At 67.2% G+C, this 56,856-nt stretch carries 56 protein-coding genes, 1 tRNA gene, 1 other RNA gene and 2 pseudogenes (2 of these 60 only partly in view); 25 read left to right on the top strand and 35 right to left on the bottom strand.

The genetic code is table 11. The annotated features are described in order from the left end of the window. A protein-coding gene (locus tag QXK92_RS27360; protein WP_306247042.1) for a PadR family transcriptional regulator crosses the window boundary here: on the top strand, positions 1-206 show its 3' end. It extends 454 nt beyond the left edge of the window; the window shows 206 of its 660 coding nt (coding positions 455-660); its start codon lies off the left edge, out of view; it ends in the stop codon at positions 204-206. A 22-nt stretch (positions 207-228) separates the two neighbouring features. Here the strand turns inward: QXK92_RS27360 and glpK are convergent, their stop codons facing one another. Further along, positions 229-1,755, bottom strand: a complete 1,527-nt coding sequence (glpK, locus tag QXK92_RS27355) for a glycerol kinase GlpK (RefSeq protein ID WP_371934320.1) — start codon at positions 1,753-1,755, stop codon at positions 229-231. A 100-nt stretch (positions 1,756-1,855) separates the two neighbouring features. On the opposite strand from glpK, the gene QXK92_RS27350 reads away from it, so the two are divergent. Beyond that, positions 1,856-3,340, top strand: coding sequence for a glutamate-cysteine ligase family protein (locus QXK92_RS27350; RefSeq protein ID WP_306247963.1), 1,485 nt, complete (start codon positions 1,856-1,858; stop codon positions 3,338-3,340). Here QXK92_RS27350 and QXK92_RS27345 read toward each other — a convergent pair. Both QXK92_RS27345 and QXK92_RS27340 read right to left on the bottom strand, forming a co-directional pair. Continuing rightward, on the bottom strand, positions 3,337-3,756 hold the full coding sequence (locus QXK92_RS27345) for a VOC family protein (RefSeq protein WP_306247040.1): 420 nt from the start codon (positions 3,754-3,756) through the stop codon (positions 3,337-3,339). The genes QXK92_RS27350 and QXK92_RS27345 overlap by 4 nt on opposite strands. 10 nt (positions 3,757-3,766) lie before the next feature. Continuing rightward, positions 3,767-4,219: a helix-turn-helix transcriptional regulator gene (locus QXK92_RS27340; RefSeq protein ID WP_306247038.1), complete on the bottom strand. Its 453-nt coding sequence runs from the start codon at positions 4,217-4,219 to the stop codon at positions 3,767-3,769. A gap of 35 nt (positions 4,220-4,254) precedes the next feature. Between QXK92_RS27340 and QXK92_RS27335 the strand changes: the two genes are divergently transcribed. Beyond that, positions 4,255-4,944 carry a class I SAM-dependent methyltransferase gene (locus tag QXK92_RS27335; RefSeq protein WP_306247035.1) on the top strand — a complete coding sequence of 230 codons (690 nt, stop codon included), beginning with the start codon at positions 4,255-4,257 and terminating at the stop codon, positions 4,942-4,944. Positions 4,945-7,247: 2,303 nt separating this feature from the next. Here QXK92_RS27335 and QXK92_RS34175 read toward each other — a convergent pair. The 13 genes and pseudogenes from QXK92_RS34175 to QXK92_RS27270 all read right to left on the bottom strand — a co-directional run. Then, positions 7,248-8,501, bottom strand: a pseudogene (locus QXK92_RS34175) (PPE domain-containing protein); the annotation flags it as partial. 181 nt (positions 8,502-8,682) lie between these two features. Continuing rightward, complete coding sequence (gene egtE / locus QXK92_RS27325; protein WP_306247031.1) at positions 8,683-9,792, bottom strand: ergothioneine biosynthesis PLP-dependent enzyme EgtE; 1,110 nt, start codon at positions 9,790-9,792, stop codon at positions 8,683-8,685. Further along, positions 9,789-10,754: an L-histidine N(alpha)-methyltransferase gene (gene egtD, locus QXK92_RS27320; protein WP_306247029.1), complete on the bottom strand. Its 966-nt coding sequence runs from the start codon at positions 10,752-10,754 to the stop codon at positions 9,789-9,791. The genes egtE and egtD overlap by 4 nt, the downstream gene beginning before the upstream one ends. Continuing rightward, positions 10,751-11,461 carry an ergothioneine biosynthesis protein EgtC gene (gene egtC, locus QXK92_RS27315; RefSeq protein WP_306247026.1) on the bottom strand — a complete coding sequence of 237 codons (711 nt, stop codon included), beginning with the start codon at positions 11,459-11,461 and terminating at the stop codon, positions 10,751-10,753. Before egtC ends, egtD begins: the two co-directional genes overlap by 4 nt. Then, on the bottom strand, positions 11,461-12,732 hold the full coding sequence (gene egtB, locus QXK92_RS27310; protein ID WP_306247024.1) for an ergothioneine biosynthesis protein EgtB: 1,272 nt from the start codon (positions 12,730-12,732) through the stop codon (positions 11,461-11,463). The genes egtC and egtB overlap by 1 nt, the downstream gene beginning before the upstream one ends. After that, positions 12,729-14,024, bottom strand: a complete 1,296-nt coding sequence (egtA, locus tag QXK92_RS27305; protein WP_306247023.1) for an ergothioneine biosynthesis glutamate--cysteine ligase EgtA — start codon at positions 14,022-14,024, stop codon at positions 12,729-12,731. The genes egtB and egtA overlap by 4 nt, the downstream gene beginning before the upstream one ends. Before the next feature lie 129 nt (positions 14,025-14,153). Then, complete coding sequence (locus tag QXK92_RS27300) at positions 14,154-14,792, bottom strand: sensor domain-containing protein (RefSeq protein WP_306247021.1); 639 nt, start codon at positions 14,790-14,792, stop codon at positions 14,154-14,156. Positions 14,793-14,798: 6 nt separating this feature from the next. Next, positions 14,799-15,227, bottom strand: coding sequence for an organic hydroperoxide resistance protein (locus QXK92_RS27295; protein ID WP_306247019.1), 429 nt, complete (start codon positions 15,225-15,227; stop codon positions 14,799-14,801). Between the two features lie 28 nt (positions 15,228-15,255). Further along, the gene (locus QXK92_RS27290) at positions 15,256-16,704 is read right to left on the bottom strand and encodes a catalase (protein ID WP_306247017.1); all 1,449 of its coding nucleotides are present in this window, start codon (positions 16,702-16,704) and stop codon (positions 15,256-15,258) included. Between the two features lie 96 nt (positions 16,705-16,800). Then, the gene (locus QXK92_RS27285) at positions 16,801-17,226 is read right to left on the bottom strand and encodes a hypothetical protein (RefSeq protein ID WP_306247015.1); all 426 of its coding nucleotides are present in this window, start codon (positions 17,224-17,226) and stop codon (positions 16,801-16,803) included. A 116-nt stretch (positions 17,227-17,342) separates the two neighbouring features. Continuing rightward, on the bottom strand, positions 17,343-17,723 hold the full coding sequence (locus QXK92_RS27280) for a hypothetical protein (RefSeq protein WP_306247013.1): 381 nt from the start codon (positions 17,721-17,723) through the stop codon (positions 17,343-17,345). 118 nt (positions 17,724-17,841) lie between these two features. Then, on the bottom strand, positions 17,842-18,069 hold the full coding sequence (locus QXK92_RS27275; RefSeq protein ID WP_306247011.1) for a hypothetical protein: 228 nt from the start codon (positions 18,067-18,069) through the stop codon (positions 17,842-17,844). A 161-nt stretch (positions 18,070-18,230) separates the two neighbouring features. Then, positions 18,231-18,386, bottom strand: coding sequence for a hypothetical protein (locus tag QXK92_RS27270; protein WP_306247009.1), 156 nt, complete (start codon positions 18,384-18,386; stop codon positions 18,231-18,233). A gap of 135 nt (positions 18,387-18,521) precedes the next feature. Between QXK92_RS27270 and QXK92_RS27265 the strand changes: the two genes are divergently transcribed. Continuing rightward, the gene (locus QXK92_RS27265) at positions 18,522-18,812 is read left to right on the top strand and encodes a hypothetical protein (protein ID WP_306247007.1); all 291 of its coding nucleotides are present in this window, start codon (positions 18,522-18,524) and stop codon (positions 18,810-18,812) included. Between the two features lies 1 nt (position 18,813). Here QXK92_RS27265 and QXK92_RS27260 read toward each other — a convergent pair whose 3' ends face one another. Genes QXK92_RS27260 through QXK92_RS27250 form a run of 3 tightly spaced genes read right to left on the bottom strand, consistent with a single transcriptional unit; the run spans position 18,814 to position 22,254 of the window. Then, the gene (locus QXK92_RS27260) at positions 18,814-19,941 is read right to left on the bottom strand and encodes a DUF4185 domain-containing protein (protein WP_371934606.1); all 1,128 of its coding nucleotides are present in this window, start codon (positions 19,939-19,941) and stop codon (positions 18,814-18,816) included. Between the two features lie 10 nt (positions 19,942-19,951). Further along, positions 19,952-20,986: an aspartate-semialdehyde dehydrogenase gene (locus tag QXK92_RS27255; protein WP_306247005.1), complete on the bottom strand. Its 1,035-nt coding sequence runs from the start codon at positions 20,984-20,986 to the stop codon at positions 19,952-19,954. A 2-nt stretch (positions 20,987-20,988) separates the two neighbouring features. Then, positions 20,989-22,254 carry an aspartate kinase gene (locus tag QXK92_RS27250; RefSeq protein WP_306247003.1) on the bottom strand — a complete coding sequence of 422 codons (1,266 nt, stop codon included), beginning with the start codon at positions 22,252-22,254 and terminating at the stop codon, positions 20,989-20,991. A gap of 272 nt (positions 22,255-22,526) precedes the next feature. Here QXK92_RS27250 and leuA point away from each other — a divergent pair, with 272 nt between their 5' ends. Continuing rightward, complete coding sequence (gene leuA, locus QXK92_RS27245; protein WP_306247001.1) at positions 22,527-24,386, top strand: 2-isopropylmalate synthase; 1,860 nt, start codon at positions 22,527-22,529, stop codon at positions 24,384-24,386. 58 nt (positions 24,387-24,444) lie between these two features. On the opposite strand, the gene QXK92_RS27240 is transcribed toward leuA, so the two are convergent. Beyond that, a complete protein-coding gene (locus tag QXK92_RS27240) occupies positions 24,445-24,918 on the bottom strand; it encodes a hypothetical protein (protein WP_306246999.1) in 474 nt (157 codons plus the stop codon). Positions 24,919-24,941: 23 nt separating this feature from the next. Next, complete coding sequence (locus QXK92_RS27235; RefSeq protein WP_306246997.1) at positions 24,942-25,502, bottom strand: hypothetical protein; 561 nt, start codon at positions 25,500-25,502, stop codon at positions 24,942-24,944. Positions 25,503-25,665: 163 nt separating this feature from the next. Between QXK92_RS27235 and QXK92_RS27230 the strand changes: the two genes are divergently transcribed. Then, the gene (locus QXK92_RS27230) at positions 25,666-26,334 is read left to right on the top strand and encodes a response regulator transcription factor (protein ID WP_306246995.1); all 669 of its coding nucleotides are present in this window, start codon (positions 25,666-25,668) and stop codon (positions 26,332-26,334) included. A 9-nt stretch (positions 26,335-26,343) separates the two neighbouring features. Here the strand turns inward: QXK92_RS27230 and QXK92_RS27225 are convergent, their stop codons facing one another. Further along, complete coding sequence (locus QXK92_RS27225) at positions 26,344-27,336, bottom strand: DEDDh family exonuclease (protein WP_306246993.1); 993 nt, start codon at positions 27,334-27,336, stop codon at positions 26,344-26,346. A gap of 72 nt (positions 27,337-27,408) precedes the next feature. Here QXK92_RS27225 and QXK92_RS27220 point away from each other — a divergent pair, with 72 nt between their 5' ends. Next, complete coding sequence (locus QXK92_RS27220; RefSeq protein ID WP_306246991.1) at positions 27,409-28,638, top strand: Mur ligase family protein; 1,230 nt, start codon at positions 27,409-27,411, stop codon at positions 28,636-28,638. Next, complete coding sequence (locus QXK92_RS27215; RefSeq protein ID WP_306246990.1) at positions 28,631-29,332, top strand: type 1 glutamine amidotransferase; 702 nt, start codon at positions 28,631-28,633, stop codon at positions 29,330-29,332. The genes QXK92_RS27220 and QXK92_RS27215 overlap by 8 nt, the downstream gene beginning before the upstream one ends. Here QXK92_RS27215 and QXK92_RS27210 read toward each other — a convergent pair. Further along, positions 29,329-29,787, bottom strand: a complete 459-nt coding sequence (locus QXK92_RS27210; protein ID WP_306246988.1) for a PE family protein — start codon at positions 29,785-29,787, stop codon at positions 29,329-29,331. The two genes, QXK92_RS27215 and QXK92_RS27210, sit on opposite strands and share 4 nt — an antisense overlap. Before the next feature lie 128 nt (positions 29,788-29,915). Here QXK92_RS27210 and QXK92_RS27205 point away from each other — a divergent pair, with 128 nt between their 5' ends. After that, positions 29,916-30,545 (top strand): C39 family peptidase, encoded by a 630-nt coding sequence (locus tag QXK92_RS27205; RefSeq protein ID WP_306246987.1) that lies wholly within the window; start codon positions 29,916-29,918, stop codon positions 30,543-30,545. Positions 30,546-30,552: 7 nt separating this feature from the next. On the opposite strand, the gene recR is transcribed toward QXK92_RS27205, so the two are convergent. Both recR and QXK92_RS27195 read right to left on the bottom strand, forming a co-directional pair. Beyond that, positions 30,553-31,164 carry a recombination mediator RecR gene (gene recR / locus QXK92_RS27200; RefSeq protein ID WP_065136323.1) on the bottom strand — a complete coding sequence of 204 codons (612 nt, stop codon included), beginning with the start codon at positions 31,162-31,164 and terminating at the stop codon, positions 30,553-30,555. 8 nt (positions 31,165-31,172) lie between these two features. Continuing rightward, the gene (locus tag QXK92_RS27195; RefSeq protein ID WP_082978111.1) at positions 31,173-31,520 is read right to left on the bottom strand and encodes a YbaB/EbfC family nucleoid-associated protein; all 348 of its coding nucleotides are present in this window, start codon (positions 31,518-31,520) and stop codon (positions 31,173-31,175) included. Between the two features lie 98 nt (positions 31,521-31,618). Between QXK92_RS27195 and QXK92_RS27190 the strand changes: the two genes are divergently transcribed. Beyond that, complete coding sequence (locus QXK92_RS27190; RefSeq protein WP_306246982.1) at positions 31,619-32,380, top strand: Rv3717 family N-acetylmuramoyl-L-alanine amidase; 762 nt, start codon at positions 31,619-31,621, stop codon at positions 32,378-32,380. Positions 32,381-32,385: 5 nt separating this feature from the next. Here the strand turns inward: QXK92_RS27190 and QXK92_RS27185 are convergent, their stop codons facing one another. The 5 genes from QXK92_RS27185 to ffs all read right to left on the bottom strand — a co-directional run bounded on the left by QXK92_RS27185 (position 32,386) and on the right by ffs (position 38,459). Next, positions 32,386-32,823, bottom strand: a complete 438-nt coding sequence (locus QXK92_RS27185; protein WP_306246980.1) for an SRPBCC family protein — start codon at positions 32,821-32,823, stop codon at positions 32,386-32,388. A gap of 73 nt (positions 32,824-32,896) precedes the next feature. Continuing rightward, on the bottom strand, positions 32,897-34,720 hold the full coding sequence (locus tag QXK92_RS27180) for a DNA polymerase III subunits gamma/tau (RefSeq protein ID WP_306246978.1): 1,824 nt from the start codon (positions 34,718-34,720) through the stop codon (positions 32,897-32,899). 58 nt (positions 34,721-34,778) lie between these two features. Then, positions 34,779-36,878 carry a PE domain-containing protein gene (locus QXK92_RS27175; RefSeq protein ID WP_306247959.1) on the bottom strand — a complete coding sequence of 700 codons (2,100 nt, stop codon included), beginning with the start codon at positions 36,876-36,878 and terminating at the stop codon, positions 34,779-34,781. A gap of 176 nt (positions 36,879-37,054) precedes the next feature. Continuing rightward, on the bottom strand, positions 37,055-38,323 hold the full coding sequence (locus QXK92_RS27170) for an aminotransferase class I/II-fold pyridoxal phosphate-dependent enzyme (RefSeq protein ID WP_306246976.1): 1,269 nt from the start codon (positions 38,321-38,323) through the stop codon (positions 37,055-37,057). Between the two features lie 39 nt (positions 38,324-38,362). Then, positions 38,363-38,459: signal recognition particle sRNA small type (gene ffs, locus QXK92_RS27165), an RNA gene on the bottom strand. Positions 38,460-38,549: 90 nt separating this feature from the next. Between ffs and QXK92_RS27160 the strand changes: the two genes are divergently transcribed. The 5 genes from QXK92_RS27160 (at position 38,550) to QXK92_RS27140 (ending at position 43,361) form a co-directional block, all read left to right on the top strand. Beyond that, positions 38,550-38,635, top strand: a tRNA-Ser gene (locus QXK92_RS27160). Positions 38,636-38,729: 94 nt separating this feature from the next. Next, positions 38,730-39,587 (top strand): hypothetical protein, encoded by an 858-nt coding sequence (locus QXK92_RS27155; protein WP_306246974.1) that lies wholly within the window; start codon positions 38,730-38,732, stop codon positions 39,585-39,587. A gap of 80 nt (positions 39,588-39,667) precedes the next feature. Continuing rightward, positions 39,668-40,171 (top strand): lipoprotein LpqH, encoded by a 504-nt coding sequence (locus tag QXK92_RS27150; protein ID WP_306247957.1) that lies wholly within the window; start codon positions 39,668-39,670, stop codon positions 40,169-40,171. A 77-nt stretch (positions 40,172-40,248) separates the two neighbouring features. After that, positions 40,249-42,006 carry a hypothetical protein gene (locus QXK92_RS27145; RefSeq protein WP_306246972.1) on the top strand — a complete coding sequence of 586 codons (1,758 nt, stop codon included), beginning with the start codon at positions 40,249-40,251 and terminating at the stop codon, positions 42,004-42,006. Continuing rightward, positions 41,997-43,361, top strand: a complete 1,365-nt coding sequence (locus QXK92_RS27140; RefSeq protein ID WP_306247955.1) for a CHAT domain-containing protein — start codon at positions 41,997-41,999, stop codon at positions 43,359-43,361. Before QXK92_RS27145 ends, QXK92_RS27140 begins: the two co-directional genes overlap by 10 nt. Positions 43,362-43,363: 2 nt before the next feature. Here the strand turns inward: QXK92_RS27140 and QXK92_RS27135 are convergent, their stop codons facing one another. Beyond that, positions 43,364-43,651, bottom strand: coding sequence for a hypothetical protein (locus QXK92_RS27135; protein WP_371934336.1), 288 nt, complete (start codon positions 43,649-43,651; stop codon positions 43,364-43,366). Positions 43,652-43,816: 165 nt separating this feature from the next. On the opposite strand from QXK92_RS27135, the gene QXK92_RS27130 reads away from it, so the two are divergent. From QXK92_RS27130 to QXK92_RS27105, 6 genes and pseudogenes are all read left to right on the top strand, one after another. Continuing rightward, the gene (locus QXK92_RS27130) at positions 43,817-45,145 is read left to right on the top strand and encodes a hypothetical protein (RefSeq protein WP_306246968.1); all 1,329 of its coding nucleotides are present in this window, start codon (positions 43,817-43,819) and stop codon (positions 45,143-45,145) included. Then, positions 45,142-46,248 (top strand): hypothetical protein, encoded by a 1,107-nt coding sequence (locus QXK92_RS27125; RefSeq protein ID WP_306246967.1) that lies wholly within the window; start codon positions 45,142-45,144, stop codon positions 46,246-46,248. Before QXK92_RS27130 ends, QXK92_RS27125 begins: the two co-directional genes overlap by 4 nt. A gap of 27 nt (positions 46,249-46,275) precedes the next feature. Beyond that, entirely contained in the window at positions 46,276-47,334 is a 1,059-nt protein-coding gene (locus tag QXK92_RS27120) for a dihydrodipicolinate reductase (RefSeq protein WP_306246965.1), read from the top strand. 35 nt (positions 47,335-47,369) lie between these two features. Then, on the top strand, positions 47,370-47,558 hold the full coding sequence (locus tag QXK92_RS27115) for a CsbD family protein (protein WP_306246963.1): 189 nt from the start codon (positions 47,370-47,372) through the stop codon (positions 47,556-47,558). Positions 47,559-47,662: 104 nt separating this feature from the next. Continuing rightward, a complete protein-coding gene (locus QXK92_RS27110; RefSeq protein WP_306246961.1) occupies positions 47,663-47,836 on the top strand; it encodes a CsbD family protein in 174 nt (57 codons plus the stop codon). 150 nt (positions 47,837-47,986) lie between these two features. Then, a pseudogene (locus QXK92_RS27105) lies at positions 47,987-48,684 on the top strand (cutinase family protein). On the opposite strand, the gene QXK92_RS27100 reads toward QXK92_RS27105, so the two are convergent. Then, the gene (locus tag QXK92_RS27100) at positions 48,685-48,828 is read right to left on the bottom strand and encodes a hypothetical protein (protein ID WP_306246959.1); all 144 of its coding nucleotides are present in this window, start codon (positions 48,826-48,828) and stop codon (positions 48,685-48,687) included. A 12-nt stretch (positions 48,829-48,840) separates the two neighbouring features. After that, complete coding sequence (locus tag QXK92_RS27095) at positions 48,841-49,227, bottom strand: PPOX class F420-dependent oxidoreductase (protein ID WP_306246957.1); 387 nt, start codon at positions 49,225-49,227, stop codon at positions 48,841-48,843. A 152-nt stretch (positions 49,228-49,379) separates the two neighbouring features. Here QXK92_RS27095 and QXK92_RS27090 point away from each other — a divergent pair, with 152 nt between their 5' ends. Beyond that, complete coding sequence (locus tag QXK92_RS27090) at positions 49,380-50,366, top strand: SDR family NAD(P)-dependent oxidoreductase (protein WP_306246955.1); 987 nt, start codon at positions 49,380-49,382, stop codon at positions 50,364-50,366. Here QXK92_RS27090 and QXK92_RS27085 read toward each other — a convergent pair. After that, on the bottom strand, positions 50,363-51,136 hold the full coding sequence (locus tag QXK92_RS27085; protein WP_306246953.1) for an SMP-30/gluconolactonase/LRE family protein: 774 nt from the start codon (positions 51,134-51,136) through the stop codon (positions 50,363-50,365). The two genes, QXK92_RS27090 and QXK92_RS27085, sit on opposite strands and share 4 nt — an antisense overlap. Further along, on the bottom strand, positions 51,133-54,288 hold the full coding sequence (locus tag QXK92_RS27080) for an adenylate/guanylate cyclase domain-containing protein (RefSeq protein ID WP_306246951.1): 3,156 nt from the start codon (positions 54,286-54,288) through the stop codon (positions 51,133-51,135). Before QXK92_RS27080 ends, QXK92_RS27085 begins: the two co-directional genes overlap by 4 nt. Before the next feature lie 469 nt (positions 54,289-54,757). On the opposite strand from QXK92_RS27080, the gene QXK92_RS27075 reads away from it, so the two are divergent. The 3 genes in view from QXK92_RS27075 to QXK92_RS27065 are tightly spaced (at most 33 nt apart) and all read left to right on the top strand, a layout consistent with a single transcriptional unit that may run on beyond the window. Continuing rightward, the gene (locus tag QXK92_RS27075; RefSeq protein WP_306246949.1) at positions 54,758-55,969 is read left to right on the top strand and encodes a cytochrome P450; all 1,212 of its coding nucleotides are present in this window, start codon (positions 54,758-54,760) and stop codon (positions 55,967-55,969) included. A 33-nt stretch (positions 55,970-56,002) separates the two neighbouring features. After that, positions 56,003-56,353, top strand: a complete 351-nt coding sequence (locus QXK92_RS27070; RefSeq protein WP_306246948.1) for a DoxX family protein — start codon at positions 56,003-56,005, stop codon at positions 56,351-56,353. A 26-nt stretch (positions 56,354-56,379) separates the two neighbouring features. Further along, positions 56,380-56,856, top strand: partial view of an LLM class F420-dependent oxidoreductase gene (locus QXK92_RS27065; protein ID WP_306246945.1) — the 5' portion only. The gene runs 510 nt beyond the window's last position; 477 of the gene's 987 nt are visible here — the first part of the coding sequence; its start codon is at positions 56,380-56,382; the stop codon falls past the right edge of the window.

Below are 56,856 nucleotides of genomic sequence, written 5' to 3'. Positions count from 1 at the left end.
CAGCGGCGAAGGTGGAGACCCCGCCGTGGGACGAGATCGCCGAAGGCGTGGACCCGGGACACATCAATCTCCGGACCGCCGCCCGTCAGCTGTTCGGCGCCGTCGGCCAGTCGGCCCATGCGGCGAGCGCTGACCAGCAGCAACGCATCGTCGACGTGCTCAACAATGCACGCCGCGAGATCTACGGCATCCTCGGCGAGGACTGAGATCCCGCGAGCGGACCCTGGATCAGGACACGTCCACCCAGTCCAGGGTCCGCTGCACCGCCTTCCGCCAGCCTGCGTACCCTTCGGCCCGCTGTTCGTCGTCCCAGTTCGGCGTCCAGCGCTTGTCCTCACGCCAATTGGCGCGCAGCTCGCCGGGACCTTCCCAGAAGCCGACCGCAAGGCCGGCGGCGTAGGCGGCGCCCAGGGCGGTGGTCTCGGCCACCACGGGCCGCACCACGTCCACACCCAGCACGTCGGCCTGGATCTGCATGCACAGGTCGTTGCCGGTGATTCCGCCGTCGACCTTCAGAATCTCGAGGCGGACGCCGGAGTCGGCCTCCATGGCGTCGACGACGTCGCGGCTCTGGTAGCAGATCGCCTCCAAGGTCGCGCGAGCCAGGTGAGCGTTGGTGTTGAACCGGGACAGCCCGACGATGGCCCCGCGGGCGTCGGAACGCCAGTAGGGCGCGAACAAGCCGGAGAACGCCGGCACGAAATACACCCCGCCGTTGTCGGCGACCTGCCGGGCCAGCGACTCACTCTGCGAGGCGCCACTGATGATGCCCAGCTGATCGCGCAGCCACTGCACCGCCGAGCCCGTCACCGCGATCGAACCCTCGAGCGCGTACACCGGTTTGGCGTCCCCGAATTGGTAACACACGGTGGTGAGCAGCCCGTTCTGAGAGCGCACGATCGTCTCGCCGGTGTTCAGCAGCAGGAAATTGCCGGTGCCGTAGGTGTTCTTGGCCTCTCCGGCGTCCAGGCACACCTGCCCGACCATCGCGGCATGCTGATCACCCAGCACACCCGTGATCGGCACCTCGCCGCCGATGGGGCCGGTTTCGGACGTGACACCGTAGGGTTCCAGCGGCGACGACGGCTCGATCTTGGGCAGCATCTCCCGGGGAATCGAGAAGAACGAGAGTAATTCGTCGTCCCAGTCCAGCGTCTCCAGGTTCATCAGCATGGTCCGGCTGGCGTTGGTCACATCGGTGACGTGCACGCCGCCGCGCGGTCCGCCGGTCAGGTTCCACAGCACCCAGGTGTCCGCGGTGCCGAACAGGGCCTCACCCTTTTCCGCCGCGGCGCGAACCCCGTCGACGTTCTCGAGGATCCATTGCAACTTGCCGCCGGAGAAGTAGGTCGCCGGCGGCAGACCCGCCTTGCGCCGTATCACGTCGCCGCGACCATCCCGGTCGAGCGCCGACGCGATGCGATCGGTCCGGGTGTCCTGCCAGACGATCGCGTTGTAATAGGGCCGGCCGGTTTTGCGGTTCCACACCAGAGTCGTCTCGCGCTGATTGGTGATACCCAGTGCAGCAATACTTTTCGCGGATATGTTGCTGGAGTTGAGCACGGACATCAGCACGGACGCGGTGCGCTCCCAGATCTCCACCGGGTTATGTTCCACCCAGCCGGCCCGGGGCAGGATCTGGTCGTGCTCGAGTTGATGACGAGCCACCTCGGCACCGTCATGATCGAAGATCATGCAGCGGGTACTCGTGGTGCCCTGGTCGATGGCTGCTACGAATTCCGGCGACTCGGCCAACTCCGGCCTCTCCTAGGGTGACGTTGGACACTGCAGGTACATGATCGCGCAGCGGCGGGCCGGGTTGCGCGCGGCCCGGGAAACCTGTTCCATCGGTCAGGTGGGCGAAGAGGTCAAGCGCACCACGTATGACCGCGCACATCGGCGGGAATACCGGCGCAAAGTGCGGGTGTGTCTCGACGTATTCGAGACGATGCTGTCGCGTAGCAGCTTCGATTCGGAGCACCCGCTCACCGGCATGGAGATCGAGTGCAACCTCGTCGACGCCGAATATCAGCCGGCCATGTCCAACCGATTCGTGCTGGACGCCATCGCAGATCCCGCCTATCAGACCGAATTGGGCGCCTACAACATCGAATTCAATGTGCCACCTCGTCCATTACCCGGACACACCACCCTGGACCTGGAGAAAGACGTCCGGGCCAGCCTCAACGACGCCGAACTCAAAGCCAATGGCAGCGGTTCGCACATCGTGATGATCGGCATCCTGCCGACCCTGATGCCCAAACATCTGTCCGCCGAAGGCTGGATGAGCGAGTCGAACCGCTACGCGGCCCTCAACGAGTCGATCTTCGAGGCCCGCGGCGAGGATATCCCCATCAATATCGCCGGCCCCGAACCGCTGAGCTGGCAGGCCGCTTCGATCGCACCCGAATCCGCTTGCACCAGCATGCAATTGCACCTGCAGGTGGCCCCGGAGGACTTCGCCGCCAATTGGAACGCGGCGCAGGCACTGGCCGGCCCCCAACTGGCGCTGGCCGCCAACTCGCCGTATTTCTTCGGCCACCACCTTTGGGCGGAAACCCGCATCGAGCTGTTCGCCCAGTCCACCGACACCCGCCCCGAAGAACTGAAGACTCAGGGGGTGCGGCCGCGGGTCTGGTTCGGCGAGCGGTGGATCTCCTCGGCCGTCGACCTGTTCAAGGAGAACATCCGCTATTTCCCGTCGCTGCTGCCGGAACTGTCCGATGAGGATCCGGTCGCGGAGCTGACGGCGGGACGCACACCGCGGCTCGCGGAGCTGCGCCTGCACAACGGCACGGTGTATCGGTGGAACCGGCCGGTGTACGACGTCTACGAGGGCCGACCTCAGTTACGCCTGGAAAACCGGGTACTACCGGCGGGACCCAGTGTCGTTGACATGCTTGCGAATTCGGCCTTTTACTACGGCATGCTGCGGACTATGTCCGAAGCCGAACAGCCGGTGTGGTCGCAGATGAGTTTCCCGGTGGCACACCGGAATTTCCTGGAGGCCGCTCAACGAGGAATCGAGGCGCAACTGCACTGGCCGGGGGTGGGCGAGGTGAGTACGCGAAAACTGTTGTTGGACAAGCTGCTACCGATGGCCCACGAGGGTCTGCAGCGCTGGGGTGTCGACGTCGAAGTCCGCGACCGCTTCCTCGGGGTCATCGAGGGGCGGGCCAGGACCGGACGCAACGGCGCCAGCTGGCAGGTGTCCACGGTCACCGCACTCGAGGATGCCGGCATGACCCGGCCCCGGGCCCTGGCCGAGATGCTGCGGCGGTACTGCGAGCACATGCACGCCAATGAGCCCGTGCATACCTGGCCCGTCCGGGGCGGCTAACCGATTTCGGCCAGCTGAGTCAACCGCACGCTGTTGCCGGACGGGTCGCGGAATCCGCAGTCGATGCCATACGGCATCTCGTGTGGCTCTTCAGTGAATTCCACTCCACGGGAACGCATTTCGGCGTAGGCGGCGGCGCAGTCCTCGGTGGTGAGGAACACCGTGCCGGCAAAACCCTTCGCCATCACTTCGGCAACCTGCTGCTGTGTCACCGCGTCCATGACCGGCTCCCCCGGAATCGCCATCAACACGATGGACACGTCGTCCTGGCCCGGAGGGCCGACCGTGAGCCACCGGAAACCGAGGTCTGGCAGTGAAACATCCTGCCGCACTTCCATACCCACCTTCTCGGTCCAGTACTTCAGGGCGACTTCCTGGTCGTGCACCCAGAGGTGGGCGCTGGCAATCTTGAGCATGGGCACCACGCTACGGCCCGGCCCTGCTGTCCGTCTTCTCCCCGTGTGCTGTCTTGACGCGGCTGTCGGCGGGTGGGCGGGTGTCGCGGGCGAGGATGCAACTCGGTACCCGCGCGTGCACCGACGCTGGTGGAAGGCCGGCCCGATAGGCGGCCGGCGGCATCCCGTACACGCGGGCGAAACTCGTTGTGAACGAACCGACGCTGCGCAGTCCGACCATGACGGCGATATCCGCGACGGATCGTTCGGTGTAGCGCAGCAACGCCGCCGCTCGCTCCAGCCGGCGCGTCTGCAGGTACGCGCGCGGCGATTCACCGAACGTGCGGGTGAACATCCGGCTGAAGTGGGCCCGCGACAGACCCGCGGCCGCGGCCATGTCATCGACTGTGATCGGCTCGGCGTAGCGGGCGTCGGCGAAGTCCTTCGCGCGGAGCAGGTAGCGGGCCGGCGGCGGCTGCGACATATGTCCCAGTATGCGGCGGGCGTACGTTGGGAGCCATGACGGATCAGGTGATGGACTGGGATGACGCGTATCAGGAAAAGGTTTTCCAAGCGCCGCCGCCCTGGAATATCGGCGAACCGCAACCCGATCTGGCGGCACTCGTCGCCGCCGGCCAGGTCCGCGGCGAGGTGCTGGACGCCGGATGCGGGGTCGCTGAGTTGTCACTCGCGCTGGCGGCCGCCGGTTACTCCGTTGTCGGAATCGACAATTCGCCCACGGCCATTGCCGAGGCGACCAGCACCGCACAGCAGCGCGGGCTCACCACGGCCACCTTCGTGGTGGACGACATCACCCGATTCTCGGGGTATGACGGCCGCTTCAATACCGTCATCGACAGCACGCTTTTCCACTCGCTGCCCGTCGAGCACCGCGCCAACTATCTGCAAGCGGTGCACCGTGCTGCGGCGCCGGGTGCAAGCTACTACGTCCTGGCATTCGCCAAGGGCGCCTTCCCGGCCGACGCCCCCTACCGGCCCAACGAGGTCGAGGAGCAGGAACTGCGTTCGGCAGTCGGCGAATACTGGGAGATCGACGACGTCCGGCCCGCGGCGATCCACGGGAACATGCCCCAGGTCCCGGACATGCCCGAGGTTGCGGACATGCCAGCGCCTCCGTATCCCGTCGACGACAAGGGCCGCGTGATGATGCCCGCTTACCTGCTGACGGCGCACAAGGCGGATCAGTAGTTCTGCAAGAAGATCCCGGCCAGGTTCGACCCGATGCTCTGCAGGCCGGACACGAAGCTGCTGACGTTTGCCGGCAGCGTACCGATGTTGCCGAGACCTGACACGCCGCTGCCCAGGACCGAAAGACCCGAGGACCCTTCGCCGAACACGTTGTAGCCCGAAGCGCCGATGAGTCCCAACGGGTTTCCGCTGAAGAAGCCGGACACCCCGCTGCCGTTGTTGAAGAATCCCGAGCTGTTGCCACCACCGGTGTTGAAGAAGCCCGACGTCGTGAAGATGTTGTCGGTGGTGTTGCCGTAGCCCGGCGTCGGCGGAATCTGGAACTCGAACAGCTTCTGGCTCGGCAGGTGGATGCTCGGAATGTAGATCTCCGGCAGGTTGAAGGCGCCGATACCCAGCGGCGGAATGACCAGCGGCGGCGTGACGAAGCCCGGGAAGTCGATCTGCGGCAGGATGAACTCGCCGATGGCGATGTTGGGAATCCCGATCGACGGCAGGTCGAACGCGGAGGCAATGACCTGGGGCAGGTTGAACGCCCCCAGCGCGATCGGCGGAATCCCGATCTCGGGCAGCGAGAACGGCCCCGACGTGAGTTGCGGCAGCAGGAAGTCGCCAATGGAGATCGGCGGGATCGTCAACGCCGGAGTGGAGAACTCGGGCCAGCTGATCGGCGGCAGCACGATCTCGCCGAGATCGATCGGCGGAATGGTCAGCGGCGGGGTGGTGAATTCCGGCCAGCCGACCTGCGGCAGATCGAAGGAGCCGAGATTTATCGACGGAATGGTCAACGCCGGCGTCGAGAACTGCGGCCAACCCACCTGCGGCAGATCGAAGTCCCCGAGCTGAATCGGCGGGATCGTCAGGGCCGGCGTCGAGAACTGCGGCCAACCCACCTGCGGCAGATCGAAGGAGCCGAGATTTATCGACGGGATCGTCAGGGCCGGCGTCGAGAACTGCGGCCAACCCACCTGCGGCAGATCGAAGTCCCCGAGCTGAATCGGCGGGATCGTCAGGGCCGGCGTCGAGAACTGCGGCCAACCGATCTGCGGCAGCGTGAAGCCGCTGAACTGCACTGGGTTGAAAGTGATGGACGGGATGTTGAAACCGGACAGCCCGATCGACGGAATGATGTAGTTGCCACCTGCATTGCTGATGTTGAGAGTCGGCAGGGTCATCGCACCGATCTGGATGCTGGGGAAGCTGAATTGCTCGATGTAGCCCTGCGTAGTGAAGCCCAGCGAAATCGCGTTGATGTTGAAGGTACCGAGGTCAATTCGGTAGGTGGGGGCCGCAATGAAGCTCGTGTCCAGGGTGATGAGCGTCTGGTTTCCGCCCGGGACGGAGATGTTCGGGAACTGTATACGCGGGATATTGATCTGCGGAACGGTGACCGAAGGCAGGTTCCAGCCCGTGACAGTTACGGTCGGTGTCTGGAAGGGCGGAATGATTACCTGCGGTAGATTTATCGGTGGTACCGCTATAGGCGGCGTAGTGACGGACGGCAGGTTAAACCCTCCCACCGTAAGCGCTGGCGACTGGTAAGCCGGAACCGTTATCGCGGGTATACCGATCTGGGGCAGACCAAAGCTACCGATATTGATATTCGCCGGCGTCGTGTACGCCGGAATAGTGATCGCCGGAATACCAATCTCCGGCAGACCGAAATTACCGATATTGATATTCGCCGGCGTCGTGTACGCCGGAATAGTGATCGCCGGAATGCCGATCTGCGGCAGTGAGAAACTACCGATATTGATATTCGCCGGCGTCGTGTACGCCGGAATAGTGATCGCCGGAATGCCAATCTCCGGCAAACCGAAATTACCGATATTGATATTCGCCGGCGTCGTGTACGCCGGAATGGTGATCGCCGGGATGCCGATCTGCGGCAGGGCGAAGCTGCCGATCGTGATGGTCGACGGCGTCGTGTACGCCGGAATGGTGATCGGCGGGATACCGATCGCCGGCGTCTCAAACGCGCTCAGCGACGCGATCGGTGACAGGAAGCCACCGATGTTGATCGGCGGGACGGTGATCTGCGGCAGGTTGAACGCCGAAACCAGGACATCTGCGGGCGACGTGAACGGCCCGATGCTGATCGGCGGGATGTCGATCGTCGGCAGGTCGAACGGGAGGATCGTGATGTTCGCCGGTGTCGTGAACGGCGGAATGGTGATGGGCGGGATACTGATCTGCGGGGTGTTGAAGGCGCCGACCAGAATCTGCGAGATGTCGACGGGTGGCAGCTGGATGTCCGGGGTGGTGATGGCGACGACGACGCCACCCTGCTGGTCACCTGTCCAGCCGATGCCGTTGTTCATGTTGCCGGTGTTGAGGGCACCGGTGTTGAAGTTGCCCCAGTTGGAATAACCGGTATTGGTATTGCCGATGTTGAAGCCGCCGGTGTTGTACGAACCGGGGTTGACGTCGCCCGTGTTGAAGCTGCCGACGTTATAGGTGCCCGTATTGGCGAATCCCGCGTTGAAGGCTCCGGTATTGAAGGTGCCCGGGTTGAATAACCCGGTGTTGACGGTACCCGAGTTGCCGATGCCGGTGTTGAAGCTGCCCGAGTTGAAGAGTCCGTAGTTTCCGTTGCCCGAGTTAAAGAAGCCGATGTTTCCGGTGCCGGAGTTGAACAACCCGAAGTTGCCGCTGCCGGAATTCAGGTTGATCCCGAACTGGTTGTCGCCGGTCAGCCCGATGCCGATGTTGTTATTGCCGGTATTGCCGAAACCAATGTTGAAGTTACCGCTGTTGGCAAGGCCCTTATTACCGATGCCGAAGTTCCCGAGACCGATGTTGGACGTTCCCAGGTTGCCGAAGCCGATGCTGAAATTGCCGATGTTCGCATCGCCCAGGTTGGAGATGCCGAAGTTGCCACTGCCGATGTTGCCACTGCCGACGTTGCCGAAGCCGAAGTTGCTTGCCCCGACATTCGCCCACCCAAGCGTGAGTTGCAGCGTCTCCCCGGCGGCGCTCGGAAGTGCGGCGGCAGCCGCAGACCCGGCGGCCAGCTGAGCCGGCAGACCGGCAAGGGCTTTCAGCGGCGCGGTGAACGGGGCGAGCGCAGCAGCTGCGGCAGAGGCACCGCTGTAGTAGCCGACCATCGCGGCCACGTCCTGGGCCCACATCTCCTCGTACACGGCCTCGGCGGCGGCGATAGCCGGTGCGTTCTGGCCGAACAGGTTCGACAGCACCAGCTGCACGAAGCCATTACGGTTCGCCGATACGGCTATTGGATGAACGGTCGCTGCCACGGCCGACTCGAAGACGCTGACAACGGCCTTCGCCTGAGCCGCCGCACCCGAGGCCTGCGCGGCCGCAGCACTCAGCCACCCGGCATAGGGCAGCGCCGCCGTCGACATCGCCGCGGCCGCCGGTCCCTGCCACGCCTGACCGGTCAACCCGGCCGTGACTGAGCTGAAAGATTGTGCGGCCGAACTCAACTCAGCCGCCAGACCATCCCAGGCAGTGGCCGCCTCAAGCAACGGGCCCGGCCCTGCGCCCGTGAAGAGCCGAAGCGAGTTGATCTCAGGCGGTAGTACAGCAAAACTCATCGAAAGAGGACCCTTCGTCACTGGATCGATCGCCAACGCGGCGAATCGCGCAAGTGTCAGGTGCCCACCCTTAACAACCCGTCGGCGTTCGAAGCAGAAGTTACTCCACACACGCGCAATATGCACGATTTTCGTACGAGAATTTTTGCGGCACAGGCGGAGCAAGGTCTCCGGTTTGAATCTAGCCCGCGGCGGTAACCGCCGTCGCTTCGATCAGCGCCTCGACGAAAGCTTCCAAGTCTTCGGTCGAGGTGTCAAGGTGCGGGGAGATACGCAGCACCGGCGCCGTCAGCTCCATCGGGGCGCGCTGCACCCCGGCATAGGTGGTCAGGATCCGGCGCTCGGCCAGCAACCACTCTCGCACCGCTTGCGGGTCGGAACCGTCGGTAGGCGCCAAAGTCGTTATCGCGCTTGGCTCCTCGACTTCCTCGACCACCGCCCAGCCGGCGACGTCGGTCAGCAGCCTGCGGGCGATGCCGCCCAGTTCGGCGAGCCGGGACCGCACCAGCTCCGGACCGCACGCGAGATGCTCGCCCACCGCCACCGAAAATCCCACCCGCGCAGCGACATTCGCTTCTCCGAAGCCGAAGGGCACCGGTGGCCTCAAACGCTCCATCAACTCGGGCCGCATCGCCAGCACCCCCACCCCGCGCGGTCCCGCCAACCATTTCCGCGACGACGAGTACGTGACGTCGGCTCCCACCGCGCAGTCGACCTGGCCCAACGCCTGCGCGGCGTCCACCACCAACGGCACGCCCAACTCGCGGCACAACCTGGCCGTCATCGCCAACGGCTGCACCGTGCCGCGGTGGCTGGCCACCGGCGTCAGGTGCACCAGGTCTGGCGGGTTCTCCTCCAACTGGTATGCCGCGTCGTCGATGGCCAGCCGGCCATCGTCGAGGGTGGGGAGCTGGCGTATCTCGAATCCGTGGGCCTCCATCACCGCCAGGTTTGGTCCGTACTCACCGGGTAGACAGGCCAACGTGCGGCGGTCGCGGGGCCAACTGCGCAACAGCAGCTCCAGGGCATTCAGGGAACCGGTCGTGTAGACCACCTCCGGATCGACCAGACCGCAAAGCCTCGCGACCGCGGCGCGCCCCGCGTCCAGCACCGTCGACGCCGCCTCCGCCGCGACGTACCCGCCGACCTCGGATTCGTGCAGCGCATGACGCGCCGCCGCGTCGAGTGCCGCCAGACTCTGGCGCGAGCACGCCGCGCTGTCCAGGTGCAACCCCGCCGCGGGCGGCCGGGCGGCGCGCCACTGCTCGGACAGAGCCTGGCCGTTACTCACTTGGCGGCCAGTGACAGACCAAAGTCACCTGCGTCGTCGGTCCACCACTGGACCCGGCGCAATCCCGCGGCAGTCAGCTCATCACGCACCGCGTCCGGACGGAACTTGCACGAGACCTCGGTGATCATCTCCTCGCCGGCGTCGAAGTCGACGGTCATATCCAGCGCGTCGACGCGTACTCGTTGGCGGCGCATGGAGCGCAGCCACATCTCGATGCGCTCCTCGTCGCTGTTCCACCGGGCGACGTGTTCGAAAGAGTCGACGTCGAAATCCGCGTCGAGCTGCCGGTTGATCACCGCGAGCACATTGAGGTTGAAGCGCGCCGTCACTCCTGCCGCGTCGTCGTAGGCCCGCACCAGCCGGCCGGCGTCCTTCACCAGGTCGGTGCCCAGCAGCAGACTGTCCCCGGGCTGCATCACCGCGGACAGCGCCGCCAGGAAATCGGCGCGCGGCTCCGGCGTCAGGTTGCCGATCGTCGAGCCCAGGAACACGAACAAGCGCCTTCCGCCGCCGGGTATTTCGGCGAGGTGTTCCTCGAAGTCGCCGCAGACCGCGTTGATGGCAACGCCCGGGTATTCGTCCTGGATCGCGCGCGCGGCCGCCGACAGCACGCTCGCGTCGACGTCGAACGGGACGAAGCTGCGCAGCGACCCGCGGTCGCGCAACGCACTGAGTAACAGCCGGGTCTTCTCCGATGTGCCGCTGCCCAGTTCGACCAGCGTGTCGGCCTCGCTGGCCGAGGCGATCTCGGCGGAACGGGCACGCAGGATCGCGGCTTCGGCGCGCGTCGGGTAGTACTCCGGCAGCCTGGTGATCTGATCGAACAGGTCGCTGCCCGCCGCGTCATAGAACCACTTGGGCGGCAACGACTTCGGCTGCTGCTGCAGACCGACGAACACGTCGCGCCGCAACGCGTGCAGCGCCGAGTCCTCGGCCAGATGGTTGGACAGCGTGAGCGTCATCGGGATCCTTTCGAGCGGTTCAACGCAGTCAACTCGACGCCGTCGCCGGTGACTTCCACCAGATGCCGGTCGGGTACGTCTTCCCAGTCCGGGTCGTCATCGTAGGGTTCGCTGGCCAGCACCACGCCGTCGGCGCGGCGCAGTATCGACAGGGTGTCTCCCCATGCCGTGGCTATCAGCCGAGAACCGTTGGCCGCCATGATGTTCAGCCGGGCCAGCGGGTCGGCGGTGCCTACTTCGGCGATGGTGTCACCCAGGGCATCGAGGCCGCGGGCGAAGATGGTGGCAGCCAGAACCGCACTGTCGCATACTGATTCGGCGGTCGGCGAGAGCGGCAACACCGAGCGGTCGACAACTCCGTTGTGCGACAACAACCATTGCCCATCGGTGAAGGGAGCCGTGGCGCTCGCTTCGAGAGGCATGCCGACGGTCGCGGACCGGACCGCGGCCACCACGCAATGACTGCGCAGCACCGGAGCGACGGAGTCGAACGACGTGTCACCCCACAGCGGTGCCGGGCTGCGCCACCGTCGCGGCGTGGGGTCCGGCAGATCCGCGAAAAAGCCCACACCCCAACCGTCGGCGTTCATCAAGCCGTGCTTCTGCCGGCGCGGCGCGTACGACTGCACACGCAGACCGTGCGGCGGCTCGAGGACCAGCGAGGAGACGGTGACCGGTGCGCCCAGCCATCCCAGATGCCGACACATCAGGCGTCCCAGGCCAACCGGACGCCTGAGAAGATCTGCCGGCGGTAGGGGTGGTCCCAATTGCGGAAGCTGGGACGCAGGATGGACTGTTCGACCGCCCACGAGCCACCGCGCAGCACCCGATAATCGCCGTCGAAGAAAGGCTGGGAGTAGCGCTCGTAGATCATCGGCACGAAGCCGGGCCACGGGCGCAGCGGCGAACTGGTCCATTCCCAGACGTCGCCCAGCATCTGTTCGGCGCCGTACGCCGACGCTCCCGCCGGGTAGGCGCCCACGGGTGCGGGGCGCAGCGCGCTGCCGCCCAGGTTCGCGCGATCGGCCGTGGGCGGCTGGTCGCCCCACGGGTAGCGCCGACGCGCCATGGTCGCCGGATCCCAGGCACATGCCTTCTCCCACTCGACTTCGGTGGGCAGCCGGGCGCCGGCCCAGTTCGCGTAGGCCTCGGCCTCGAAGTAGGAGACATGCTGCACCGGCTCGTCGGCGGGAATTTCCTCGAGGTAGCCGAACCGGGTGCGGGTGTCGGCATTCCAGAACTGCGGAGCGGACAGGCCTGCCTGCTGACGGTGCTGCCATCCGCGTTCGGACCACCACCGCGGCTGTGCGTAACCCCCGTCGTCGATGAAATCGCGCCATTCGCCGTTGGTGACCGGAACCCGTCCGATCCGGAAACTCGGCACGTCCACGGTGTGGGCGGGCCGTTCGTTGTCCAACGAGTAGGGCTCGGTGGCGGCGTCGACGCCGAGGACGAAGGGCCCGCCGGGCACCGGCACCGACGTGCCGGCCAATTCGGGCCGGCCGGCGGGGACCACCGATGTCTCGCGCAGTAGCGGCGCCCCGCTACGCAGGTTCAGCGCCTGCAGCATGGTCTCGCCATGCTGGTTCTCGTGGCTGATGACCAGCCCGAACTGGAAGTCTTCCGCGTCCTCGGGGAGCCGTTCCAGCGTGTCCAGCGCCGCGTCGCGGACCGTGCGGCAGAACGACCTCGCCTGCGCGGGAGACAGCAGCGGCAGGTCCACCCGGCTCGCCCGGGAGTGCACGAAGGCGTCGTAGAGGCCTTCGATCTCGCGGGGCAGCATTCCCGGACGCTCCGGGTTGCCGTCGCGCAGCAGCCACAGTTCTTCCTGCTGACCGATGTGCGCCAGGTCCCACACCAGGGGGCTCATCAGCGGGTTGTACTGACGGCGCAGTTCGTCGTCGTCGAAGTCGACCAGCCACAACGTTCTGGTGCGCGCCCGCTCGAGGTCGCAGGCCAGCTGTTCTCGTGCTGTCACTGCTCCCCTTGCACCGCACGCGCAGCTTCGGCGACCGTGGCGGCAATTCCATGTTCGATGACGCGGTCGGAGAAGTCGTCGGCCGGACATCGCCCGGTTTCGACGTTGAGCATCAGTTGCTGCATCGCGTCGGCGAGCTCGGCCGGCACGCGCTCGGCGGCGATGGACAGACAACGATTGGCCGCCGCGTAGAGCCGCCGGTCCCGCAGCCCGAGCCGAGCGGCGGTGTCCCAGGCGGTGGCGACCGGTTCGACAGCCGCGGCGGCCAGATCGGCCGCGGCCGGATCGTCGAGCAGGGTGGTGAGTGTGAACACCAGAGCCGGCCAGACCGCGTCGGGCACACTGTCGAGATAGCGGATCTCCAGCCACTGCCGTGGCCGTACCGGCGGGAACAGCGTGGTCAGGTGGTATTCGAGGTCCGCGATGGTGGGCCGGCGATCGCCGAGCAGCGTCCGGCCCTCCACCCAGTCGGTGAACGGCACGTAGTGCGTGACTGCCACCGCGTCCGGGGCGTGCACCATCATCACCGGCGCCTTCAGCGCATACCGGGCCCAGTCGGTGCCCGGATCGTCACCGCTGACGCCCAGCACCGGTCCGCAGCGTGCCGAGTCCATCTGGCCCCAGACCCACTGCCGGGTGGACTGCCAGCCGGAGAACTCACCGGCCAGCATCGGGGAGTTGGCCGCGATCGCGATCATCGTCGGCCCCAGCGCGTGGGCCAGCCGCACCCGGTCGGCCCAGCCGCCCTGCGGTCCGGCGTCGAGGTTCACCTGGATCGAGGCCGTCGAGGTCATCATGGCCGCGCCTGCCGCACCGCTGTGACTGGCGGCGAAGAACTGCTCCATGGCACGGTAACGGGCGCCCGGGTTGATCCGCCTGGGCGAGCGCAACGGATCTGCCCCCAGAAAAACCAGCCCGAGACCGGCGTCGGCCACGGCAGCTCCCAGCACCGCCTGGTCACGGGCCATGGCTTCGATCGCGGGCAGCACGCCGTCAGCGGGTGGGCCGGAGAGTTCGATGGCGCCACCAGGCTCCACGGTGATCGCGCTGCCGCCGGGGAGCGGGCTGATCCACTCCAGCAGGCGGCTGATCTCGTCCCAGGTCGGCCGCCGACCGGGGTCGGCCGGGTCGAAGCAGTGGGCCTCGATTTCGAGGCCGACCCGTCCCAGTGGTCCGTCGACCAGGCACCCGTCGGCGATGTGCTGGGCGACGGCGGCTGAACTGGTCAGCTCGGCATTGGCCAGGTCGAGGTCGTCCAGCTGCGAGCCCGCGCCGGCGGCGATGCGCGTCATTTCACGGTCCCTCCGGGGCAGCTGGATACGAAGCTTTCGACCACCATCACTTCATCTTCCAGAGAGCACCGACATATTCCCGACCTTTTCAGCTGCACGAGGGAGATGGGTACCCAATTCTCACCCCGGCTACTGACCCAGCGCGTTCTGCATCGCCCCGGCCAACACGTTCACCGCGGGCCCGGCGTTGCCAGACTGGCAGACCTTGGCCTGAAGCAACACGTTTTCACGCAGTCGGGTTTGAACGAAACAGCGGCGATCGGTTCCCGCTTCCTGCTTGGTCCAATTCGCGTCGGCAGCGCCGGCCGGTGGGCCGGAGAACGACCACACCTGGGTGGTGCCGTTGTCCAGATGCATTGCCGTCGTCTGACCCGAGCAGCCCACTGTGCGGTCGACGACCCGGTGGTAGGCGCGGTCGGCGGCGTCGTTGGTGGCGAAGACACCGACTGCCTGCTTGACGAGGTGATTCTGGTCGTTGGCCGACGTCTGGGCGGTGGCTCCGTTGAAGGCGGCCAGGTCGGGGTCGTTGTACACCTCGGGCAACCCGATCTCCGCCCAGTTGTTGCATACCGCCAGTTCCACCGCGTACGCCTGGAAAGGTTCGGTGAAGACCGCTTCCCATCCCATCGGCGCGCCGACGATGTTGCCCACCGAGCCCTTGCCGAGCACGGCGTAAGACACCACTCCCGGCTCCGACGGGTGGGCCGTTGCGGTGGCCGCTCCCCCGACGGCCAGATACACGCCCAGCGCCGCCACGGCAAGGCGCATGCCGGGCTAGACCTTGGCCGAGACGGCGACGTCGATGTTGCCCTTGGTGGCCTTGGAGTACGGGCATACCTGGTGAGCCTGGTGGACCAGGTCGTCGGCCGTGCTCTGCTCGAGCCCGGGCAGGTAGCCGACGATCTTGCCGGTGAGTCCGAAACCGCCGTCGGAGTCCTTGCCGAACCCGATGTCGACCGTGACGTCGGTGGCGTCGTCGAGTTTGACCTTTGCCTTGCCCGCGACCAACCGCAACGCGCCCAGGAAGCAGGCCGCGTAACCGGCGGCGAACAATTGCTCGGGGTTGGTGCCCTCGCCGTTTCCGCCCATCGCCTTGGGGGGACGGGTGTCCAGGTCGAGGCGACCGTCGTCTGACTTCACGTGGCCATCGCGGCCGCCGCCCGTCGCCGTGGCTGCGGTGGTGTACACGACTTCGATGCTCATGGGCTCGATCATGCCAGCCCCGGCATCATCAGCCCAGGTTCGCCCGGACTCCCTCTTCGACCTTCTTGCCGAGATCGGGGTCGACGTTTCGCCAGTACTCGAACACCCGGGACAGCACCGGCTCCTTCACTCCCTTGGAGACATGACCGATGATGTTGTGCGCCAACCGATCCCGTGCGTCGTCATCAAGCACCTCGCGGACCAGCGTGCCGGCCTGGCCCCAGTCGTCGTCGTCGGGGCGCAGCGTGTAGGCGGCCCGGATCATCTCCCCGTCGGCCTGCCAGCGCACCTCGGCTGCGCGTGCCGGATCGGCGTGCGGGCCGCCGAATGAGTTGGGCGCGTAAACCGGATCCGAGACGTTCTTGACGCGCATAGCGCCGTCTTTCGAGTAGCTGTTGACCTCGACCTTCGGCGTATTGACCGGAATCTGTTTGTAATTCGTCCCGAGCCGGGCCCGGTGCGCGTCCGAGTAGGAGAAGCCCCGGGCAAGCAGCATCTTGTCCGGGCTCAGCCCGGTCCCCGGAACGATGTTGTTCGGCTCGAAGGCGGCCTGCTCGATCTCGGTGTGATAGTCGGTGACGTTGCGGTTCAAGGTCAGCTTGCCGACGTCGATCAGCGGGTAATCGCCGTGCGGCCACACCTTCGTGAGGTCAAAGGGGTTGTAGCGGTAAGTCTTTGCCTCTTCGAACGGCATGACCTGCATCTTGAGCGTCCAACTCGGGAAGTCGCCACTCTCGATGGTTTCGTAGAGGTCGCGCTGGTGATAGTCACCGTCCTCACCGGCGAGTCGATCGGCGTCCTCCTGAGTCAGGTAATCGATGCCCTGGTCGCTGATGAAGTGATACTTCACCCAGAAGATCTCGCCCTGCGCGTTGATCCAGCTGTAGGTGTGACTGCTGTAGCCGTTCATGTGACGCCAGGTCTTGGGGATGCCGCGATCTCCCATCAGCCAGGTCACCTGATGCGCCGACTCGGGCACCAGCGTCCAGAAGTCCCACTGCATGGTGTGGTCACGCAGATTGGTTGCCTGCATTCGCTTTTGGGACCGGATGAAGTGCTGGAACTTCATGGGGTCGCGGATGAAGAAGACCGGCGTGTTGTTGCCGACCATGTCGAAGTTGCCTTCGGACGTGTAGAACTTCAGCGCGAAGCCGCGTGGGTCGCGCCAGGTGTCTGGGCTGCCCCGCTCCCCGGCCACGGTGGAGAACCTGATCAGGGTGTCGGTCTTGGTGCCGGGCTGGAACACCGCCGCCCTGGTGTAGCGGCTGACGTCGTGGGTCACCTCAAAGTGACCGAAGGCGCCGCCGCCCTTGGCATGCGGTTGGCGCTCGGGGATGCGTTCCCGGTTGAACTGCGCCATCTGCTCGATCAGGTAGTGGTCCTGAAGCAGGATCGGGCCGTCGGGACCGAGGGTCAACGACTGCTCGTCGCTCGGGGCGGGGCTGCCGCCATCCGTTGTCGTGTAGCGTTCCGTCATTTCGCTATCTCCTCTACCTGAACAATCGGAAAATTAAGCGCACACGGGAAATTCGGGATTGTCTCCCCGTTGATACCCCGCGCCACCGCCCCGAAACTAGGGGCGCGTGGGCGGAGCGCTAGGAGCGGCCGGGGCGGAGGTCGGCGTCTGACCGGGGCTGGCACCAGGCGGGACAGCGCCGGGTGCACCGGGACCACCCGGACCACCGGGGAAGCCGGGACCCATGCCAGGAGGAGGCGGGCCGCCCGGGTAGCGGAACTGCCAGCCGGGACCGCCGTAGCCGCCGGGACCGTCGGGCCGGAACATGCCGTGGTGGTGGCGATGGTGGTAGCAGTGTCCGCCTCTGAAGATCATGGCAGCGGTGAACAGCACGGTGGAAGCAATGAACACGATCCCGGCGACGATCACCACCCAGGCGGCGACCACGTACAGACGCGGCGGCTTTTCCCGGTACTCCGTCCTGGGCGGCGGCTCGGTGGCAACCGGGGGCGTTGCAGCGGTGGGTTCGGGTGTATCACTCATACCTTCGAATATGGTCCAGGCCCGCAGCAGCGTAAAGGGGAGCGCTCACAAAGTTGCCGTGAATTGATGAAGCCCGGCGCTCGTGGTCGAGCGCCGGGCTGTCGGGTTGAGTGCGTTCAGCGGCCGGGTGTGGGCGAAGGCGTCAGGGTCGGGGTGACCGAGGACGGCACCTGGGCGGGACCGCCAGCTCCGCCGGGTCCGCCGGGCCCGTAGCCCGGACCAACCTGCTGAGCCCCCCCGTTGGTGGGGAACCCCGAACGGTGCATCATCGCCGGATGGTGCTTGTGGTGCCGGTGGCCGCCACCGTGTCCGGCGGCCATTCCCAACCGGAAGCCGGTGAAGAAGATGACCGAGACGATGAAAACGATGCCGGCGACGATGGCCACCCAGGCCGCGGCCTTGAAGACCTTGGGGGTCCGGTGTTCGACCCGCTCAACCGGCGCGGGTGGTGGGGCTACTGCGGTCGAAGTCCGCGAGGTGTCAGAAATTTCGCTCATGCCACGAATGATCGGGGCCCAACAGTAGGGACCGCTATGCGCTGGTTATGTAGCAGCTGTGAGCGTGAGCCCGCCGCTGACCAGGCATTCTCGTCGATCCGGTGCCCGGAGAAGGACCTCACGTTTTCGGGAGCTTGAACACCTGGCCGCCGTGTAACCCCATGGTGTCGGTGACGTAGACGCTTCCCGTCGAGTCCACCGCGACACCGCACGGTGTCACCAGGCCGGTGAACGGCAGCACCTGCGGAGCCGAGGCGCCCGCGGGCAGTTTCTCCACCAGATTTTTGCCGGAACTGACGACCCAGAGGTCGCCGGCCGAGTCGACGGTGATGAACACGGTCGCCACCAGGCCGGGGAGCGCACGCTGCGGCCAGCACGGCCACGACAGCCGCCACAGATACGACAGCTGGGAAAGTGGTGCGGCCGCGCCTTCGGGTAAGCATGTGACCTCCGGTCACCCCCCCGGTAGCTCGTCAGCCTAGCCGACAAATTCGCGGAAAGTGCCTCTCACCTGGCCGGATCCTTAGCGAGGACGACGGCGTTCGGCCATGACGACGGATGCCGGCGCATCGCCTCACCGAGTTCGCGTTCCCGCAGTCTGACCGCATTCCACTTGTGATGAGCCTGCAGGGCAATGACGTTGGTCTCCTGAGCTAACGCCATGGATTCGATCCCTTCACCTGCGCGCAGCAGTTCGTTGCACCGTCCATTCGAACAGGCCGTGCGGTGAGCCGCTAGGGCCCGAAGTCCTCGCTGGTCCAGGATTAATCTGCAGGCCCACGTGGGTATAGCCCCGCTATGCACGTCTTCGGCCGGGCTCGCACGCTGATCGCCGGATTGGGCTTGACAGCGTGTTGGTGCGGTGCCGGCATCGCCCACGCCGACGACAACCACGAGCAGGAAGCGTGCGCACTGATGGACGACAGCGCCAGTGCCGTCCATTTCGGATATGGCGAGTCGGTCCTGCAATACGCCTACGCGGTGCTCTCCACCAAGATGCCCGCGGATGCCGCCGCGCACGTCCTGTACACCGCCACACAGAACCGCTGCCCCAACCATGCCGCCGACCTGCCGCCCGGCTGGCGGTAACTCAGGGCCTGAACGGATTCACCGCGTACTGAATCACCCGGTACGGCGCCTCACGGCGCGCGTCGGTGTCCCACTGGCTGACGAATATCCGCAGTTCATCGAGGGTTGACCCGGGTGAGATGTAGCCGCCGTACGGCTGGGAGAGCCGGTTGTCATACGGGGGCGGCAGGCTCTCCGGCGGATCGGGCCATTCGTCGTCGTGTCGGACCACGGTGGTCACCGGCGCCGACCCCAGCGACGTCGGGTCCGCGGCCACCCGGACCTCCATGTCGCCGGTGGTGGCGTTGAAGTACGACAGCACCGTCATGCCGTCGATCTGCTTGATGCTCATCTCGCCGATCAGGTCCGGCCACAGCGGCGTCGGCGTCTTGTTCCACCCCGCGCCGGCCGCCCAGCCCTGCCAGCGGGACCGGTCGGTGAACGTCTCGGGCGTAGACCGGTACAGCACCACCGGTTGGCGACGGGTGAAGCTGTTGGCCACGATGTACACCCACCCGGTCGGCGAGTCCGGCCGGGGAATCGGGTCGTAGTAACCGCTGATCTGGGTCTGCCGGCCGCCCTGGAAGGACGCCGCGCGCACCGACCCGGCGACCGTCTCCCACCCGCCGCGGGCCGGGTCGACACGCACCAGCCGGGAGTTCTGTGGGTCCAGATTCTTGGTGGTGGCCACCATCAGGTAATTGCGGCGGTTGATCTGCACCACCCCCGCCGGCAACTGCGACGCACCGGGCGGCGTGGGGTCGGCCAACAGCGGCCGGCTGATGCCGGTGACTCCGGTGTACCGAACGCCGTCGGGGTCGTCGACCGACGCGGTGTCGACGCGCAACGCGACGGGTGCGTACCACCCCCCGTATCCGACACCCTGGCCCGCGAAGCTGTCGCCGCAGACCTGCAGCAGTTGACTGGGGAATTCGACGAACTCACACAGGTCGGTGGCGCCGATGCCGTAATCCGCGGTGGGCGTCCCGGTTCCGGCCGCCGGGCCCATCCGCAGCACCTGACCCGGCGCCAGCGGCTGCAACACCGGCTGCGGAACGGGCGCCGGCGGGTCAGCGCGGGCAGGCCAAACGCCTTGCAAGACAAACAGAGACAGCACCGCCAAGCACCGCGCTACCGGGGCGGTACTCAACTCGCTTCGATCAGAGCTCGGCGGCCAGCAGCTCGGCGATCTGGATCGTGTTCAGCGCCGCCCCCTTGCGCAGGTTGTCCCCCGATACGAACAGCGCCAGACCGCGCCCGTCCGGCACCCCGGGGTCCTGCCGGATGCGACCGACCAGCGATTCGTCGACACCCGCGGCGGCCAACGGCGTCGGCACATCGACCAGCTTCACCCCAGGTGCGCCGTCGAGCAATTCGCGAGCCCGCTCGGGTGAGAGGGGGCGGGCGAATTCGGCATTGATGGACAGCGAGTGGCCGGTGAACACCGGAACCCGCACACACGTCCCGCTGACCAGCAGGTCCGGGATCCCGAGAATTTTGCGGCTCTCCGAGCGCAACTTCTGGTCCTCGTCGGTCTCACCGGATCCGTCGTCCACCAGCGACCCGGCCAACGGCACCACGTTGAATGCGATCGGGGCGACGTACTTGCTGGGCGGTGGGAAATCGATGGCGCCGCCGTCGTGCACCAGCTGTTCGACGTCGTTGATGACCGCGCGCGCCTGCGTCGCCAACTCTTCGACGCCGGCCAGGCCGCTGCCGGAGACCGCCTGGTAGGACGACGCGATGAAGCGGGTCAGCCCAGCCTCGTCGTGCAGCACCTTCAGCACCGGCATTGCCGCCATCGTGGTGCAGTTCGGGTTGGCGATGATGCCCTTCGGCCTACGGTGCGCGTCCCGCTGGAAATTGACCTCGGACACGACCAGCGGCACGTCGGGGTCCTTGCGCCACGCCGAGGAGTTGTCGATCACCGTGACGCCGGCGGCCGCGAACCGCGGCGCCTGCACCTTCGACATCGCTCCGCCGGCGGAGAACAGCGCGATGTCCAGCCCGCTGGGATCGGCCGTCTCGGCGTCCTCGACCTCGATCTCCTGACCGCGGAACGGCAGCTTGCGGCCCTGCGATCGGGCCGAAGCGAAGAACCGCACGGAGGTCGCCGGGAAGTCACGCTCGTCGAGCAGCGTGCGCATCACCTGGCCCACCTGTCCGGTGGCTCCTACAACTCCAACGGCAACCATCGTTATCGACCCGTCCCTGCGTACACCGTCGCCTCCTCCTCGCCGCCGAGCCCGAACGCCTCGTGCAACGCCACGACGGCCTTGTCCAGTTCCGTGTCGCGGCAGAGTACCGAGATACGGATCTCGGAGGTGGAGATCAGCTCGATGTTGACCCCGACGGCCGCCAGCGCCTCACAGAACGTGGCGGTGACGCCGGGGTGGCTGCGCATCCCGGCGCCGATCAGCGAGACCTTGCCGATGTGGTCGTCATACAGCAGCTGCGTGAAGCCGATTTCTTCCTTGAGCGAGTCGAGCTTGGCCACCGCGACCGGGCCGCTGTCCCGGGAGCAGGTGAACGTGATGTCGGTCTTGCCGTCCTCGACCTTGGAGACGTTCTGCAACACCATGTCGATGTTCACGTCGGCGTCGGCGACGGCGCGGAACACCTTGGCGGCGTAGCCGGGGATGTCGGGGATCCCGACGATGGTCACCTTGGCCTCGCTGCGATCGTGGGCGACGCCGGTGAGGATGGGGTCTTCCATAGGTGTGTCCTTGATAGATCCGACGACGATGGTGCCTGGCTTGTCCGAATACGACGACCGGACGTGCACCGGAAGGTTGTAGCGGCGGGCATATTCGACGCAGCGCAGCATCAGCACCTTGGCGCCGCAGGCGGCCATCTCGAGCATCTCCTCGAAGGTGACCTTGTCCAGCTTGCGGGCATTGGGCACGATGCGCGGGTCGGCACTGAAGATGCCGTCGACGTCGGTGTAGATCTCGCACACATCGGCGCCCAGCGCCGAGGCCAGCGCGACGGCGGTGGTGTCCGAGCCGCCGCGGCCCAGCGTGGTGACGTCGCGGGTGTCCTGGCTGACGCCCTGGAATCCGGCGACCAGCACGATCCGTCCCTCGTCCAGCGCGGCCTGCAGCCGGCCCGGCGTCACCTCGATGATCTTCGCGTTGCCGTGCGTGCCGGTGGTGATGACTCCGGCCTGCGAGCCGGTGAACGAACGGGCGTGGGCTCCCAGGGACTCGATCGCCATGGCCACCAACGCGTTCGAGATGCGCTCACCGGCGGTCAGCAGCATGTCGAGTTCCCGCGGCGGCGGAACCGGGCAGACCTGCTGAGCCAGGTCCAGCAGGTCGTCGGTGGTGTCGCCCATCGCAGAAACAACGACCACCACGTCGTTTCCTTGCTTCTTGGTCTCCACGATCCGCTCGGCAACGCGGCGAATCCGGTCGGCGTCGGACACCGAGGATCCGCCGTACTTCTGCACGACGAGCGCCACTGATCAATTCCTGTCTGGACGGGCCTGGATTAAGTCCACAACAGAATACGTGGCGCCGCATCTCGGTTTATCTCCGATGCTGCCTGCCCAAGGGGCTCGGCGTGCTTGGGAGCGGTTTTGGCCAGGCGGTGGGGCGCGGTAGAGTTCACAGCGTGCAGCGGGTGCTCCTTCTCGGACGCCGCGACGGGGTCTGATCCAGACCGGCTTCCCGTCGCGGGTGTTCGCGATGCGCCGGTCTGAGGTTCCCTCTCGAAAAACCCGGAGCAACTACCGTGACTAATCCCGATTCACCCGACGCTTACGTCTCAGCGCGCACCATTCACAAGCCCGCCGGCCCGCCCCGGCCCGGCCAGCCCGCGTGGAACCCGCAACGCGGCACGTCCATGCCGGTCAACCGGTACCGTCCGTTCGCCGACGAAGTGGAGTCCATCCGCGTACCCGACCGCACCTGGCCGGACCGCGTCATCGAGCACGCGCCGCTGTGGTGCGCGGTGGACCTGCGCGACGGCAACCAGGCGCTGATCGACCCGATGAGCCCGGCCCGCAAGCGGCGCATGTTCGACCTGCTGGTGCGCATGGGTTACAAGGAGATCGAGGTCGGCTTCCCCTCGGCCAGCCAGACCGACTTCGACTTCGTCCGCGACATCATCACCGACGGCGCGATTCCCGACGACGTCACCATCCAGGTGCTGACCCAGTGCCGGGACGAGCTGATCGAGCGCACCTTCCTGGCCTGCGAGGGCGCCGCGAACGTCATCGTGCACTTCTACAACTCCACCTCGATCCTGCAGCGCCGTGTCGTCTTCCGCGCCGACCGCGCCGCGGTGCAGGAGATCGCCACCGCGGGCGCACGCAAGTGCGTCGAGGAGGCGGCGAAGTACCCGGGCACCCGCTGGCGGTTCGAGTACTCGCCGGAGTCCTACACCGGGACCGAGCTGGAATACGCCAGGCAGGTGTGCGACGCCGTCGGCGACATCATCCAGCCGACGCCGGACAACCCGATCATCTTCAACCTGCCGGCCACCGTGGAGATGGCCACGCCCAACGTCTATGCCGACTCGATCGAGTGGATGAGCCGCAACCTGGCGCGTCGCGACTCCGTGATCCTGAGCCTGCACCCGCACAACGACCGCGGAACCGCCGTCGCCGCAGCCGAACTGGGCTATCAGGCCGGCGCCGACCGGATCGAGGGCTGCCTGTTCGGCAACGGTGAGCGCACCGGGAACGTCTGCCTGGTCACCCTGGGCCTGAACCTGTTCTCCCGCGGCGTTGATCCGCAGATCGACTTCTCCAACATCGACGAGATCCGGCGCACGGTCGAGTACTGCAACCAGCTGCCGGTGCACGAGCGTCACCCCTACGGCGGCGACCTGGTCTATACCGCCTTCTCCGGCAGTCACCAGGACGCGATCAACAAGGGCCTGGACCAGATGAAGATAGATGCTGACAGCGACGGCTCCGATGTTGAAGACATGCTCTGGCAGGTGCCGTACCTGCCGATCGACCCCAAGGACGTCGGCCGCACCTATGAGGCGGTGATCCGGGTCAACTCGCAGTCCGGCAAGGGCGGGGTGGCGTACATCATGAAGGCCGACCACGGCCTGGCGCTGCCCCGGCGACTGCAGATCGAGTTCTCGCAGGTCATTCAAAAGATGGCCGACGGCGAGGGCGGTGAGGTCTCGCCCAAGGAGATGTGGGAGGCGTTCTCCGAGGAGTACTTGGCGCCGATCCTGCCGCTGGAACGCATCAAACAACGGGTCGACGCGTCGGAAGAAGACACCGGTACCACCAGCATCACCGCCACCGTCAAGATCGACGGGACGGAGACGGAGATCAGCGGTACCGGCAACGGCCCGCTGGCCGCATTCGTCGACGCGCTGGGCACGGTCGGGTTCGACGTGGCGGTGCTGGACTACTCCGAGCACGCGATGAGCGCCGGCGACGACGCGCAGGCCGCTGCCTATGTAGAAGCTTCGGTGTCGATCGCGAGCGCGGCGCAGCCGGGCGAAGCGGGTCGGCACCCATCAGGCCCGGTTTCGGGCAGGACCGTGTGGGGCGTGGGCATTGCCCCGTCGATCACCACCGCGTCGCTGCGGGCGGTGGTGTCGGCGGTCAACCGGGCTTCCCGCTGACAGGCAGGGGCGGGCCCGGCCTCGCCGGGGCAGGAAGGCCGGGCCCGTGCTCGGTTGGTTACACCGCGAGCAGTCGCTCGAAGAACTCGCGGTAGTGCATCAGCGCCAGGCGCAGGTCTTCGGTGGATGCCTCCTCGCCGCGTGACCACTGTTCTTCCAGACGTGAACGCGCGTGGGCGAATCCGGTCGTGAGCTGGTCGACCAGGTCGGAGACCAGCACATCGGCCTTCTGGACGCAGTCTTTGGGATCGTCGACGAAGGCCGCCTGCACGCCAGCCCAGCGCGACCGCAGATCCGCGAGGTCCGCGTCACCGAAAAGTGTTTCTTCCGTTGAAGATTGGCTGGACTGTTGATTAGCCTCGCGCGAATGTTGCACCGGCGCCGCAACTTCGCTGCGGGGATCCAGTCTGCCGTCCGGGCTCCCGGCCCGGGTCTCGGAGAACGCGGGTGCCTGCTGCTGTGGTGGCACGCGGTCCTCGGCCGGAGGCGTCGGCTGCATCGTTCCCTGGGATTCGTCGGATGCGCCGCTCACATCGGTTCGCTCTTCGTGTGTCGTCATTTCTTCGCCTCCTGTGGTGTTGTCTCCAAAAGCTTTTCGAACAGCGCCCGGTAGTGGACGAACGCTTCTCGCTGCTGTTCAGTGCTGACTTCGCCGTGCTGTTGTGACAGGTGAACCGCATGTGCGGCGCGGTAGTTGTCGACGATCTGGGGATGGTCGACCGAGATGTCGGCCGCCCGCTGATCGAAGTTGTCTACGGGATAGCCTCTTTCGCGCATCACATCTGTCACCAGACGATCGGCGACGCCGACGGCAGTAGTGGGGTTGTCGACGAACGCCGTCTGCACCTGATTCCAGCGGGTGGTGAAATCCGACCGGGCGGCAGGCGCCAACGGAACGATGTCCAGCTTCTCCCGCTGGCGTTCGCGCGCGATCAGCTCCTTTTCCGCCTCCTTCTGACCTCCGGTCTGCGATACCAGGCGCTCGTACTCAGAGCCGTAGTGCTGTCTCAGTCGCTGTGTCCTGCGGCGATTCATGGCGTAGCCGACCGCGCCGATCAGCAGCGCGACCGCGAGCACAGCGAAAACCGCAATCAAAATCGTTTCCCAAGTGGGCATTTCGCGCTCCTCTCATACACATGTTGAATAACCGGCCCGACAGCGGCTAAACCACGCGCGTGGAATTGTTGAAATCGAGTTTTCCCGTTGCGGCAGAGACCAATTCAGTCGACCACCCCTAAAGGGTGCATCGATACACCCCTAAGGGGGTAATCACTCCGACATGCCGCCCGCATCCGGCGCACCGATCACGATCGCGCTCGTCGACGACTACGACGTCGTCGTGAAGGGTGTCGCCAACATGCTCGACCAGTACCGCGACCGCATCGTGATCGCCGAACTGGACTCCACCCTGCCCGTCAAGGACGCGGTGGACATCGTCCTCTACGACTCGTTCGCCCAACCCGAGTCCGATCACGAGGAGATCGGGCACCTGGTCGCCAACCCGCGTTCACGCCGAGTTGTGGTGTATACGTGGAACTTTCACCCAGATCTCATCGAGAGCGCGCGGCGTCACGGCGCCCATGGATATCTGTCGAAGACGTTGCCCGCCCGCGAACTGGTCGCCGCGCTCGAGGCCGTGCACGCCGGGGAGGTGGTCGTCAGCGAAGTGGCCATGCGCGCCCGCAGTGCACCCGGACTGGACTGGCCCGGACGCGGCGAGGGGCTCAGCGACCGCGAAGCGGAGATTCTGGCGCTGATCACCCAGGGCAAGAGCAACGCCGATGTGGCGCGCTTGACCTACCTCAGCCCCAACACGGTCAAGTCCTACATCCGCACGATCTACCGGAAAATCGGCGTCGGAAGCCGAACGCAGGCCGTGTTGTGGGGAGTCGACCACGGCTTCACCCCCGACCATCACCGCATCGAGCACTGGCGCGGCGGTCCCTGACCGCCGTCTTCAGAACAGCGCGAACTGCTCGTCGACCATGACGGTGTCGGCGAACTCCTCCATGCTGCGGCCGCCCACCACCGCCCCGACGCCGTCCATGAACTGCGCGTCGGAGACCACCGGCACCCCCAACTGCAGGGCGTGATAGCCCTTGCCCTGCTCGGGAGCTGTTTCGTTGCACACCACCAGGGAGGTCTCCCGATCGACGTCGTCGCTGTAGGCCAGCCCGGCGTGCAGCATCCGCTCGACGAGTTCCTCATGCGTGCGCCGCACCTCGGCCGCCAGCGCGACCCGCATGCCCTGCACCAGGGGCCTGCCGCGGACGTACCGGCCGGGGTTGAGAAACGGGCAGGGCATCCGGGCGGCGAGCGCCTTCAGTGGCCGCAGCTCTTCATGCGTCACCCGCCCGTTGGGCCAGCGCTGCCGGGTCACCGGACGCACCGGCAGCCAGATGTCGCGGTCGCGCGCCCGCTCGAGTGCGGGAGCCAGGATCCCGGTCAGCACCATCGCGTCGTCGAAAGCATCGTGCGGCCGCTCCTGGGTGACGCCCCAGTGCGCGGCCAGGGTCTCCAGCCGCAGATTGTCGACGCCGAGCTCCAGCCGCCGGGCCAGCTCGACCGTGCACATGACGGAGTCGACCGGCAGTTCGGCCTCGGCGATCTCGGCCTCCGCGGCCAGGAAGGAGTAGTCGAAGGCGACGTTGTGCGCCACCAGCGTGCGGCCGCGCAGCACCTCGACCAGGTCGTCGACGATGTCGCCGAACTGGGGCTGGTCTTCCAGCATTGCCGCGGTGAGACCGTGCACGTGGGTCGGCCCGGGATCCACCCCCGGGTTGAGCAAGCTCACAACCGACTGTTCGACCCGGCCGTCGACGTCCAGACCCAGCGCCGCGACGCTGATGATCCGGGCCTGACCCGGGCGAAAGCCCGTGGTCTCGACGTCGATGACGGCCCATCCCGCGTCCGGCTCCCGCGCCGGCCGACCCCAGGAAATCCGGTTCATGCTTTGAGAATGGCACGTCTGACCGACATCGCTGAGTCGCTGCCGCGTCGTGTCGGCGGTTAACCTGCACGGGTGATCACCACGCGCGCACGTCTGGCTCTTGCCGCCGGGGCAAGCGCGCGCTGGGCGTCGCGGGTCACCGGCCGCGGCGCCGGGGCCATGATCGGCGGACTGGTCGCGATGACCCTGGACCGGTCGATTCTGCGACAGCTGGGAGCGGGCCGGCGCACGGTCATCGTCACCGGCACCAACGGCAAGTCGACGACCACCCGGATGACCGCGGCGGCCCTGAGCACCCTGGGCGCCGTGGCCACCAACGCCGAGGGCGCCAACATGGACGCCGGCCTGGTGGCGGCGCTGGCGGCGGATCGGCGGGCCGAACTGGCGGCCCTGGAAGTCGACGAGATGCACGTGCCGCACGTGTCCGATGCGGTGGAGCCGACCGCCGTCGTGCTGCTCAACCTGTCGCGCGATCAGCTGGACCGCGTCGGCGAGATCAACGTCATCGAGCGCACCCTGCGGGCCGGTCTGGCCCGGCATCCCCATGCGGTCGTGGTGGCCAACTGCGACGACGTACTGATGACCTCGGCCGCCTATGACTGTCCGAACGTGGTCTGGGTGGCCGCGGGCGGCTCGTGGTCGAACGACTCGGTGAGTTGCCCGCGCAGCGGCGAGGTGATCGTCCGCGAAGAGGGCCACTGGTATTCCACCGGCGCGGACTTCAAGCGCCCCACCCCGCAATGGTGGTTCGACGAGAAAACCCTGTATGGACCCGACGGTCTGGCGGTGCCGATGCGCCTGGCCCTGCCCGGCGCGGTGAACCGCGGCAATGCCGCACAGGCCGTCGCGGCAGCCGTCGCGCTGGGCGCCGACCCGGCCAAGGCGGTGGCGGCCGTGTGCATGGTCGACGAAGTCGCCGGGCGGTACCGGACGGTCCGGATCGGAACGCATGAGGCACGGATCCTGCTGGCCAAGAATCCGGCCGGCTGGCAGGAGGCGTTGTCGATGGTCGACAAGCATGCCGACGGCGTGGTGATCGCGGTCAACGGCCAGGTTCCCGACGGCGAGGACCTGTCGTGGCTGTGGGACGTGCGCTTCGAGCACTTCGAACAGACCCGGGTGGTGGCCGCCGGCGAACGCGGTACCGATCTTGCGGTGCGACTCGGGTACGCCGGCGTCGAACACACCCTCGTGCACGACACGGTGGCGGCGATCGAGTCCTGCCCGCCCGGGCGGGTCGAGGTCGTCGCCAACTACACCGCCTTCCTGCAGCTCAACCGGAGGTTGGCGCGGCGTGGCTGAAACTGTCCGGATCGGCCTCGTCCTCCCCGACGTGATGGGCACCTACGGCGACGGCGGCAACGCGGTGGTGTTGCGGCAGCGGTTGCTGCTGCGGGGCATCCCGGCCGAGATCGTCGAGATCACCCTGGCCGATCCGGTGCCCGAGTCGCTGGACCTGTACACACTCGGAGGCGCGGAAGACTACGCCCAGCGACTGGCCACCCGGCATCTGTTGCAGTACCCGGGCCTGCAGCGGGCGGCGGAGCGCGGGGCCCCGGTGCTGGCCATCTGCGCCGCGGTCCAGGTGCTGGGCCACTGGTACGAGACATCGTCGGGTGAACGGGTGGACGGTGTCGGCATGCTGGACGCGACGACGTCGCCGCAGGACACCCGGACCATCGGCGAGCTGGTGTCCAAGCCGCTGCTGCCTGGTTTGACGCAGCGGTTGACGGGTTTCGAGAACCACCGCGGTGGGACGGTGCTCGGACCGGCCGCGTCTCCGTTGGCCGCGGTCACCAGGGGCGCGGGCAACCGGGCCGGCGACGGATTCGACGGGGTCGTGCAGGGCAGTGTGGTGGCGACCTATATGCACGGGCCGTGCCTGGCGCGCAATCCGGAGCTGGCCGACCACCTGCTGAGCCAGGTGGTGGGAGAGTTGGCGCCGCTGGAGCTACCCGAGGTGGACCTACTGCGCCGTGAGCGGCTGGGCGGCTAGAACGCCTGCAGCCAGTCGCCCAGGCCCTCGAAGGCGGGGCTGTTGGCCAGTGCGGCGTACAGGGGCGTCTCCGTTGCCGCGGTGCGGGCCACCACCGGGGTGATCTGCGCTTCGGCCGCCACCGGCCCCGCCGCACCAGCGCTCGCCACGGTTTCGGCCTGCAATGCCGCCTGGTTGGCGGCGTCCACGGTCGAATAGGACTGCGCGCCCGCGCGCAGCAGCTGCACGAACTGATCGTGGAAGGCGCCGGCCTGGGCGCTCAGTTGCTGGTACGCCTGGCCGTGCCAGCCGAACATCGCCGAGATGGCCGCCGATACGCCGTCGGAGCCGGGCGGCGGCACTGCCGTCGTCGGCGCCGCCACGAAGGCGTTGGTCGCGGACAGGGTGGCTCCGATATCCGCCAGGTCCGCCGATGCCGCCTCGAGCAATTCCGGTCGTGCGCTTACGAACGACATCGCCATCCCTTCTGCCACGGGTCCGAGCACCGTCGCTCAGGAAGCATTTCGTCTGTTGAGACCGAAACGTTATCAGCAGACCGGGCCGAATTAGAATCCTCTCGCGGGGGCACGAGAAATGGATCGCCATGGCCCCTGATATCCGGACGAATGTCGCCACAGCTGTCGCACTGGTGGCCGTGGCCTGCTCGCTGCTCGGATGCCCCGGAACCGCCGCGGCCGATCCCAACACCGCCGGGATGCACGGCGACCCGGGCGCGGCCGCCGCCTACTGGCGTTATCAGATGCAGGAACGCGACTGCGGGGAGATGGCCGTGGCCGATGTCATCGGCCAGCTCACCGGCAACGAGATCTCTGAGGAGGAGATCGACAATGCAGCCGGGACCGTCCCCAGCACCACCCACTCCGGACCGATCTACACGCCGGGGAACAGGACCAGCAACCGCGACCTGCCGGTGCTGCTGGCGCACTACGGCATCGCGTCCGACGGGATAAAGACGGACACACCCGCGCTGGAGCGGGCCCTGGATCAGGGCCGCAAGGTGATCGCGGGGGTCAACAACCGGATCCTGTGGAACGAGGGCGGTGACCGCAGCCGGGAGAACCACTTCGTCGTCGTCACCGGCATCGACACCCGGGCCAATGTGGTGCATCTCAATGACAGCGGCATCAAAGCCGGCCGCGACGAGCAGGTTTCGCTCGCCACCTTCGAGGCGGCGTGGGCCACCAGCGACAATTTCGCCGTGGTGACCAGGTGATCCGGCCCTAGACCATCGCCCGGCGCCCGGTGAGCGCACGGCCCAGCGTCAGCTCGTCGGCAAACTCCAGGTCGCCACCCATCGGAAGGCCGGACGCAATGCGCGTCACGGTCAAACCGGGGATGTCGCGCAGCATCCGGACCAGGTAGGTGGCGGTCGCCTCACCCTCGGTGTTGGGGTCGGTGGCGATGATCACTTCGGCGATGTCGACGTCGTCCACGCGCTCGCCGATCCGGGTCAACAGCTCCCGGATCCGCAGTTGCTCGGGTCCGATTCCCGACAAGGGATCTAGCGCACCCCCGAGGACGTGATAGCGGCCGCGGAATTCGCGGGTGCGCTCGACGGCCTGGATATCCTTCGGCTCCTCGACCACACACACCAGCGACCCGTCGCGGCGTGGATCGGCACAGATGCGGCACCGTTCGTCGTCGGACACGTTGCCGCAGACCGCGCAGAACCGGACGCCGTCGCGCACCTTGCCGAGCACGGCCGTCAGCCGGTCGATGTCCGGCGGTTCCACCGACAACAGATGGAAAGCGATGCGTTGCGCGCTCTTGGGTCCGATCCCCGGCAGCTTGCCGAGTTCGTCGATCAGATCCTGAACCGGTCCCTCAAACATTCCGCCGTTCAGACCCCCGGGACACCGGGCGGCGGTCCGGGAGGCGCGGGCGGACGCATGCCGCCGGCCAGCGCACCCAGGCGCTCCTGTGCCATCGTGGTGACCTGCCTGGACGCGTCGCCCATGGCGCCGACGATCAGGTCCTGCAGAGTCTCGATGTCATCGGGGTTGACGACCTTGGGGTCGATCGTCACGCCGATGACCTCACCGCTGCCCTTGACGACGACCTTGACCAGTCCCCCGCCGGCCTGACCATGCACCTCGGAGTTCGCCAACTGCTGTTGGGCTTCGAGTAATTTCTGCTGCATCTGCTGTGCCTGCGCCAGCAGCTGCGACATATCGCCTCCGGGTTGCATGACAGTCCCCTCGCATCTTGGTCTCGAGTTGGTTTCGCCTGCGGTTGTCGGGCGATTTGAAGACTTCAGCGTAGTCCGCGCCGCGTTACCTTGGCGCAGTGGACGTACGTGTAGGCCTGCGTGTCGGGTTAGCCATGCTCATCGGGATGCTCGTCGCTGCTGCCCAGCCGCTGATGCCTACCGCCGCCGCGGCGCCGGCCAATCTCGCCGGCATGGTCGTCTTCATCGATCCCGGCCACAACGGCGCCAACGACGCGTCCATCGGACGTCAGGTACCCACCGGTCGGGGCGGCACCAAGGACTGCCAGGCCAGCGGCACGTCGACCAACAGCGGATATCCGGAGCACACTTTCACCTGGGACACCGCGCTGCGGCTGCGCGCCGCGCTGAACGCACTGGGCGTGCGCACAGCGATGTCGCGCGGCAATGACAACGCCCTGGGACCGTGCGTCGACGAACGCGCCAACATGGCCAACGCGCTGCACCCGAACGCCATCGTCAGCCTGCACGGCGACGGCGGGCCGGCGTCCGGCCGCGGCTTCCACGTCAACTACTCATCGCCGCCGTTGAACGCCGCCCAGGCGGGGCCGTCGGTGCAGTTCGCCCGCGTCATGCGGGACCAGTTGCAGGCGTCGGGCATCCCGCCGGCCAACTACATCGGCCAGGGCGGTCTCTACGGGCGGGCTGATCTGGCTGGACTGAACCTCGCCCAGTACCCCTCGGTGCTGGTGGAGCTGGGCAACATGAAGAATCCGGCGGACTCGGCGCTGATGGAGTCAGCGGAGGGCCGGCAGAAGTACGCCGACGCACTGGTGCGCGGCGTGGCGGGTTTCCTGGCCACCCAGGGCCAGGCCCGCTAGTGGGGTCAGCCCTCGATTTCCTTCTTCAGGTTTTCCAGCACCTGGCCCTGGATCTTCTTCAGTCCCAGGGGTGCGAACGTCTTCTCGAAGAAGCCCTTGACGCCGCCGGCGCCGGTCCAGGTGGTCGTTACGGTGACGCTGGATCCCGGTCCGGCAGGAGCCACCGTCCAATTGATCACCATCGAGGAATTGGCGTCTTTCTCGATGACGGTGTGGCCCGCGACGTCCACGTTCACCTTGACGTCGCGCACCCGCGACTCGGTCGCCTGCAGGCGCCACTTGGCCACGGTGCCCTGGCCCTGGCCACCCTCGAGCACCTCGTACTCGCTGTACTGCGGGGAGAGGATCTTCGGGCGGACATTCTGGTAGTCGGCGACGGCGTCGAGCACCTTCGCGGGCTCCGCGTCGATCAACACGGTGCTGGCTGCTTTCACCTGTCCCATCAGGTGCAACTCCTCTTTTAGTAGCCGTTGTCGAGAACCACGATATAGGTGGGGCAGCTGCCCAAATTCACCCTCAGCCTTCGATCCGGCGCGCACCCAGTTCGCTTTGCAGCAACTCGAGGGCGACTTCCTCCGGGTCGCGGCGCGGTGCCGAGGGGTCGTCACGGCCCGCTTCGGCGAGCATGCTCTCCTCTTCGTCGCGCTGGACAGAATGGGGCTCGGGCGCGGGCTGTTCCACCTTGGCCGGCGCCGCGCTGATGTCGGCTGCGGCGGGCGAGCCGGTCTCGCAGCGCACCCGCCAGTTCACCCCCAGGGCGTCCTTGAGCGCCTCGACGATGACGTCGGCGTTGCGCTGTTCGGACAGCCGCCTGGCCAGCGGAGCCGCCTCGTGCGCCAGCACCAGCGTGTTGTCCTCGACCGCCAGAACCGTTGCGCCAGAGAGCATCACCGCAGTGGTGCGGCTACGTTCGCGGACCTTGTCGCGCACCGTCGGCCACATGCTGCGCACCGCCGCCGCGTTGAGTTCACCCGGGGCCGCTGCCGCCGGCGGCGGGGCCGCTTCGGGGGCAGGTGCCGGCGCGGGCGGCGGTGCCGGTGTGGGCGCCGGCGGCGGGGGCTCCGGCTTGCGCTCCGGCGCGGGTTCGGACGCGCGCTCCTGGGCGGCGGCCCGCTGGACCGAGCGGCGAACCGGCACGGGGCGGGCCGGAGCCGCGGGCGGCTCTGCCTCGGCGGCCGGGATGGACATGGCCAGCCGGGTCTCGATGCGCTCAACGCGTTGCAGCAGGGCCGATTCGGCGTCACTGGCCGAGGGCAGCAGCAGCCGCGCGCACACCACTTCGAGCAGCAGGCGCGGGGCCGTCGCGCCGCGCATCTCACCCAACCCTGCCTGCACCACCTCGGCGTAGCGAGTCAGGGTGGCCGGGCCGATGCGGGCAGCCTGCTCGCGCATCCGGTCCAGGATGTCCTCCGGCGCATCGACCACGCCGCGGGACACCGCGTCGGGCACCGCCTGCAGCACGATCAGGTCGCGGAAGCGCTCCAGCAGATCCGTGGCGAAGCGCCGCGGATCGTGGCCGGCGTCGATCACCGACTCGACAGCTCCGAACAAGGCCGCGGCGTCGCCCGCGCCCAGGGCGTCGACGGCGTCGTCGATCAGGGCCACGTCGGTCGCACCGAGCAGGCCCAGGGCGCGCTGGTAGTGCACCCGGCCGCCGTCCGATCCGGCGACCAGCTGGTCCAGCACCGACAGCGTGTCCCGCGGCGAACCCCCTCCGGCACGGATGACGAGCGGGTACACCGCCTCGTCGACGACGACGCCTTCCTGCTCGCAAATGCGGCCGATGAGCGCCCGCATGGTGCGCGGCGGCAGCAGCCGGAAGGGGTAGTGGTGGGTGCGCGACCGGATGGTGGGCAACACCTTCTCCGGCTCGGTGGTGGCGAAGATGAAGATGAGATGCTCGGGCGGCTCCTCGACGATCTTGAGCAGCGCGTTGAAGCCCGCGGTGGTCACCATGTGGGCTTCGTCGACGATGAACACCCGGTAGCGGGACTGGGCCGGCGCGTAGAACGCGCGGTCGCGCAGTTCGCGGGTGTCGTCGACGCCGCCGTGGCTGGCCGCGTCGAGTTCGACGACGTCGATGCTGCCGGGCGCGTTGGGGGCCAGCGCCTGGCAGGAGTCGCAGACGCCACACGGAGTGGGCGTCGGGCCCTGCTCACAGTTCAGCGATCGCGCCAGGATGCGCGCCGAGGATGTCTTGCCGCAGCCGCGCGGTCCGGAGAACAGGTAAGCGTGGTTGATCCGGCCCGCCTGCAGCGCGACGGACAGCGGCTCGGTGACGTGCTCCTGCCCCACCACCTCGGCGAAGGTTGCCGGTCGGTACTTGCGGTAGAGGGCCACGGGAGCAGGCTACCCACGCCCGGTGACGATGCGCGCCCCGGAGGTCGCGAGGCGGACGTTATGCGCTGATCACCGAAACCGTGTTGCTGAACATGTTGGCGACATACACCGCGCCGGTGCCAGGGTCGACCGCAACACCCCATGGATTAGAGCCGACGCCGATGGTGGCGGAGACGGTGTGGGTGATCGAATTGATCACCGACACGGTGTTGCTGTCGTAGTTGGTGACGAAGACATAGTCGCTGACCGGGCTGACCGCCACCCCGAACGGTGACTGACCCACTCCGATCGCTGATCCCATGACGGTATTGCTGAACGAGTTGATCATGGACACGGTGTTGCCGAGAGTGTTGGCAACGAAGACGTGGCCAACTGAGTCGACGGCAACCCCCCTCGGATAGGGGCCGACACTGATCGACCCGATCACGGTATTGCCGTTCGGATCGATCACCGACACTGTGTTGCTTGCGGCGTTGGTGACGTAGACATCGCCTCCGGGGTTGATCGCCACCCCGTCCGGGCCCGAGCCGACGCCTATGGACGTAACGGTGTTCAATGGCGGATCGATGACCCGGACGGTGTTCCCGGTGGAGTTGGCCACATAGACGTATCCGCCCGGGTCTGGCTTGACTGCCACCGCGATAGGGTCGGCGCCGACGGGGATCGCTGACCCGATCACGGAATGCGATGACGGATCGACGACCGACACGCTGTTGCCGCCGTTGTTGGCCACATAGACGTAGTGACCTGGGTTTGGACTGACCGCCACCGCTCTTGGTTGATTGCCGACAGCGATTCCTGACCAGGTCACGGTATTGGTGGTCGGATCGATCACCGACACCGTGTCATTCCCGCTGTTGGTGACATAGACGCCGTCGCCGGGATTGACTGCCATTCCCACCGGCACATGAAATCCGGTGATGGTGGCCACCTTGCCCCCGGAGCCACCGTCACCGCCTACCCCGCCGAGCCCGCCGATCTGCCCACCGCTGGCAGTGCCGATGCCACCCGCCTTACCCGCAGCACTGAATCCGGCAGCGGCGGCACCGCCTTGACCACCGCCTCCGCCGACCCCGCCGGTGCCACCTAGACCGGGCGTCCCCGCAGATCCCGGCGCCCCCAGCAACCCCGACCCGAAGAGTCCGGCGGCTCCCCCCGACCCAGCGAGCCCGCCGTCGCCACCCGCACCGCCGACCCCGCCGGTTCCACCCGCCACAGCCCAGGTCGCACTCAATCCACCGGTCCCGCCGGCGCCCCCGGCGCCGCCATATCCGCCGGCGCCACCGGTGCCGCCGACCCCGAACAATCCAGAACTTGCGCCCCCGGCTCCACCGTGACCGCCTGCACCCCCGGCAAACCCCACATCACCCGCACCGCCACCCAGAGCACCGGCGGAACCTACCGCCAACGTCAGCCCACCGGCACCGCCGGACCCGCCGGCACCGCCGAGCCCGAACACCAGCGCACGTGCCACACCGCCGGCACCGCCAGCACCACCCGCACCGCCGACGCCAGTCGTGCTGAGAGCACCGCCGCCTCCAGCCCCGCCTGTCCCGCCGGATCCCGCTAACCACCCTCCGGCCCCACCCGCACCGCCCGCACCCCCAGCACCGCCTCCGACACCAGGACCACCCGCACCGCCGGCACCGCCACTTCCGAACAGCCCAGCGGCCCCACCGCTGCCGCCCGCTTGCCCGGCCGCTCCTGAGCCCCCCGCGCCGCCGTTACCCCACAACAACCCGCCATCCCCGCCGGCCTGCCCGCTCCCCGCCGCCCCGCTCACACCATCCCCGATCAGCGGACGCCCCAACAGCGCCAGCGTGGGGGCATTGATCACACCCACCACCGACTGCTCCACACCCTGCAGTGACGATAGATTCGCCGCCTCGGCAGCGGCATACGCCACCGAACTCGCCTTCAACGCCTGCACGAAGCGTTCGTGAACCAGCCCCGCCTGCGCGCCGAGTTCCTGGAACTCCTGCCCGAAGCCACCGAACAGGCGCGCCACCGCCACCGACACCTCGTCGGCCGCTGCCGGAAGCAATCCCACCGTCGCCGGCGCCGCCGCCGCCGAAGCCGATGTCGTCGCCGCACCTATTCCGGCTGCCTGGGCCGAGAGCGCCGCGACCACTTCTGGCTCAACCACGAAAAAGGACAGCACGACGCCTCCAAACCATCAGACCGCGCAGCACCCGCCTGCCGCGGCAGCAAGATGTGTCGACAATTTACGCCCCCACAAGACTGCGCAAGGATCTTTCGCGCAAGCAAGGTGTTGGTGCTGCGCTCAGGGCGGAGGCCACTCGCACTGCTGCGCCATGAGCGCAGAGTCAACCGCTAAAGCAGCGACTCCGTCGCCGCCAGTAAGGCGCACGTCGAGAGCCCGTCGACCGCGTCGCGCAGATCCGGCAGCGACGGGAAGGACGGCGCGATACGGATGTTCTTGTCCTCGGGATCCTTGCGGTACGGGAACGACGCGCCCGCTTCGGTCACGGCGATGCCGGCGTCCTTGGCCAGGGCGACGGTGCGACGCGCCGTGCCGGGCAGAACGTCGAGGCTGACGAAGTAGCCGCCCTTGGGGTCGGTCCACGAGGCGATCTTGGAGTCGCCGAGCCGCTGGGACAGGATCTCGGCCACCAGGGCGAACTTCGGCGCCAGTATCTGCTGGTGGCGCTGCATGTGCAGGCGTACCCCGTCGGCGTCGCCGAAGAAACGCAGATGCCGCAACTGGTTCACCTTGTCGGGGCCGATCGACCTCTTGGCGGCGTACTGCAGGTACCAGGCGATGTTGCCCAGCGATCCGCCGAAGAAAGACACACCGGCGCCGGCGAAGGTGATCTTCGACGTCGAGGCGAAAATGTACGGCCGATTGGGGTTACCGGCCTTGGTGGCCAGACCCAGCACATCCACCTGCCGGACGAAGTCGTGCGTCAGCGTGTGCACGGCGTAGGCGTTGTCCCAGAACAGCCGGAAGTCCGGTGCCGCGGTCCGCATCTGCACGAGGCGGCGCACCGTCTCCCACGAGTACGTGATCCCGGTGGGGTTGCCGAACACCGGAACCGTCCACATCCCCTTGATCGCGGGGTCCGCCGCGACCAGTTCTTCGATCAGGTCGACGTCCGGGCCGTCCTCGACCATCGGCACCGGGATCATCTCGATGCCCATCGTCTCGGTGATGGAGAAGTGCCGGTCGTAGCCCGGGACGGGGCATAGGAATTTGACCGCCGGCTCCTCTTTCCAGGGCCGCGGCGAGTCGACGCCACCGTGCAGCATGGAGAAGACGACGACGTCGTGCATGAATTCCAGGCTGGCGTTGTTGCCCGCGATCAGGTTCTGCACGGGCAGGCCGAGCAGTTCGGCGAAGATCTCCCGCAGTCCGGGCAGCCCGTGCAGGCCGCCGTAGTTGCGGGTGTCGGTGCCTTCCGGGTCGCGGAAGTCATCACCGGGCAGCGTCAGCAACTGGTTGGACAGGTCGAGCTGCTCGGGTGACGGCTTTCCGCGCGTCAGGTCCAAAGACAGCTTCTTGGCCTGCAGATCCGCATATTCCTGCTGGTGACGCGTGTGCAGAGCCGAAAGCTCCGCGGGGCTGAGGGAGTCGAAGGACACCAGGGACCCTTCCCATCGAGAACGCATATCGAGCGCGGGCATAAGGGGACCCCGCGCACCCGACAGAGCCCATTGACCCTTGCTGCCTTCCGGCCCTGGGGGAGTTCACAGGATAGACGCCGCGCGGGGTCCAACGGCGAGTGTAGTACCTGGGTTTTCCCGACGCGGCGGCGGCAGTGGCAGGTACCCGAGACACTCGGCTCCCGTCAGCAGCTACCATGACCACGGAGGATTCGCCTAGTGGCCTATGGCGCTCGCCTGGAACGCGGGTTGGGTTAACAGCCCTCGCGGGTTCAAATCCCGCATCCTCCGCTGCACGGTCTGCCGTTTGACCAGGGCCGATACCGGTACCGACGGTCGGCCCGGTCACCTTCGGGGGCTTGAGTTCACCAGCTGAGGGAGTGGTATGGGGCGCAAGGTCGCCATCTTGTGGCACGCATCGTTCACGATCGGCGCCGGCTTCCTCTTCTTCTATTACGTCCTGCCGCGGTGGCCCGAGCTGATGGGCGAAGTCGGTAGCGGGGCGGGAATGACGCTGCGCATCGTGACCGGCGCCCTGCTCGGCCTGGCCGCCTTGCCCGTGGTGTTCACCCTGCTGCGCACCCGCAAGCCGGAACTGGCTACACCGCAGATGGCGCTGACCATCAGAACCTGCTCGGTGGTGGCGCATGTACTGGCCGGAGCGCTGATCATCGGCACCGCAATCAGCGAGCACTGGTTCAGCCTGGACACCGCCGGTCAGTGGTTGTTCGCGATCTACGGGGCCGCCGCGGCGATCGGCGTGCTCGGGTTCTTCGCGTTCTACCTGTCGTTCGTCGCGGAGCTGCCGCCACCGCCGCCGAAACCGATCAAGCCGAAGAAGGTCAAAGAACGCCGCGTCCGCGGGAAGAAGCGCGGCAAGACCGGCGCTGTCGCCACGGACGACGACGAAGAAGACGAAGAAGACGAAGACGCCGAGGACACCGACGAGGCAGAGGCCACGGAGGTCGCCGGGGACGCCGAGTCTGAGAGCACCGAATCCGACGAAGAGGCCGCGGCCGAGACGGTCGAAGCCGCTGCCCCGGCGCTGAGCGAGGAGGAGCCCGCAGCGGCTTCGGACGACGCGGAAACGGTCGAAGCGCCGGTACCGGCATCCGCGAAGTCGTCCGAGAGCACGTCCGAGAAGACTTCCGAATCGTCCGCGCGGCTGCGCAACCGCCGCCCCAGCGGCAAGACGTCGCACCGCCGTCGCCGCACCAGGGGCGGTGTCGCGGTCGAGGAGTAGTCCTCCGCGGTCACTTATTGGGATCGGTAGCGCAAGCGGCGATCTGTACTTCTGCCATGACGACGCCATCGGGGCGGCGCATGACGGAAGGAAGTCCAGTGAAGCGTGTTATCGCGGTGGCGATCGGAACCCTTGGCTGCGCGTCGGCGTTGGTCGGGTGCTCCAGTGGCGGGCACAGCGCCAGCCCGGCTTCGGGCGGCCCGGCGAGCGTGGCGACCAACAACGGGGCGGGAACCGAGGTCAAGGTGGGCGGCGCCGACCTGCCCGGTCTGAACCCCTCCTCGGTGACCTGCGTCAAGCAGGGCGGCAAGATCAACATCGGCAGCGGCTCCACCGGCGGTCAGCAGGCGCTGGCCGTGGTGATGGCCGACGGTAACCCCCCCACCGTCGAGTCGCTGGCCATGGTCGTCGACGGCAACGCCTTGTCGGTCGCCGACAACATGGGATCCAAGGTCGGTTCGGCCAAGGTCTCGGTGGACGGCAAGACGTACACCATCAGCGGTCAGGCCGAGGGTGCCGACCTGAAGAACCCGATGGCCGGAATGATCACCAAGGAGTTCAACATCAAGGTGTCGTGCGGCTGACGAGGGGCGGTCCGGCGCGGCGGGCATGCAATGCATGTCCGCCGTTCCGGATTCGAGCGGAGATTTATGATGCAGCCGTGTCGATCTCCGACGACCTCGAGCGCGCCCTCGAACAGGCCCACCGCCTGGCGTTCGCGGCCGACGAGGCCGCGGCCCGGGATCTGCTGCTGTCGCTGATGCCGCGGATCGAGCAGGTGGATCGCGACGATCTCCTGCTGGAAGTCTTCGCTCAGCTCGGCGCGATCTACCTGGTTCGGGGCGCCAATGACGGGGTGCGCGAATGCATTCGGCGTATCGGTGAACCGCTGGAGATCTACCGGGACATCCTGGCCGGCAGGCGGCCCGAGGCCGCCGGACAGGTGCGCATGTCGCCAGCCGAGGTCACCCGGATGATCTGCCGCTACTCGCTGCGGGCACAGTTCCTGCAGACCGGCCTGGCCGCGGCAGAGGGCCGGCACGAAGAGGCACACGCCGCCCTTGCTGAGCTGGCCGAACCAGGTCCCGCCGATCTCGCCGACGAGCAGGCGGACCTGCTCACGCACGCCCGGGTGCTGTGTGCGACGGCGTTGTGCGACGACGACCTGCATGTGCAGTCCGTGCCGCTGTGGGAACCGGTGCTCGAGGTCTTGCAACGGCCTGCGGCTGCTACCGAATATGCGGAGCACGTCTGGGTTTTGGCGGCCACCGGGTACGGGCGGTTCTGTGTCGAGACCGGTCGCCTGGCCGAGGCCGAGCCCTGGCTGCGTCGCGCCGGGGCGCGGGCTGAGGCCAGAGGATGGGAATTGGCCCGCGCCCGAACCCAATTGGAGCGCGCGGCCGCATGCTGGTCGGTCGGCGACCACGTCACGACCGACCAACTGGCATCGGAGGCCTACCAGGTGATCAACCGCTACGCGCGGGCACACGACGTCGCCCGCTGCTGGCTGTACATGGGACTCACCCGGCTGGGCAGCGGCGCACTGGAAGAAGCCGACCGGTGCTGGGAACAGGCCGAGCAGCATTGGCGCGACCTGGGCAAGCCGCTGCATCTGCATCGTATTCTGTTGCAGCGCAGCTGGATCGCGATATTCTGGGGACGGTTCGCCGAGGCCGTCGAGCTGATCGCCCAGGCTCGCGAGTTGCTTGATTCCTCCCCGCGCAGCAGCTGGCTGCAGTACGCCCTGCTGGACAATCACCTGGGAACGGTATGGCGCGCCGATGCGTTGTCGGACATGGGATTCGACGGTTCCGGCGACCCAGAGGAGTCGTTGCAGGAAACCGAGGCACGGCAGGCCGAGTCGCTGGGAATTCTGCACGGCGAGGTGGGCACCCCGGAGTATTGGCGTGCCATGACCAAGTTGGAACAGGCCGCCGAACTCAAGGTGCCCGCGGCCCTGGCCGTCGACTCGGTGCGGTATTCCATCGCCGACGCCGATGCGCGATCACGCTGGGCGGCGCGGGTTTCGGCCTCCGTCCTGGCGAGTGCGTTCGCGGTCGCCTGGGAGTGGGAGAACACCCAACTGGTCAGCGAGCTCGTCGAATATCACAGCGCTCGAGGCACTTTCAACACCGAGCAGCAGCAGCGCCGGGTCGGCGAGTGGGAGTCGACCGCCGCCGCGCCTGCGTTCGTCGACGCCGCTGACGAACTCGCGACGGCCCTCGCCGCAGCCGGTCCGTCAGGCGCGGAAGGCGCGGAAGGCGCGGAAGGGAGTTCGCTGACGCGGCTGGGACCCCTGCCGCCTTTGCAGATGGATCCCGTGTCCACACCGATCATGAGCCATTATCGCGACCTGGCGTTGCAGCGGTACGGTCGCGCGGTCACCGCCCCCGAGCCCGCGTGGACGACCTGGCCGTGACCACTCCGGGCCCGCAGACGCTCGTCCTGCGGTACGCCGACGTCGGAATCGCCACCTACGGGAGTCTGCGGGTGGTCGGTGACCCGTCACGAACCGTCAACTGGGTGGTGGAGGAGCCGATTCTGCTCGCGGCGCTGGCGGAACTGACCGGTGCGCTACCCGAGCCCTACGGAGACGAGAGCCGCCGCGACGCCATCGAGAGAGCGCTGCGCCGGGGAGCGTTCGCCACGCCGGAGACCGAGCTGACGGCCGCCTACATCCTCGGAGTGCTGTTGATCGGCGCCGCGGGCTGGCAACTCCTGTCCGAGTGCGTGGCATCGCCGCGGCCCACGTTGTTCATCTCCCCCAGCGTCCGGCTGGCCCGGGTTCCGTGGGGGCTGCTGGCGCTGCCTAAATCCGGTCCGAGCAAAGAAGAACTGGTGCGGGCCCGCCAGGATGCCATCACCGCCAGCGGCCGGGTCGCCGCCCGGATTCCCTGGCAACTCGCCGACGTCAGAGACCACACCGACGGGCACCGGTTGATGGAGCTGGCCGACGTGCTGCTGGCGGTGCCACAGAACATCGTTCACGCGCCGCGCACGCCGGCCCGGTGGGATGTGCGACGGGACGGCCCACCGCTTCTGATCCTGGACCCCCGGGTGCCGGGGCAACGGCCGGATTCCGCACTCGGGTCGGTGCTGGGCAGGCCTTCGGAGCACACGCGGCTGGCGCGGCACTTCGCCGGGTTGATGCAGCGGCGCGGTCTGCTGCCGGGCGTCGACAACGCGGTCGAGCTGTTCCGCCGCTCAGACGCGGACCGGAAGTGGCTGGCCGACTTGCTCGTTCGGCATCCGAGCCGGCTGGTCTACGTCGGGCACGCCAGCTCCGCCGATGGCGCTTCCGGCCAGGCGGATCGGGCCGCGCTCCATCTGGCCTGTACCGCGGCCGCACCGGGCGACGCGGTGGCCATCGGCAACCACCGCCCGTTGACCGCGTCGGACCTGATCGCGCTACGGTTGCCGATTCCACCGCGAGTGGGGCTGATTGCCTGTGCCTCCGGCGGTGATTACCAGTTCGACGAGGCGACCGGTCTGGTCGCCGCCATGATTCTGGGCGGAGCCGAGCTGGTGACCGCCACCCTGTGGTCGCTGCCGACAACCGCGGCCTACCGGCAGTTCGCCACGCCCGCCGACGATCCGGATCCGATGGCCGACGTGGTGATCGCCGTCGACACCGCGCACGAAGAAGCAGACGCCGGTTGCGCCGTGAATCGTTGGCAGCGGGCGCAAATGCGCCGCTGGCGTGACGGGGATGTGACGGCCAACCCGTTGTTCTGGGGTGCACTGGTCACTTTCGCCGTGGACGGCGCGCGGTGAGCTCAGGCCAGCACCAGACCCGAAGCGCGCACGGCCAGTACGTCGTCGGGCAGCGAAAGTTCCTCAGGTGCAGCAGGATCGAAGGCGACCAGCATCACGAGCCCGGGCCGTAGGGTGGACAGGTCCGCTTCGGATTCATGGTCCACCAGCCGCCCGACGAAGGTGTCGCCATCCACGCTGGATACCTCGATCCACACCTGGCGTTCTCCACCAACGGCTTCCGGCAGGTCGTCGACGACGTCACGCACCGTGCCCACCCCGACGGCGAGGCCGTCTGAGCCGCGCCGCATCGCGCCGGCAATCCGGCCGATCACGAGCACGGCGATCCCGGCTATCAGAACACCCGCTACGGCTATCCATGATTGGTTCATGCGACCAGCTTCGAGGCGCCCGACGGCTACCGAACCCAACTTTTCGGGTACCGCAATTTTTGCCGGTGCCCCTATTCTGTGGTCATGAGCGCCGATCCGCAGGCATCGCCTGCCGCCGACAATCGTGCGGCGGGTCAACCCCGCCGGGCGGTGATCGACCATGCCTGGCGCGCAATCGGTCCCGGCGTCGAGGTGTTCAGCAGTGACGACGGTGGCCCGCTGACCCGCACGGTCAAACGCATCATCGACCCCCTGGTCTTGCGGTTGAGGTCCAACCCGCAGTTCTCCGCACCCGTCGTCGGCAGCGAAACGGCCGCCGAGATGCACGATCTGATCCTCGACAATGCGAGCCAATTGCGTTTCGCCGCAGCCTGGTTCGAGGTGCTCAAACTCGAGCGCCGCAGACTGCGCATTCGCAGCGGCAACGCCCAGGAGCTGTACTTCCCGGTGTGCTTCGAGCTGGCGGTGACCAAAGGTGCGCCCACACCCCAAGATCGCGAGGCCGCCGCCGCGGTGCTGCACGAGGTGCACCAAGGGCGCGACCGCACCGCGATCGAGGTGCTCAACGACTATGTCGCCGATCCGAAAGTGGTCGCCGCCCTGGCGGCTCAGCTCGAGGCGAGCTGGCGTGACGTCCGGCCCGGCACCGCCGTGCTGGAGCCGTTCCTGGCGGCGTTGACCACGGTCCTCGGTCCCGCCCGCAGCCACACCGCGGCCACCGCACGTCAGCGCGTGTGGTCTTCGGTGATCGCTGACGCGACGCCGTACAACCTGGGTGCCCTCGCCCGGGCCGAGGGTGCCGAGCTGCCGTGGTCGATCGCCGAGCTTGGTTTGAGTTCGGTTGTGCCGCAACGCCCTCCGCAGGTATCGGGCGGTTCCGACGGCGACCGTCCGCTGGATCGGACCGTGGTGGACCGGGTCCGTTCCACCTTGCGGCGCGCACTGGACCGTGACGCGCTGCCCGACATTCCCCTGCTCTGCGAAGAGGAGGTCGACCGGGCCTGCGCGCCATGGGGTTTGCTCGCGGAAGACAAGCAGGCGACGTTGGTGACCGGCATCGAGGTGGCGGGCGAGCTCGCACCGTTGGACCGGTCGGTGGCCAGTCGTTATGCGCTGGCCGCGCAGATCCAGTCGCGGCTGCGCAAGGAGGCCTACGTGCTGCACGCGCGGCGGTATCTGGCCGAGGGTGGTCCGATCCATCCGCGCCAACAGCAGGTGGTCGACGACCTGGCGCGGTATCGGCAGCCGTATCTGAGCCGGCTGTGGGCGCGGCTGCACGGACGCGATGTGTGGCAGGAGCCCTGCGAAGACGTCGACGACGTGCGCTCATTGCTCGAGGGGGTGGCCAGGTCGGTCAGCCTGGACCACCGGCAGCGGATCAAGTCGATGCTGGAATTGCAGGTGGCCGGATGAGGCCGGTCGAAGCCGCGCAGCAGCCCCTGCCCCTGGTGGCGGTGCTGGAAGTCAGCGGCGCGGTGCTGTCCTGGATCATAGACAGCCCCGCCGACCCGGCCGACGCGGTGGAAGTCACCATCGTCGACCCCGCCCGGGCCGACTGGCTGTGGCGCGTGGTCGGCGAGTCCGGCCACGTCGCGCTGCTGTCGTCCGTCGAGGAACCGCGGGAATTGACCGGCCTGCGCGTCGCCCCCGGGTCGATGAACCCGCTGCACCGACTGGCACTCGGGCATTGGCTGCGGCGGTGGTGGCCGGCCAGCCAGCGCGACGACATCCCCACCCTCGACCGCGCTCTGCTCGACACCGAGGTGGCCCTGCTGACGGTCGGCGCCCAGGATTTCTTCAGCGACGACACCCTCGATTCCGATGTGACCGGCCTGCTCGCGCCGCACGCCGCGGCCCTGACCGGCCACGCGCGAACGAGTGATTCGCGAGTGCGTGACCTGGTGCGGGCCGGTGCCGAGTTGGCCGACGAGGTGGGCCTGGACGGCGACGACTGGGCGGATCTGTCGGTCGCGCTCGATGATCCGGAATCAGCGCTGTCCATGCCGACGGGTTACCGCGACGACTACGCGCTGGCCGCAGGCGCCGGGGCGGGCCCGCGTTCGTCCGCGGCCATCGGGCAGGGCGTTGCCTCGATCAACTGGGGCGCGGTGCCACCGGGCATCTTCGACGCCGCCGAGGACACCGTGGACTGGAGTGTCGAGGCAGCCGGACCGGCCGTCGTCGCGGTGGTACGGGCGGCCGTCATCGGCCCCGAACCGGCCACCGACATCGCGGTCCGCGTGCAGTCCGGGGACGTCACCGGCGCGGCGGCGCTGGACGCCGGTGGCCGGGCCACCGTTCCCCTGGTCGATGCCCAACGTCGGGACCTGACGGAATCGGCGGCCTGGAACCACGACTGGCCCGCGACCTCGGTGGTCATCGGGGCACCGCTCGCACAGACGGGCGAGCCCCGGGAAGTGCGGGAGCGGGTCCGCAGGTGGGTGCGGGCACGACTCGAGCAGCCCCCGCAGGATGCCTACCTGGCCGAGATTCTGGCGAGTGAGTCTTCCTACTGAGCGTCGGGCCCGCTTTATGCTGAGCGAGTGCCCAACACATATCGCGTCGTGCAGTGGACGACAGGAAACGTCGGTAAGAGCTCGTTGCAGTCGATCGTCGCCAACCATCAATTCGACCTGGTCGGGTGCTACGCGTGGTCCCCGGACAAGGCCGGCCGTGATGCCGGTGAGCTGGCCGGGATCGATCCCACCGGCGTGGTCGCCACCAACGATGTCGAGGCGTTGCTGGCCCTGAAGCCGGACTGCGTGGTCTACAACCCGATGTGGATCGACGTTGACGAGCTGGTCCGCATCCTGTCCGCGGGGGTCAACGTGGTGACGACGGCGTCGTTCATCACCGGACACAACCTGGGTGAGGGACGCGACCGCATCCAGCGTGCCTGCCTGGAGGGCGGCTCGACGATGTTCGGCTCCGGTGTCAGCCCCGGCTTCGCCGAGTTGCTGGCCATCGTGTCGGCGATGGTGTGCAACCGCGTCGACAAGGTCACCGTCAACGAGGCCGCCGACACCACGTTCTACGACTCCCCCGACACCGAGAAGCCGGTCGGCTTCGGACAGCCGATCGGCCACCCCGACCTGGCGCAGATGGCCGAGAAGGGCACCGCGATCTTCGGCGAAGCGGTCCGGCTGGTTGCCGACGCGCTCGGCGTCGAACTCGACGGAATCCGCTGCGTGCCCGAATTCGCGCAGACCACAGCCGATCTCGAGATGGCATCCTGGACCATTGCGGCGGGATGCGTCGCGGGCGTCTACATCAGCTGGCAAGGCTTCGTCGGCGACCGCACCGTCATCGACCTCAATGTCCGGTGGCGCAAGGGCCAGACGCTCGAGCCGGACTGGAAGATCGACCAGGACGGCTGGGTGATTCAGATCGACGGGCAGCCCACGGTGACCACCCGGGTCGGCTTCCTGCCACCCCCGTACTTCCAGGCCACGACGCTCGCCGAGTTCATGGCCCTGGGTCACATCATGACGGCGATGCCCGCCATCAACGCCATCCCGGCCGTGGTCGCCGCGGCACCCGGCATCGTCACATACGCGGACCTTCCGCTGACCCTGCCGCGCGGGACCGTGCCGGCCGGCTGAGCATGAAGCCGCCGGTCAGCGGGTATCCCCTGCGCATGGCTACCAACAACCGATTGAGCAACACAGCGCAGTACTGGGGCGGCAGGGCCAAAGAGACGCTCGGCCGGCTCTCCGGCAACCGGCGCACCCGGTACGAAGGCAAGCTGGACCAGGCGAAGGCGAACGTGAAGGACGCCGGGCTCGATGTCCGGAACGCATTTCGGCGCCGGCGGGCACGGTACTGAGGGTTTCAGCACCCGCCGGGGTTTCAGCGCCCGCCGGGGTTTCAGCACCCGCCGCATTCGGGTACTTCCCACCAGTCAGCCGAAAAGCGAAGAAGGAGCCGGGCATGAGCGCCGAAGACAAGATTAAGAACAAGATCGAGGACCTGGGTGGTAAGGCGAAGGAGACCGTCGGTAAAGCTACGGGCGACCGCAGCACCGAGAACGAAGGACGCTTCGACCAGGCCAAGTCCAGCCTGAAGGACGCCGGCGAGAAGGTGAAGGACGCCTTCAAGAAGTAACAACTTCTGCGAAATGCGCTCAGCGGCATGAGATTTCAGGCACCTGGGCGCGACGCCGATAGCCACCCGAAGCTGTCCCGCGCGGTCCGGAACCGTCCGCGCGGGACAGCTTTGTGGTTGATACCCCGGTGTTTGGGCTACCCCCTAGCCATGATCAGTTCACAACGCCTGCTGGCCGGCGCCGGCGCGGTAGCGGTGCTCACCGTGTCCCAACTGGCCGGCGGCCCGGTTCCCGCGGCAAAGGCCGCCCCGTGTCCCGACGTCGAGGTTGTATTCGCCCGGGGCAGTGGCGAGCCCGCCGGAGTGGGCGGCGTCGGGCAGTCGTTCGTCGACTCGCTGCGCTCGGACATCGGACCGAAATCCCTTGGCGTCTATGCCGTCAACTATCCGGCCAGCACCGACTTCGGCAGCAGCGACTTCCCGCTGACGGTCATCGACGGCATTCGCGACGCGGGCTCGCACATTCAGTCGATGTCGTCGGCATGCCCCAACACCCGAGAGGTGCTGGGCGGTTACTCCCAAGGGGCGGCGGTGGCGGGCTACGTCACCTCGGCCGCCGTGCCACCGGGAGTGCCCGCCGCGGCCGTTCCCCAGCCGCTGGCACCGGACATCGCAAATCACGTTGCGGCGGTGGCTCTGTTCGGAACGCCCTCACCGCAGTTCCTGAGTCAGTACAACGCGCCGCAGATCGCAATTGGGCCGCTGTATCAGCCCAAGACGATCGAGCTGTGTGCCGACGGCGACACGATCTGCAACGGGGCGGCACCACACCCAACTTCGCCCACACCACCTATCCGGTCAACGGGATGACCGGCCAGGCAGCCGATTTCGCGGCGGGACGGCTATAACTAGTCCCGCTCCTCGTCGTCGTCGGGCTCCGGCGTCGGCAGCGGCGGCGACGTCTTGAGCCAATCGCGCAGCCGGAGCAGCCCGTTGATGACGATGGCGAGACCCAGCAGGACCAGCGCCACCACGATGATTGCGGTGGTCACCACACCATGGTGTCAGGCGGCGGGCTTGACCTCGAGTCCGACATGCACCTTGTCGATGCCGCCGCGCACGATCGAGTGCGGCAGGAACCACCAGGCGTGGTACCAGTACCGCCGCAGCACCGCGTTGTAGACCTGCCGCGTCTCCGACTTCGGCAGCACGCGTGCGATCCCCTCCACGTCCTCGCTCTTGGGCTTGCCCAGCGAACCGCTCTTGGCCAGCGTCACCCGCGGGGTGTTGCGGATTCGCTTGACCTTCCACGAGTCGTCGTCGGTGATGATCAGCAACCGGTCGCCATCCGGCACGCCCCAGATCGCGGTCGGCTTGGGCCGGCCATCCTTGGTGAAGGTGGTCAGCAGCAAGTACTTCGACTTGATGACATCTTGGAATCCGACGGCCACGTGTTCCTCCTGGTTCCTCGTGGCTCAAGAATGTGCCTCGAAATGTGCGGGGAAGATACCCGATGCGAGCGAGGCGGAAACCGCCGCGGATTGTGATGCGTCGCACCTACCCCACCGGTCGGGCAACCGGTCGGCGGTTGCAGAATGCCACCATGCACGTTTTGGTAACCGGAGGTACGGGTTTCGTCGGCGGCTGGACCGCCAAGGCCATCGCTGACGCGGGTCACGATGTCCGGTTCCTGGTGCGAAAGCCGGAACGTCTGCAGACGTCGGTGGCCGCGCTGGGTGTGGACACGTCGGACTTCGCGGTCGGCGACATCAAGGACCGCGACTCGGTTCGCGAGGCGCTGCAAGGCTGCGACGCCGTGGTGCACAGCGCCGCACTTGTCGCGACCGATCCGCGCCAGACCGCGCAGATGCTCGCCACCAACATGGAAGGCGCCCGCAACGTGCTGGGCCAGGCCGTCCAACTCGGACTCGACCCGATCGTGCATGTCTCGAGTTTCACTGCCCTGTTCCACCCGAATCTCGGGACGCTGACCGCCGACCTGCCCGTGGTGGGCGGGACGGACGGCTATGGCACATCCAAGGCGCAGGTGGAGATCTACGCCCGCGGCTTGCAGGACGCCGGGGCACCGGTCAACATCACCTACCCCGGAATGGTTCTGGGCCCGCCAGTCGGTGACCAGTTCGGCGAGGCCGGCGAGGGAGTCAAGGCCGCGTTGCAGATGCACGCGATCCCGGGACGCGGCGCGGCCTGGATGGTGGTCGATGTGCGCGATGTGGCCGCGTTGCACGCGGCGCTGCTCGAACCCGGACGTGGGCCCCGCCGCTACATGGCCGGCGGCCACCGGCTCGCGGTGGCCGATCTGGCCAAGACACTCGGCGAGGTCAGCGGCACCACGATGGTCTCGGTTCCGATCCCCGACACCGCGTTGCGGGCCGCCGGATCGATCTTCGATTTCGTGGGGCCCTATCTCCCCTTCGACAACCCGATCACCGCGGCGGGCATGCAGTACTACACGCAGATGCCCGAGTCCGACGACTCGCCGGCCGAGCGTGAACTCGGCGTCCACTTCCGCGATGCCCGCACCACGCTTGCGGATACGGTTGCTGCGCTTGATGATTCCGCAAGCTAGCCGAGTGGGATCGCGGCAACGGGGGTCGGTGAGCCCCGCACGCCGACGTCGATCCTGAGCAACGCGCCGATCGTGGTGACGTAGATCTCGGTGCCCGCGAACGCGAGCGAGGACACGAATCGGCCGGGCATGTCGACGATGTGGTCCAGACCTCCCGTTGCATCGAAACGCGCAATGCCGCAACCACTTCCGAGCGCCACCCACACGCCGCCCTCGACGTCGACCGCCAGCCCGTCGCATTCGCCGCGGGGCGCCTCCGCGAATACCGCCACACCCTGGGGGCCGATGCCACGCACCCGCGCGGCCGCGTATTCGCACACGTACAACCGGGTGCCGTCCGGCGCGTACCCGACACCATTGGGCCACAACAGATCTGATACGAGAATTGTGGCGGTGCCGTCAGGTGAGAGCTGCACCAGTTCGGTGGGCCCGGCCGTCTCACCCCGCTGATGACGCAGGACACCGACGACCACCGAGCCGTCCGGAGCCACGGTCAGATCGTTGAGACCGGTCGCACCGTCGGCCGCCCATACCGTTCGCGGACCCGCCGGACCGGTATATGCCAGATCCCGTCCGCTGACCAGCAGTCCGCCGTCGGCATGCACCGCGATCCCGCCGATACCGCGACGCTTCTCCAGCACCGTGGACACGCCGCCGTCCGACCACCGGTAGACCCCACCGGCCGTGGTGTTGGCGAACAGCACCGAACCGTCGGGCAGCGGCCGGGGCGCCTCCAGAAGGCCCTCCGATTCCCACAGGACCTCCGTCACGGCATCTGCTCCGCCCACACGATGTGGCCCTCGAAGCCCAGCGCGACCGCCATCTCCAGGTAGCGGTCCGCAAGGCGCGCGTATTCGTCGGAACGGCCCGTGCTGCGTGCCAGCAACGCCCGCATGCGGAGCAGCCAGATGTCGCGGACCGGAAGTTGCTGGTCGGGACGGTGCTCGGCCACCCGGTCGAGCGCCGCCGCGGCTTCGGCGACGTCGCCGGCGGCGCCGCGATCGAGCAATGTCTCGACCAGCACTGCCGTGGCGGGGATACCCCAGGTCAGCAGTTGCCCTTCCCGCACCAGGTGCTCCACCACCGCGCGCAACTCGGCGATCGCGTCGTCGCGCTCTCCCCGCCGGGCCCGGTCCCGGGCGGAGTACACGTTGACGATCGGCAGTTCCGACAGGTTGTGACTCTGCCGCTGGAACAGCTCGGTGACCTCGGTGAGCAGCAACTCGCCCCGCTCGTACTCGGTGGCCGTTTCCCGGTGCACCAGGGCTACCCCCAGCGTCATCCGCGCGAAGGCCAGCGCGAAATCGTCACCGGACCGTTCGGCGATGCGCAGCGCACCCTCGATTTCGCGTACCGCCCTCACGTCGGGCCTCAGCACGCCGGCTGGTATCGCCGGAAAGTAGCCGTAGGCAACGGCTCTGGCGTAGGACAACGGGTCGGCCCGGCGGGCCATGTCCAGTCCCTGTCGCAGGTCCGCGCGCCACCCGGCGCGACCGAGGCAGTAACACGCGATCGCCCGGGTCGTGTGGGCGATGGCCAAGGGCGATCCGACGATGAAGTTGCCCCGGGCCGGATCGCCGTCAGCCAGGTCGATGACCCGCTGTGACCATTGCAGTACCTGGGACCACTCGGCGCTCTCGCCCTTGGCGTAGATCGACGCGAACGACAACCCCACCGTCAGGGTCGGATCGTCGACCGCCTCGATCAGTGCCACGGCTTCGGACGCCAGCTGCGACGCCTCGCGGATACGCGCCTGATACGCCAGCCCGATCACCATCCCGGCCATGGCGATCGCCAGCGACGCCTTGTCGCCCGCCGCGCTGCACAACTCCCGCAGCTCCTCGAACCTGGCGCCGGCATCGGCATGGACCCGCCACGCGACGCCGCACAGCATGGTGCGCGGCGCAATGCGCAGCGCCATCCGGTGCGGCACATCGGCGGGCAACGCATCGGCGATCTTCTGCGCGCGCTCCCAGCTGAGCAGCGCCGATGCGATGTCGCGATTGGTCGCCCAGTTCGCCGCGCGCATGTGCCAGCCGTAGGCGGCGACTCCATCGCCGGCGGCTTCGAGGTGTTCGGCGATCAGCGCCGCATGCTGATCGACCGCATGGGGCTCCCGCGCCTCGATGGCCTCGGCCAGGCGCCGGTGCAGCCGGGCCCGGTCGGCCTTGAGCTGAGCTTCGTACGCCACGGTTCGAATGAGCGGATGCCGGAACGCGTAGGCCGCATTCGCGGTGAACCGCACCTGGTGCACCAACTCGGCGGCCAGGAGTTCGTCGACGCTCGGATCGATACCGAGGCTGACGAGCAGGTCTTGGGTGAACCGCGACCCGACGATGGCGGCGGCGCTGAGGGTGTGTTTGGCCGCGGGGCTCAACCGGTCGATGCGGGCTGCGATGGTGGCCTGCAGCGTGGGCGGCACGCGGATGTCGGCGACGTCGGCGTGGCAGATGTAGTCACCGCGCTCGCCGCCGAGCACGCCCCGTTCGGCGAGTTCGCGGGTGATCTCCTCGGCGAACAGCGGATTGCCGGCCGCGCGCGCGGCGATGACGTCGGCGATCGCCGCGACCGACGGGTCCCGGCCCAGCAGCTCGCAGACCAGTACCGAGGCTTCGGAATCGGTGAGCGGGGCCAGTGCGAAAGTTTGCGCGCCGGTGACGAGCTGGAGGGCTCCCTGATATTCCGGGCGGTAGGTGAAGAGCACGATCGAGGGGGTCTGGGTCACCACGGTCAGCAGATCCGCGAGCATCGACTCGCTGGCCTCGTCGATCCAGTGCACATCCTCGACCAGGAAGATGGCGGGATCTGTTCGTGCGAGCAGGTAGGCGTTGAACAACGCGGTGAGCCTGCGCCGCCGCGCGTCCGGGTCGATCTTGGGCAGCTTCACCTCGGGGTCGGCAACACCGAGCAGATCGCACAGCAGCCACACGTCCTGCGGATCGGCCTCGGGCATGCCCTCCTGAACTCGCAGGCGGGCCGCCTCGTCGGCCAGACCGCTGGTTCGGGTGACCGACCGCAGCAGGCGTTCCATCACCCGGAACGGGACGTCGGTGGCGTGCGATTCACAGAAACTGCTGAACACCTCCAGGCCGCGGGTGCGCGCCAGCTCGACGGTCTCGCGCACCAGCCGGGTCTTCCCTATTCCGGCGGGGCCGCTGATGCCGACGACCGACCCGCGCCCGGCCGCCGAACGATCCAGCATGGCCGCCAGCGCCGTCACTTCCCAGCCGCGCCCCACCAACGTCGACACCGGGACTTCGGTGCGTTCGTCATCGGTGGCAACGCTGAGCAACTGGCGGCCGACCAGGGCGTCCACCGCGCCTTTGACGTAGACCTGTTGCGGCTGCCCCAGCACCGTCACACCCTCGACCAGTCGCGCCGTCGATTCGCTGACCATAACCCCGCCCGGGGGAGCCACCGACTCCATCCGTTGCGCGATTCCCACCTGTTCCCCGATGGCGGTGTAACCCAAAGCGCCCGAACCGATCTCGCCGGCGATCACCTCGCCGGAGTTCAGGCCGATGCGCAACGAGAGGGCAACGTCACCGCCGAGTTCGGCGGCCAACCGCTGGGTGGCGTCCTGGATCCCGAGCGCGGTCAAACAGGCCCGCAGCGCATGATCCTCCAGCGCGACGGGGGCGCCGAACAGCGCCATGATGCCGTCCCCGGTGAACTTGTCCACCGTGCCGCCGTAGCGCTGCACCACCGCGGAGGTGCGAGTGACCAGCTGAGTCATGATCTCGCGCAACCGTTCCGGACCGACGGCCGCCGCGATGTCCATCGAATGCACCACGTCGGCGAACAGCACCGTCACCTGCTTGTACTCCGCCTGGGCGTCGGCCCGTGCGATCGGGGCGCCGCAGCCGTGGCAGAACCGGGCGTTTGCCGGCGGTTCGGTGCCGCACTTGCTACAAGCCGCCACGGCTTGTCAGGTTAATGCAATCTGCGCCGATGTTGGGGAACGACAACACACAGACGCGACCAACCGCAAGGATGCCTCGTTCTCAGGTCATTGAGGGCATCGGGTTCACCCGCGCCAGTGGACTCAACCCCAGCCGACCGCGCCAACGGGAATTCACGCGCCTACGCCAGTCAGTGCGGTGGACCGATGCCCGGACGCGAACTTTAGGTGATCTGTATGCGGCTGCAACGCAACAGATCCGATCTTCGTGGCGAGTAATCAAGTGCAGTGTGCATCTGATACCGAAGCGCAGAAATTTTGCCCTTGCCCACTCCGCGTGACACAGGATACGATCCCGAATCACGATCTACTGATGTATCGCAACTGAAACCGCATCGGATGCGAATACATATCCACACTATGGCATACGCGCCAAATGCGTTCGGCAGCAGTTGTTTTCGGTTTTCCACTCTAATGAAGGGATGCAATGGTGGCCGACACCGCCACGAACACGACTCAGCAGTACCCGTTCACGCGACCGGACGCTTTGTCGGCGCCGTGTGAGTTTGCCGATCTCCGGCGGCGCTGCCCGGTTGCCGACGTGCGCTTTCCGGGCGGTGACGCAGCGGTGGTCATCATGCGCTACGACGATGCCAAGCACTTGCTGGATGACCCTCGTATCAGCCGCAATATCTATCGTGCGGATGCCGCCCAGCTTTCCACCACCAGACGCAACGTTATGGAACTCGAGGAAGTCGCCAAATTGGTTGACCCGCCGGAACATACGCGCATCCGAAGATTGTTCATGATGGCGCTGCGCCGAGCCCGCATCGAGCTGCTGCGCCCTAGGATCGACGAGGTCGTCGACGAGCTGATCGATGAGCTGCTGGCCGGACCGATGCCCGCCGACGCTGTCGAGGCCCTCGCCCGCCCACTGCCCAGGCAGATCATTGGTGAGATGTTCGGTTTCCCGCGCGAGGATTGGGACCGCTGCCAGTTCTGGGCCGATCGCATGTTCAGCCTGTCTCGCCATACTGATAAGGAAATGGCCGAAGGCCAGCAAGAATTTGCAATGTACATCTGGGATTTGGTGGAGAAGCGACGCGCTGAACCGACGAACGACTTCTTCAGCGAGCTGGTCGCGGTGTCGGACGTCGACGATGGGCGCCTCAGCCACATCGAACTCATATTTCTCGCACAGACGCTGTTCGCCGCGGGAATCGATTCGACCTGGGTGATGCTGTCCCAGATGATCGGCCTCCTGCTTTACAAGAATTGCTACGGCAGGGTGGTGGCCGATCCGGGCCTTATTGAATCGACGGTCGAGGAGGTGCTGCGCTATCTGCCGCCGTCGAGCCTGGGAGCACTTCGGTACGCAACCGAGGACATCGAACTCGACGATACGGTGATCCCGAAAGGGACCACCATTGCGATCAGTACAACCTCGGCGAACCGCGACTCCCGATTCTTCGACAACTCCGACGACTTTCTTATCGACCGGCCGCACAACCGGCACATCACCTTCGGTTACGGCCCATTCCTGTGCCCCGGCGCGTGGTTGGCGCGCTACGAAATGCAGTCGTTGCTGAAAGGCCTGGTCACCCGGGTGCCGACACTACAACTGGCCGTCGACGTGCAAGAGCTGGAGGCCCGCACCGGGATGATGAACGACGGCCTGCTGTCGTTGCCGGTGAAGTGGTGATCTGGATTCACCCCGAGCAAGGAAGCCCTTTTGATGCCTACAGCAGCCACGACACTGACCGGAGCCATGGCGGTCTTTTTTCTTGTCGCGGGCACGTTGAAGATCGCCGGAATTGAGCCGGTGCGGGAGCGGGCCGCGGCCCTGAACCTGTCGTTCGAACAATATTGCCTGTTCGGTGTGGCCGAGGTGCCGACGGGAGTCGCGCTGATTATCGGGCTCGGCCTGCCGGCAGTGGCCCGGGCAGCCGCGCTCTTCTTGACCTTGCTGATGATGGTGCTGATCACCGTCCATGTGCGGGCCGGCAGCCCGCCCGGCCGACTCGCACCGCCAATCGCGTTATGGGTAGCCGCCACGGCGCTGACGCTGCTGCTGTTCGCGAGCTGACGATCTACCGAAGGGGTTGTGGCGTAATGCGTTTCGGTCTCTTCATCCCGCAGGGCTGGCGCATGGACCTGGTCGGGATCGAACCTGAACGACACTGGGCCATCATGCGCGACCTGGCCCGCTACGCTGACGGCGACAGCGCGTGGGATTCGCTGTGGGTCTTCGACCATTTCCACGCGGTGCTGCAGACCGCTGGTCAAGGCACCCACGAAGCGTGGTCGCTGATGTCTGCCTATGCCGCGATCACCGAGCGGATCAAGCTCGGCCAGATGTGCACCGCGATGGGCTACCGCAACCCCGTGTATCTGGCCAAGGTCGCCTCCACCGCAGACATCATCTCCGGTGGGCGGATCCAAATGGGCATCGGTGCCGGTTCATTCGAAGACGAGTGGCGCGCCTACGGTTACGGATTCCCCTCAGCGGGTGTGCGGCTGGCCCGGCTCGAAGAAGGCGTGCAGATACTGCTGAGCGCCTGGCGCGACGGCCATGTCACCTTCAACGGC

The organism is Mycobacterium sp. TY815 (assembly GCF_030755135.1).
In the GTDB taxonomy this organism is placed as follows: domain Bacteria; phylum Actinomycetota; class Actinomycetes; order Mycobacteriales; family Mycobacteriaceae; genus Mycobacterium.
The sequence above is the reverse complement of the archived record's forward strand: the minus strand, read 5'-3'. Positions and strand labels throughout refer to the sequence as shown.

Excerpts from the sequence above, each read along its gene's own strand:
- QXK92_RS27345 (WP_306247040.1), bottom strand. The coding sequence starts at position 3,756 with ATGCTCAAGATTGCCAGCGCCCACCTCTGGGTGCACGACCAGGAAGTC.
- QXK92_RS27340 (WP_306247038.1), bottom strand. The coding sequence starts at position 4,219 with ATGTCGCAGCCGCCGCCGGCCCGCTACCTGCTCCGCGCGAAGGACTTC.
- QXK92_RS27335 (WP_306247035.1), top strand. The coding sequence starts at position 4,255 with ATGACGGATCAGGTGATGGACTGGGATGACGCGTATCAGGAAAAGGTT.
- egtD (WP_306247029.1), bottom strand. The coding sequence starts at position 10,754 with ATGACGCTCACGCTGTCCAACCATCTGGCCGAGGACTCGGCGCTGCAC.
- egtC (WP_306247026.1), bottom strand. The coding sequence starts at position 11,461 with ATGTGTCGGCATCTGGGATGGCTGGGCGCACCGGTCACCGTCTCCTCG.
- egtA (WP_306247023.1), bottom strand. The coding sequence starts at position 14,024 with ATGACGCGCATCGCCGCCGGCGCGGGCTCGCAGCTGGACGACCTCGAC.
- QXK92_RS27300 (WP_306247021.1), bottom strand. The coding sequence starts at position 14,792 with ATGCGCCTTGCCGTGGCGGCGCTGGGCGTGTATCTGGCCGTCGGGGGA.
- QXK92_RS27295 (WP_306247019.1), bottom strand. The coding sequence starts at position 15,227 with ATGAGCATCGAAGTCGTGTACACCACCGCAGCCACGGCGACGGGCGGC.
- QXK92_RS27290 (WP_306247017.1), bottom strand. The coding sequence starts at position 16,704 with ATGACGGAACGCTACACGACAACGGATGGCGGCAGCCCCGCCCCGAGC.
- QXK92_RS27285 (WP_306247015.1), bottom strand. The coding sequence starts at position 17,226 with ATGAGTGATACACCCGAACCCACCGCTGCAACGCCCCCGGTTGCCACC.
- QXK92_RS27280 (WP_306247013.1), bottom strand. The coding sequence starts at position 17,723 with ATGAGCGAAATTTCTGACACCTCGCGGACTTCGACCGCAGTAGCCCCA.
- QXK92_RS27270 (WP_306247009.1), bottom strand. The coding sequence starts at position 18,386 with ATGGCGTTAGCTCAGGAGACCAACGTCATTGCCCTGCAGGCTCATCAC.
- QXK92_RS27265 (WP_306247007.1), top strand. The coding sequence starts at position 18,522 with ATGCACGTCTTCGGCCGGGCTCGCACGCTGATCGCCGGATTGGGCTTG.
- QXK92_RS27255 (WP_306247005.1), bottom strand. The coding sequence starts at position 20,986 with ATGGTTGCCGTTGGAGTTGTAGGAGCCACCGGACAGGTGGGCCAGGTG.
- QXK92_RS27235 (WP_306246997.1), bottom strand. The coding sequence starts at position 25,502 with ATGCCCACTTGGGAAACGATTTTGATTGCGGTTTTCGCTGTGCTCGCG.
- QXK92_RS27230 (WP_306246995.1), top strand. The coding sequence starts at position 25,666 with ATGCCGCCCGCATCCGGCGCACCGATCACGATCGCGCTCGTCGACGAC.
- QXK92_RS27225 (WP_306246993.1), bottom strand. The coding sequence starts at position 27,336 with ATGAACCGGATTTCCTGGGGTCGGCCGGCGCGGGAGCCGGACGCGGGA.
- QXK92_RS27210 (WP_306246988.1), bottom strand. The coding sequence starts at position 29,787 with ATGTCGTTCGTAAGCGCACGACCGGAATTGCTCGAGGCGGCATCGGCG.
- QXK92_RS27205 (WP_306246987.1), top strand. The coding sequence starts at position 29,916 with ATGGCCCCTGATATCCGGACGAATGTCGCCACAGCTGTCGCACTGGTG.
- recR (WP_065136323.1), bottom strand. The coding sequence starts at position 31,164 with ATGTTTGAGGGACCGGTTCAGGATCTGATCGACGAACTCGGCAAGCTG.
- QXK92_RS27195 (WP_082978111.1), bottom strand. The coding sequence starts at position 31,520 with ATGCAACCCGGAGGCGATATGTCGCAGCTGCTGGCGCAGGCACAGCAG.
- QXK92_RS27185 (WP_306246980.1), bottom strand. The coding sequence starts at position 32,823 with ATGGGACAGGTGAAAGCAGCCAGCACCGTGTTGATCGACGCGGAGCCC.
- QXK92_RS27155 (WP_306246974.1), top strand. The coding sequence starts at position 38,730 with ATGGGGCGCAAGGTCGCCATCTTGTGGCACGCATCGTTCACGATCGGC.
- QXK92_RS27150 (WP_306247957.1), top strand. The coding sequence starts at position 39,668 with ATGACGGAAGGAAGTCCAGTGAAGCGTGTTATCGCGGTGGCGATCGGA.
- QXK92_RS27135 (WP_371934336.1), bottom strand. The coding sequence starts at position 43,651 with ATGCGGCGCGGCTCAGACGGCCTCGCCGTCGGGGTGGGCACGGTGCGT.
- QXK92_RS27130 (WP_306246968.1), top strand. The coding sequence starts at position 43,817 with ATGAGCGCCGATCCGCAGGCATCGCCTGCCGCCGACAATCGTGCGGCG.
- QXK92_RS27125 (WP_306246967.1), top strand. The coding sequence starts at position 45,142 with ATGAGGCCGGTCGAAGCCGCGCAGCAGCCCCTGCCCCTGGTGGCGGTG.
- QXK92_RS27115 (WP_306246963.1), top strand. The coding sequence starts at position 47,370 with ATGGCTACCAACAACCGATTGAGCAACACAGCGCAGTACTGGGGCGGC.
- QXK92_RS27110 (WP_306246961.1), top strand. The coding sequence starts at position 47,663 with ATGAGCGCCGAAGACAAGATTAAGAACAAGATCGAGGACCTGGGTGGT.
- QXK92_RS27090 (WP_306246955.1), top strand. The coding sequence starts at position 49,380 with ATGCACGTTTTGGTAACCGGAGGTACGGGTTTCGTCGGCGGCTGGACC.
- QXK92_RS27070 (WP_306246948.1), top strand. The coding sequence starts at position 56,003 with ATGCCTACAGCAGCCACGACACTGACCGGAGCCATGGCGGTCTTTTTT.